Genomic DNA, 57671 nt, shown 5'->3' with positions numbered 1-57671 from the left:
TATCGCCTGCGCAATTCGTCCCAGGACGCGGAAGTTCGCAACGTCGTTCTGACCGATGAGGTGCCGGAAGGGTTCAACGTGACGGCACTTCCCGAGGATTGTGCGATGAGCGGACGGGATCTGACCTGCACAATCGGTACGGTTGACCCGGGGTGGCGCGAACGGCTGAAACTGGAAGGCACGGTAACGGATGCTTTCCTTGCCGCCAACAGACCCGAACGGGCAAGCAAGCCCGTCATAGAAGGGGATGCGGACAACATCCTCACCAATTTCGATTTCTCCCTGGAAAACTTCCGGAGGATTTTCAGCGCGGATGAATTCTGGTCGGTTCTGCGGGTGACGTTCTACTACACGATCTTCGGAACCGGGGGTGCTTTGGTGCTGGGCCTGTTCGCTGCGCAGCTGCTCCATACGACGTTTGTCGGCAGGGGGTTCGTGCGGGGATTGTTCCTGTTTCCCTATGTCTCGCCGGTGATTGCGGTGGCCTTCACTTGGGTCGTCCTGTTCGATCCGTTTTCCGGAACCGTGAATGCGCTTCTGACCAAGATGGGCGTCGTCGCGGACCCCATCAATTTCTTCGGCCAACGCGCAATCGAATATTCGCTGTTCGGAATCCCGATGGAGTTTCCGCTGGCGCTGACGACCGTGATCGCGTTCGAGGCCTGGCGTTATTTCCCGCTGTCCTTCCTGTTCATTCTGGCGCGTATGCAGTCGATCAACACCGATATGTACGAGGCCGCAGAGATGGACGGGGCAACACCGCTGCAGCAGTTCTGGTACCTGTCCCTGCCGCAGCTGATGGGCATCCTGTCCGTGCTGTTTCTGCTCAGGTTCATCTGGACCTTCAACAAGTTCGACGACATCTTCCTGCTTACCGGCGGCAACGCCGGAACACGGACACTCACTGTCGATGTTTATGAACAGGGTTTTGCGCTCTCCAATCTTGGGGCGGGCGCGGCGGTGGCCGTTGTGGTCTTTGTCGTCCTGGTCACCTTTGCAACCCTGTTCATCCGCTTTTCACCGAAGGAGGAAGGGCTATGAGACCGGGCAGTATCCTGATTGCAGCCGTCACGGGCCTTGTCTGGGGTGTTACTGCAATCGTCGTCATCGCTGTGACGTTGACGCTGATCACGGGCGAGGTTGCACTGCCACAGGCAACTGCAGCCGGGGTTGCCGGTCTGGCGAGCGCTCTTGTCTTCGTATGGCGGCAGTCTTCGGAGAAAAGCAGCGGCATGCCCGCCTGGGTATGGTCTGCCATCACGCTGTTCCTGATCCTCATGATCGGGTCCTTTGCCGCGCCGTTCAATCTGCCAATTGGTATCGTGCCGGTCTGGCAGGGTCTGGCACTGATCTTGTTCGTCCTAGGTGCCACCTGGGCAACCAGTGTTTGCCTGTCAGGTGCCAGGCTCGGACCGATGAGCCGCTACGAACGCGAAGTGGTCTATATCCGTGTTGCCAAGGGAATCGGCTTTGTTGTCTTCACCATCATCGTGGCCTTGCCGTTCTACGTCATGGTGATGACGTCCCTGAAAAGCCAGCAGACGCTCCTGGCCAATCCGCTGGACCTTTCGATTGATTTTTCGCAGGGACTGGACGGCCTGCTGCGGTCCTATGTCGAATTGTTCACACAATTCAATTTCGGCCGTTACCTGCTGGTGTCCGCCTATGTTTCGGTCGCGACCGTGGTTCTGACGCTGCTCTTTTCTGTGCCCGGGGCCTATGCGGTTTCACGCTTGCGCTTTCCCGGGCAGGCGTTTCTGGCGCGCTCGGTACTCCTGATCTACATGGTCCCGGCAATCGTGCTTGTAATCCCGCTCTATGCGGTCTTCTCGCAGCTCGGTCTGCGCAACACGCTGACCGGCCTGTTGGTCGTCTATCCGGCGACAACCATACCCGTCGCGCTCTACATGCTGCAGGGCTATTTCCGCGGGCTGCCGTCCGAACTGGAAGAGGCGGGACTGATGGACGGCCTGTCGCGGGTCGGTGTGATCCTCAAGATTACGTTGCCGCTGTCGTTGCCGGCGCTCGCCTCCGTGTCGCTATACGTCTTCATGATTGCCTGGAACGAGTTCCTGTTCGCTTTCATGTTCCTGGACAATCCGGACATCTTCACCTTGTCACGGGGCGTCGTATCCCTGAATTCCTCCGAGGTGCCTCGTCAACACCTGATGGCGGGTGCGGTTATCGCGACCGTGCCTGTCCTCGTCATTTTCCTCTGGTTCGAACGCTTCCTTGTGCAGGGCCTGACGGCCGGCAGTGTGAAGGGTTAAGGCAAACAATGAAACGGCCGGAAAGGCCAAGGAGATTTCTGTGTCAATCGCAGAGTTAGATCAAACAGCCAGATCCATTCTGATCGAGAACGACCAGGGCGGATACACGGTGCCGACAAAGGGGCTTTATCCCTACCAGTGGAACTGGGATTCGGTCTTTGTTGCGCTGGGCTTTGCAACCTTCGATCAGGACCGGGCCTGGCGGGAGATCGAGATGCTGTTCGAAGGACAGTGGCACGACGGCATGGTGCCCCACATCCTGTTCAGAAAAGACGACCCGAGCTATTTTCCGGGCCCTTCGGTCTGGGGAACGAGTGGTGGACAGATCCCGAGCTCCGGTCATTCGCAGCCGCCTGTCGCGGCAACTGTCATACGGGACCTCGTCGAAGCCGACACATCCGGCAAATCGGAAGACCGTGCCGCAGCCCTCTTCCCGAACCTCATGGCGTGGCACCGATGGTTCCTTGCCTACAGGGATCCGGAAGGCGAAGGCCTGCTTGCCGTCATCCATCCCTGGGAGTCGGGGAGGGACAACCTGCCGGACTGGGACGACGCGCTTCGGGCAGTAGAAGTCAAGGACATCGGACCCTACGAACGCAAGGATACATCTCATGTCGATCCGGCCATGAGGCCCCACAAGGAAGACTATGACCGTTATCTGAGCATCATGGCTGCTTGCCGTAAGGTCGGCTGGGACCCGGCGGAAGTCGCCAGAACCTGTCCGTTCTTCGTGGCCGATCCCGGTGTGACCTTTATTTTCCTTCGTGCCTGCCGCGACCTGCTCGTGCTGGCCGAACGGCTCGGCAAGGATACTGATGCAGACGAGATCCGTGGCTGGATCACGCGCTTGGAAAGAGGTGCCAAAATTCTCTGGCAGGACAACTTGCAAGCACATGTCGCGCTGGATCGGCGATCCGGAAAACACACGAATGGCATTTCCAGCGCGTCTTTCCTGGCACTTTATGCAGGTCTTGCCGATCAGCAAACGCTTACGGCGCTGTGCGGTCATTTCGACAGGATCTCGGACAAGGTACGCTACCTCATGCCCTCCTATGATCCAGATCACGAGAGCTACGAGCCGCTCAGGTACTGGCGGGGCCCCGTATGGGCGATGATCAACTACATGATTGCCCGCGGATTTGCCGAGATTGGCGATGGCGTGCGTGCGGACAAACTCCGCCGCGATACGGCGAGTCTTATCGAAACCAATGGCTTCGCTGAGTATTTCAGCCCTGAAACGGGAGCAGGCGCCGGAGGCGGCACTTTCTCCTGGACGGCAGCCATATGGTTGACCTGGGCATCGCCGACACGTGTGAAACAAGCAGCTTAGGAAGCCGGAGGACTCAAGAGATGGGCGCGATACAGCTCAACAAGGTCGAGAAATGGTTCGGCGAACTACAGGTCATCAAGGGCATTGACCTTGAAATCAAGGAGGGCGAATTCGTCATCTTCGTCGGACCGTCCGGCTGCGGAAAATCGACATTGCTTCGTCTGATTTCCGGCCTGGAGGAAACGAGCCGTGGCACGATCGAGATCGACAGCAAAGATGTCACGGCGCTGCCACCGTCAGGGCGTGGACTGTCGATGGTCTTTCAGTCCTATGCACTTTACCCGCACATGTCCGTTCGCGAGAATGTTGGCTTCGGCCTGAAAACGGCCGGAATTCCGAAAGCCGAGATCGACAGCAAGGTCAACGCGGCAGCGGAAGTTCTCAAGCTCGATGATTATCTTGACCGGCGTCCAAAAGCGCTTTCGGGCGGACAGCGGCAGCGCGTGGCCATCGGACGCGCGATCGTGCGCGAACCGAGTGCGTTTCTGTTCGATGAACCCCTGTCGAACCTTGACGCGGCGTTGCGCGTGGAAATGCGCTTCGAAATTGCGCGTCTGCACAAGAGTCTCGGCACGACGATGATCTACGTCACCCATGACCAGGTCGAGGCGATGACGCTGGCCGACAAGATCGTGGTGCTGCAGGCCGGACGGATCGAGCAGGTCGGTTCGCCGCGCGAGCTTTATGAACGGCCAGACAACCTGTTCGTCGCGCAATTTATCGGGTCACCGAAAATGAACGTGCTGCCTTGTTCGGTCGAAGGAGATCAGTTTTCATTGCAGGGTCACGGTGGAGGCCACTACCCGCATGCGGGACTTCCGCAGCGGCCTGTCCGGCTGGGCGTTCGCCCGGAGCACATGTCGATTGTCGGAGACGGCGAAGGGCATTGCAGCGGAACGGTGGAAGTTGCCGAATATCTCGGCGCGGACACCTTTCTCTATGTCGCACTTGATGGTCTGGAGACCATTCTCGTGCGCATCAGCGGTGCTGACACGATCGAGGAAGGCGCGCGGATCGGGCTCGTGTTCGATGAAACGCGCATGCATTTCTTCGATGCCGAAGATCGCGCCATTCGGTAAGTGTCGATTTCAGGTCAGGTACAGGCGCCCGGATGCCAGCAACAATCCTTGTCAGCGCGGGATCACATCTACCTTGTGGTCGGTGGTCTGGGTGCCTGAGGTTCTCAGGACACCCTTCACCGGAGCCGTATCGCCGTAGTCCCGGCCTCGGGCAACAACGATATGGTCCTGTCCGACCCGAAGGGCATTGGTCGGGTCGTACTCGATCCAGCCAACATCCATGCCGCACCAGGCGCGTATCCAGGCATGCATCGCGTCGGCGCCTTCCAGGCGCGGTTTGCCTTCAGGTGGAATAGTCCTGAGGAAGCCGCTCACATAGCCCGCCGGAATACCGATACTTCTGAGGCAGGCGATCATGATGTGGGAAAAGTCCTGGCAAACGCCGTGACGGCGTTCGAAGGCTTCAAGCGCAGGTGTGTCGACGGTGGTTGCATCCGCGTCAAAGTCCATATCAGCATGCAAGGCCCTGCCGATTGTCTCGACGGCGGAAATAGCGCTCATGTCCGGGGTCGCATGTTGCCGGGCATAAACGGCAAACGCCGGTGCAAGCGGCAGGCGCGGCGAGGCAGTCAGAAAGTGAACGGGTTCATCCGGCTTGAGCGATTGTATTGCACGCAGCTCCCTTCCCAGGCTTTTCAGGGGTGGCGAGATATCGAACTCTTCGGGTGTTGCCGTCCGGTTGATTCTGGCGGCCAGACTGAAAACCAGTTCGCTATGCGGTCTCCGGTAGGCGACATCGGTGACTGCATTGCCGAAAAAGTCAATTCTGTCCCGGCGCTCAGACGGGCCCGGTGAAAGCCTGATGCTGGAAGACTCAAGATGCTGTTCGCCCGGTACCGTCGCGGGGACCAGCCGAAGTGCATGGCGCCCCGAGTTGGCCGGGCTGGCGTAGTCGTATGTGATTTCCAGGTTCACGTCGTAAAGCAAGCTACACCCTTAATGTTGAGGTTTGACCCGTGGATTTTCAGACTACCGGATGTAGGCATCGGTAATCTCCACCGAAAGGAAAGCGATCTGGTCCTTGATTTCCTCCAGGGCTTCGGGCGTCAAAGTCTCCGGTGTTGCGACGGCGAGGTTGGTGTGAACCTGGAGAATCGCGCGCGCCAGATCTGACAGGTAACCACGGTCCGTCGCGCCCGGCAGCACGCTGATGTGTTCCTTCATGTCCGTCAGCTGGTAAATGACCGAACGTGGATTCTTGGGATCCATGGCAAGCAGGTCCAGAACGGTTGCATGACTTAGCGAAACGGCGTAGCGGCGGCTCATCGACATGGCGCTGTCACCGACTTCAAGCAGCATTTCCAGAGCCCCTTCCGGAGCGTTCGGACCGGTGAAGACCGAAAGAAGATCCGTCATGCGATTTGCGCGCTCAAGCGCGCGTCCAATGCTCAGGAATCGCCAGCCTGTGAACCGGTACATGTTTTCGTGTACCAACCCGGAAAAACCCGTGATCTTTCGCAGCAACAGGCTCATTGCCCGGGGAATATCGGCGTTTTCGTTCATGACACGTCTTGCGCCATTGGCGGTTTGCGCAAGATCGTTGAGAGCCAGCCATCCATCCACTGAAAAACGATCCCGGACCTTGCCGGCACTGTTCACCGCCGATTGCAGCATCTCACACAGACCCTCAGGTACAGGATTTTCCGGTGGAACACCGATCTTGTCCAGATAGTCAGCTGTCTTTGCCACAAGAGGTGCATCCGGGTCCGCTGTTTCCATCAGGCGTGCATGATAAGCACGCAGCAGTCGCACTGCGCCTTCCGCGCGCTCCACATAGCGGCCGAGCCAGAACAGATTATCCGCCGCCCGCGACGGCAGCGAACCGGGTTGTGATTTGAAGAAAGGAGACTCGGTCTGATGCAGCAGGGTTTCCCTGTAGGGTTTACGCTCACCGACAATCCAGACATCGGCTGCCGATCCCCCCGTCTGCATTGCGATCGCGCTGGCACTTTCCCCCTTGCCGATCCGTGCAAATCCTCCAGACATGACTTCCCACCCCTTGTGGGTGCGCGCCAGAAAGACGCGCAGGCTCATCGGTCGCGGGACAAGCAGGCCTTCGTCATAGGCCGGGGTTGTCGACAGAGTGACGGCCTCTTGTGCAACAAGATTGCCTTTTTCGCTGTCTATCCAGTTTTCAAGGATGCCTTTGCGGAATTTGTCGGAGTCCTTTCCGATGAAATCCGTCTGCGAAGAAGTGAAAGGCAGGGCAGTTGAGCGAGCCGGGCTGAACATCATGGTTTCGGCGTGCTCTTTCACATAGGAACGTGTCGTCTCTTCACCGCACCACCACGTGGCGACATTCGGCAGTTTCAGTCCCTCTCCCTGAAGGTGCTGGCAGATCCGCGGCAGGAACGCGAGCAGGGCGCGGGTTTCCAGAATGCCGGTCCCCAGGGCATTGATCATCGTCACGTTGCCCTCACGGACGGCCTGCACCATGCCGGGCGTGCCGAGATGCGATTCCTCGTTGAGTTCAACCGGATCGGTCCATGCCGAGTCGAGCCGCCGCCACAAGACACTGACCGGCTTCAGTCCTGCAACCGTGCGGACCATCAAGTGCCCGTTTTCGACGGTCAGATCCTCGCCTTCCAGCAACATGAATCCGAGATAGCGGGCAATATAGGCATGTTCAAAATAGGTATCGTTGAGCGGGCCGGGTGTCAGGATCGAGACCCGGCTGTCCTGTTCTCCGCGCAGATCCAGCAAATGATCGCGGAACCGGCGGAAGAAACCGGCAAGCCTGTGGACATTCGCCCTGGCGAAGAATTCATTGAACACGCGTCCGGTGGCAACCCTGTTTTCCAACGCAAACCCCGCGCCCGAAGGCGCCTGTGCCCGGTCGGAAAGAACCCACCAGGTTCCGTCGGGGCCGCGGCCGATTTCAAATGCAAGAAAATGAAGGAAGTTGTCTGACGGCGGGGTAATGCCAACCAGCGGGCGTTGCCATTCCGTGCTTTCGGCAATCAGGCTTGCCGGAAGATACCCTTCCGACACAAGCCTGTTGTCGCCATAGAGATCACCGACGACCTTTTCCAGCAACTCTGCCCGCTGAACAAGGCCTTCTGCAATAATCTGCCAGTCGCTTTCGCTTATGATCACGGGGATATGGCTGAGTGGCCATTCCCGCTCAAGTGCTTCGTTCTGACCGTATTGCCGAAAATAAACACCAGCGTCATTCAGATACTGGTTCCCCCGCGCGAACCGGTCGCTGATGTCTTCCGGGCTCATGGATGACAGATGATCCAGAAAAGGACGCCAAACGGGCCGCACCTTGCCGGACGGATCCAGAAGTTCATCGGAAACACCCGGAAATGGCTGATAGGATTTCAACAATCCGTAGCCGTGATCGCCCACATTTTCTGTTTCATCCAAACGCATTCACACGAACCCTATCCGGTCTGCCCGATGTCAGGAACGCGTTATACACCCACTGGGCGCCTGAGGTCCAAGGTCATGGGAAATTCCGGATGCGGTCTTTCGGTTTCCGGGACGTAAAGCCCGGGTGTGTGCCCGTGCGGCTCGAAGCGGGACAGACGGCGTGCTTCCGCTTCGTTTCCGTTGACGGGAAACGTGTCATAACTGCGTCCACCCGGATGGGCGACATGGTAGACGCATCCGCCTATTGCCCGCCCGCTCCAGCGATCGAAAATATCAAATGTCAGGGGGGCATCGACCGGATGGACGGGATGAAGGGCCATGGACGGCTGCCAGGCCTTGTACCGAACACCTGCAACGGCGACACCGTTGGTTTCCGTTTTTCGCAAGGGCATCATTCGGCGATTGCATGTCACCGTATACCGCTCGGGATCGCTGGTGGTGAGTTTGACCTGAAGGCGTTCGGTTGAACTATCCGTATATCGCACAGTTCCGCCGATCGCACCGGTTTCGCCAAGCACATGCCACGGTTCGAGTGCCTGACGGAGTTCCAGGTGGACATCCTCGACCTCAATCTCGCCACAGAACGGGAACCTGAATTCGGCCTGTGCCTCAAACCATTCCGGCCGCATGGCAAAACCGTGATGTTTGAGGTCCTCAAGGACGTCTTGAAAATCGGACCAGACATGGTGCGGGAGCATGAACCGGTCATGGAGTGTTGTACCCCAGCGCGCGAGATTGCCGGAAAGCGGTTGCCGCCAGAGTCGCGCAATCAGGGCCCTGAGCAGAAGTTGCTGCGCCAGGCTCATGCGCGGATCCGGTGGCATTTCGAAACCGCGGAATTCAACAAGACCCAATCGCCCGGTCGGACCGTCGGGGGAATACAGCTTGTCGATGCAGATCTCCGCCCGGTGCGTGTTGCCGGTGACATCAACGAGAATGTTTCTCAGGAGCCGGTCCAACAGCCACGGGAAGGGTGCGGGACCCTCGTCGGGGCGATGGACCTGGGAAAGCGCGACCTCAAGTTCGTAAAGACCGTCGTGGCGCGCTTCATCCACACGTGGGGCCTGTGATGTCGGACCTATGAAAAGCCCGGAAAAAAGGTAGGACAGACTGGGATGGCGCTGCCAGTGCAGGATCAGGCTGCGCAACAGATCCGGACGCCTGAGGAACGGACTGTCGAGAGGTGTCGCCCCGCCAACAACAACGTGGTTGCCACCCCCTGTGCCGGTGTGCTTGCCGTCTATCATGAACTTGTCGGCGCCCAACCGGCATTGCCGCGCTTCCTCATAGACACCTTCGGTGATCGAGACGCATTCCTGCCAGCTTGTCGCCGGATGGATATTGACTTCGATCACACCGGGATCAGGAGCAACCCGGATAACGTTCATGCGTGGATCGGTTGGCGGCGGGTAGCCTTCGATATGGACGGGAAGGCCGAGTTCCTCCGCTGCCGCTTCGGCGACCGAGATCAGCTCCAGGTAGTCCTCAAGCTGTTCGACAGGCGGCATGAACACACAGAGCCTGCCGTCTCTGGGTTCGACCGACAAGGCCGTGCGAACCGCGTCGTCGTCAAGATCGTCTTCAGGAAGTTCCTGTTCCTGCCTGACCTGACTAGGGTCGTTCGCCGTGAACCGGGCAATGCCCTGGGGCCGCTCCGGACGGGGGCCTGCGGGGAATTCGGGCAATGGCGGCCTCGGCACGGTCGGATCGAGTATATTCGTATAGGGATAGCTGGCCGGAGGTACATGGGGCAGGGATTCCAGAGGCAATCTGTATCCGACGGGGCTGTCACCGGGTATCAGGAACAATGCCTTGCGGCGCAGCTTCCAGTTTTCGGATCGCCAACGACCGCCATCTGCCTTGGACTGCCAGCGCTGGATCGGCAGAACGTATCCGGCAGGCGTCGCAAGTCCCCTGTCGAAAACTCGGGCGATCCGGTGACGCGCCTCCGCATCCTCCAGTTCCGAGTTGTCAGGTGTGACGTTTGCCGGAAGATTGGCTTCCTTCACCAGCCAAACCGCGGGATCCTCGTACGCCGGGACCACACAATCGGTTTCCAGGTCGAGGCGACTGGCAACCCGTTGCATGAAGGTCTGAGCCTTGTCCGCATCTATTCCGGTGTCCTCGCCTTCTTCGGCGATGAGGCCGGGATCGCGCCAGATCGGTTTTTCGTCGCGCCGCCAGTAGAGCGAAAATGTCCAGCGTGGCAGGGTTTCGCCCGGGTACCACTTTCCCTGGCCGTAGTGAAGAAATCCGCCAGGCGCGAACCGGTCACGCAAGCGGCGGATGAGAATATCCGCAAGTCCCCGTTTCGTGGGACCGACCGCGTCCGTATTCCATTCGTCGGCTTCAAAATCGTCAATGGACACAAAGGTGGGTTCACCGCCCATCGTCAGACGCACGTCTTCCTGTTCCAGAACACGGTCGACATCGGTTCCAAGCCGATTTAGGGCTGACCAGGATTCTTCGGAAAAGGGTTTTGTAATACGCGGGTGCTCCGCGATGCGGGAAACCTGCATGTCGAAGGAAAAGTCGACTTCGGCCGCACTGGCAACGCCGACGATCGGCGCGGCATTCGAATAGTGCGGTGTAGCCGCCAGGGGAATGTGGCTTTCACCGGTGAGAAGACCGGATGTCGGATCCAGGCCGATCCATCCTGCACCGGGAAGGTAAACCTCGACCCAGGCATGAAGATCCGTAAAGTCATGATCGGTGCCGGACGGACCGTCCAGGGCTTCCAGGTCCGGTTTCAGCTGAATGAGATAACCTGAAACAAAACGGGCGGCGAAGCCCAGATGACGCATGGCCTGAACCAGAAGCCAGCTGGAATCCCGGCAAGAGCCAGTTCCCCTTTCAAAGGTCTCCTCCGGCGTCTGGACACCCGGTTCCATGCGGATGACGTAACCGATTTCGTTCGAGACGCGGGCATTCAAGGCGACGATGAAATCGATTGTTCGCAGACGATCTCTTGGAACCGATGCCAGGAACTGTTCCAGACGAGGACCCGGCTGTTCCGTCTTCCTGTAGATCTGAAGGTCGTCACGCAAATCTTCCGGGTATTCGAATGGCCATTCTTCGGCACTTTCCTCCACGAAAAAGTCGAACGGATTGTAGACCGTCATGTCAGCGACGAGGTCGACTTCGATCTTGAATTCGCGCACCGGTTCGGGAAAGACGAAGCGAGCGAGCCAGTTGCCGTAAGGATCCTGTTGATGGTTGACGAAATGCCCTGCAGGCGAAACCTTCAGTGAGTGGGACAGGACGCGGGTCCGGCTGTGTGGCGCAGGGCGAAGCCTGATTATCTGCGGTCCGAGAGTGACTGGCCTGTCATATCGATAGTGGGTCAGATGATAAATGCTTGCTTTGATCGACATCTGAAGATCCCGTTGAATTCTGAAAACACTGTGTCATCTTACGTTTTCACAAAACGAACGCAGGCACCACGTCAATTTGCAGGCAATCGGGCGATGCAGGTTCGCGGTGTCCGTTGTGGAATGCCGGCTGGGTGAAAAAAACGGTAAGTAAGTTGTTTCCCTTATTAGGAATAAGACGCCGGTGCAGATATTGTGAACGGTCAGGGTGACTTGTTTTTCAACGAAGTCCCGGCCTGACAAAAAAGGAAAAAAATGGTCGTTCGTTTTCTGCTATTCATGGTCTTCTGGATCTTCACCAGTGTTGCGTATGCCGCGGATTTCAGAGTGACGTTTATCAATCCGGGCGGCTCCAGCGGGTTCTGGGGCGAAGTCTCCAAGACAATGTCTGCAGCGGCAGCGGACCTGAATATCGACCTTGAAATCCTGAACGCCGATCGACAGCCTTATGGTATGGAGGAGCGGTTGCAGTTGCGGCTGGAGCAAGGAAATCTGCCCGACTATTTTATTCTCGTGAACGAATATCAGGCTGCTGCCCGTCTGGTTCAACTGCTGGATGGCAAGCCGAGCAAAGTTCTCTTTCTCCTGAACAATCTTACCCGGAAACAAAAAGCGATACTCGAATTGCGCAATATCGATCTGCGCAAAATCATCGCTTCCGTGGTGCCGGACAATGAGACTGCCGGCTATGAAATGGCCTTTTCGCTGTTTGAAAACGAACGCCTGCTGCATCCTGACCGAAAAAAGATCCGGCTGCTTGCCCTGACCGGAGACACGTCGACACCGGCCGGACTGCTACGTGAAACGGGTATGCAGCGCGCCGTCGCGGACAATTCCGACGTTGATCTCATACACGCCATCCCGGTGAACTGGAACGAGGAAACCGCGTATGCGCGCGCCAGGGACGTTCTCGCCCGTACGCCGGTGGATATCGTCTGGAGTGCAAATGACGCGATCGCGTTCGGTGCTCGCAAGGCGGTGGAAGAAACGGGATTGAAAGCAGGGGCGGACGTCCTCTTTGCGGGCCTCAACTGGTCCAAGCGCGCCATGGACGCCATTCAGCGCCGGGAAATGACCATGTCCCATGGCGGTCATTTTTTTGCCGGTGCCTGGGCGATCGTCATGCTCAGGGATCACTTCTACAGGATTTCGGCGGGTGAAGTTTACGTGGACGTCCGTTTCAAGATGTCGCCGATCACTGCAGACAATGTTGCGCTGTACCTGGAAAACCTTGGAGACGGCAACTGGGACAAGATTGACTTCAGCCGCTTTTGCAAGACCCGAAACGGTCGCAGCAACTACGACTTCTCCGCAACCGCAATATTGGAAGCGGCGGCTTCGACACAATAGTCTGTCAAGTTGCCTGCAGCCCAATCATCCAGGCATGCATGGTGGTATTTTCGAACCCGATTGCATCTTTAAGCTATTGAAATTGAAACTGTTCAAAGCCCTGCTTGTCGCAGTATAGATGGCTGGTCCAAGCAAGGCGCATGCAAGGTGGGAGCAGGAAGTGACGAAAGAGACCGGAAAGAGTGACGCTTATGATCCGGCATCGGAAGGTGCTCAAATGACCTTCTCGGACAAGATGTCCTATGGGGATTATCTTGGCCTTCCCAAAATTCTGTCTGCCCAAAAGGCCCTGTCGGATGCGCCGGACGAATTGCTGTTCATCATTCAGCATCAGACATCCGAACTCTGGATGAAGCTCATGCTTCACGAAGTCCATGCCGCTCGGGATGCGATTGCCAATGACCGCTTGCCGGAAGCAATGAAACTGCTCGCCCGTGTCAGCCGCATCATGGAGCAGCTCAACTCGGCATGGGATGTGCTGCGGACCATGACACCCAGCGATTATACCCGATTCCGGGATGCTCTGGGGCAGTCTTCCGGCTTTCAGTCTCTTCAATACCGGCTGATCGAGTATGTCCTCGGCAATCGCAATCTCTCAATGGCAAGGCCACACGAGCATGATCCCGACAGTTCCGCTTTGCTGGAAGCCGAGCTGGAAAAACCCAGTCTATATCAGGTGGTGCTGGCCTTTGCCCGCCGCCAAGGCTTCAATGTGTCGGACGACATCACGGGCATACCGGCAAAAGAGCCACACCGGGAAATCGAGGAGATCAGGGACCTCTGGCAAGCGGTCTATCAGGATCCGACCCGATACTGGGCACTCTACGAGGTTGGAGAAAAGCTGGTTGACCTGGAAGACTATTTCCGGCGCTGGCGGTTCAATCACGTCACGACGGTTGAGCGTGTGATCGGCTTCAAGCGGGGCACAGGAGGCACGGGCGGGGTGTCCTATCTGAAACGTATGCTTGAAGTGGAGCTGTTTCCCGAACTTTGGCGGGTCAGAACCGTGCTCTGAAGTTTTCCAAAGGAACGACCGATTGGCAATGGCGGCGAAACCTGGCCGCGCCGGACAACGTGCGTCTTGCCGGAGTTGATCGGGTGAAGTTCCACTTGTGCCCCGCAGGTGGTTTTCCGTGAGTTTGAATTCATGACCAGCGCGGCGACGCGGTGCGGGTTCTCCAAGGAGGGGGCGCAGTCACCGCTATTGCCGGCGAGGCGATTTTGCACTGCAAAATATGACTTGTTTTTTCGTTTGCAGTGCAAAACGAATACCAAGTGAAGCTATTTTGCTAGCAATCCGAAAGACACGAAACTGAATTTTCCACTATGTGAAATGCCAAGATTGTGCCACACTCAGCTGTCCGAGCATCAATGTTTGATGAAATTTGATGCTTGCGAGCGTCGATTGGCCGGCCGAAAAAGACATTGATTTCAATATCTTGACTTTCTTTGGCAGCAACTGAAAAACCTACTAAAAAATTAGTTTGACATCATGGCAACGGTGTGGCCATGTATGCGAAGCCGGATAAACACGGCTCTTATTCTCACATGGGAGGAGATGCAGATGCGTAAGTATCTACTCTCCGCAGTTGCAGCTGGTGCTGTACTTGCGGGAGCAGGGTCCGCTTTTGCCGACGAAGCAGCGGCGAAGAAATGGATCGACCAGGAATTCCAGCCATCCGTTCTGACCAAGGACGAGCAGCTTGCAGAAATGCAGTGGTTCATTCAGGCGTCCGAACCGTTCGATGGAATGGAAATCAACGTTCTTTCCGAAGGTATTCCGACCCACTCTTACGAGTCGGAAGTCCTGGCGAAAGCGTTCGAGGAAATCACAGGCATCAAGGTCAATCACCAGATCCTCGGTGAAGGCGAGGTTGTTCAGGCCGTTCAGACCCAGATGCAGACCGGCCGGAACCTCTATGACGCCTATGTCAATGATTCCGACCTGATCGGTACTCATTCCCGTCTTCAGCTGGCTTACAACCTGACCGACTGGATGGGTGGCGACGGCAAGGGTGTGACAAACCCGGGTCTCGACCTGGAAGATTTCATGGGGACCCAGTTCACCACGGGTCCGGATGGCGATCTCTACCAGCTTCCCGACCAGCAGTTCGCAAACCTTTACTGGTTCCGCAAGGACTGGTTCGACCGTGAAGACCTGAAGACCGCGTTCAAGGACAAGTACGGTTATGATCTGGGTGTGCCGGTCAACTGGTCGGCCTATGAAGACATTGCCGAGTTCTTCTCCAAAGACGTGAAAGAAGTCGACGGCGTCACCATTTACGGCCACATGGACTACGGCAAGCGTGCACCGGATCTCGGCTGGCGCATGACCGACGCATGGCTCTCCATGGCGGGTGCCGGCGACAAGGGTGAGCCGAACGGTATTCCGGTCGACGAGTGGGGCATCCGCATGGAAGCGGGTACCTGCAATCCGGTCGGTGCCTCCGTTTCCCGCGGTGGTGCGGCGAACGGTCCGGCTGCGGTCTATGCGATCCGCAAGTGGGACGAATGGCTGCGCAACTACGCGCCTCCGGGTGCTGCAAGCTTCGACTTCTATCAGTCTCTGCCGGCTCTCAGCCAGGGTAACGTCGCCCAGCAGATCTTCTGGTACACGGCCTTCACCGCGGACATGGTGAAGCCGAAGTCGGAAGGCAACAACACGGTGGATGACGAAGGTACGCCGCTGTGGCGCATGGCTCCGAGCCCGCATGGTCCCTATTGGGAAGAAGGCCAGAAGGTCGGCTACCAGGACGTGGGTTCCTGGACCATCTTGAAGTCTACGCCGGAAGACCGTGCAAAAGCAGCCTGGCTCTATGCTCAGTTCGTCGTTTCCAAAACCGTCGACACGAAGAAGAGCCACGTCGGTCTGACCTTCATCCGCGACAGCACCGTCAACCACGAGTCCTTCACGGAACGTGCGCCGAAGCTGGGTGGCCTGGTCGAGTTCTACCGGTCTCCTGACCGTGTGGCATGGTCTCCGACCGGAATTAACGTTCCCGATTATCCCAAGCTGGCACAAATCTGGTGGCAGCAGATCGGTGACGTGAACTCCGGAGCGTTCACGCCGCAGGAGGCCATGGACCGTCTCGCCGAAGAAATGGACATCGTCATGGGCCGCATGCAGCAGGCTGACGAGCGTGCCAATGTCTACGGTGGTTGCGGCCCGCGTCTCAACGAGCCGCAGGATCCGCAGGTCTGGCTTTCCAAGCCGGGTGCTCCCAAGGCCAAGCTCGACAACGAGAAGCCAGAGGGCAAAACCGTGAACTACGACGAGCTTGTCGCCCGCTGGGGTCAGTAAGCAAAAGCGTAGCGTTTAACTCGTATGGACCGGGGCATGTTCCCGGTCCATCACCGCGCGGCAGGTGACGGGCGGCGAAACCGGTGTTTCGCATAAGGGGCCCGGTCCGGACTCGGGCAGAAAAAATGTCTCTAGAACTTAAAAACGTCAGCAAGCGCGTGCAGGGCATCACTCATGTCAAGGACACGAGCCTGACGCTTCATCCCGGCCACTTCAACGTTCTCCTTGGAGAAACGGGTGCCGGAAAAACCTCGCTGATCAAGCTCATGGCAGGTCTCGACAACCTTGCGTCCGGGCAGATCATCCTGAATGGCAAGGACGTCTCCAAGCTGACGGCGCAAAAGCGCAATATCAGCCTGGTGCACCAGTTTTTCGTCAACTATCCGCACATGTCGGTGTTCGACAACATCGCTTCTCCCCTGAAGATCGGCGGTGTCGCCAAGTCCGAGATCGAGGGCAGGGTTGAAGAGGCGGCGGATCTCATGAAACTGAAGCCCTTTCTGGGCCGCAGGCCGCACGAGCTTTCCGGGGGACAGCAGCAGCGAACCGCTCTGGCGCGCGCGATCGTCAAGGAAAGCGATGCAGTGTTTCTCGACGAGCCGCTCGCGAACCTCGACTACAAGCTTCGTGAAGAACTGCGTGATCAGCTGCCGGACCTGTTTGCAGGACGGGGCGCCGTGGTCGTCTACGCGACTTCAGAGCCAGAGGAAGCCCTGTTGCTCGGTGGACACACGGCCCTGATGACCGACGGCAACGTGGTTCAGTTCGGTCCGACTGCGGACATCTATCGCAAACCGAAAGACCTGGATGCCGCCAAGGTTTTTTCCAATCCGCCCATAAACATTGCACCCGTGAACAAGCAGGGCGACACGGTCGTCCTGACGGACGAGATCCGTTGGAAGGCCGCGGAAAGCGTGGCACGGCTCAAGGATGGTCCCTACACGCTTGCGATCCGGCCAAACCACGTGTTGCCGGTGGAGTCTCCCTCCCACACCGTCCGGCTGGAAGGACATGTTCTGGTGACGGAACTGAGCGGATCTGAAAGCAGCGCCCATTTTGACCTGCACGGACATTCATGGGTGTCCCTGTCACCAGGTGTCCATCCCTATTTCGTGGGCGAAGTCCATACGTTCTATCTGGATCCGAGCCATTGTTTCTTCTTCGCGCCTGACGGCGAGCTGGTGGCCTGAGGGGAGAACATCATGGCACAAATCAAACTCTCCAATCTGCGTCACAGCTACCTCTCCAAACCGGAGAGCGATGAGGACTATGCGCTGAAGAAGATCGACCTGACCTGGGAAGACGGAGGCGCTTATGCTCTCCTCGGACCATCGGGTTGCGGCAAGTCCACCCTGCTGAACATCATCTCCGGACTGCTGGTTCCTTCCGAAGGCAAGATCCTGTTCGATGATCAGGACGTGACCGCATTGCCGCCGGCAAAACGGAATATCGCACAGGTGTTCCAGTTCCCGGTCATCTACGACACGATGACGGTTTACGACAATCTTGCGTTCCCGCTTCGAAACCGGGGGCGGGACGAGGAGACTGTCAAGGAACGGGTGACGGCTATTGCCGAAATGCTCGAGGTCACCGACATGCTGACCACCCGGGCTTCCAATCTTTCCCCGGATAACAAGCAGAAGATTTCAATGGGCCGGGGACTGGTGCGCCAGGATGTGAATGTCGTCATGTTCGACGAACCCCTGACCGTGATTGATCCGCATCTGAAGTGGAAACTGCGCTCCAAGCTGAAAGAGCTGCATCAACGGGTCAAGGCAACAATGATCTACGTGACACACGACCAGACCGAGGCACTCACGTTTGCCGATCAGGTCGTGGTGATGCAGGACGGTGAAATCGTTCAGATCGGCACGCCAGTCGAACTCTTCGAGCGACCCGCGCATACGTTTGTCGGCCATTTCATCGGCTCGCCGGGCATGAATGTTCTGCCTTGCGATGTAAAAGACGGTGGAGCGTTTTTCGCAGGCGAGCGGGTCGGTCTTGAAGGGCCGCTGGAAGATGTCACCAACGGTTCCGCGGAAATCGGTATCCGTCCGGAATTCGTCTCCGTGTCGGGGAATGGGACAGGCCTTGCCGCGCATGTGCGCAAGGTTGCCGATATCGGCCGTCACAAGGTGGTGGAGGCGATTGCCAACAACAGCCGTATTCATGCGATCCTGGAAGGTGATGCACCAAACGCCGGTGACCAGGTGAACCTGGAATTCAAGCAGTCGCAGACACGGCTTTACAAGGACGGCTGGCTGGCCAGCACGCCAGGGGAGGGTGTCCAGTGAAAACCCAGAATCAACGTGCCTGGCTGTTCGTGACGCCAGTGCTGCTGCTGGTCGCGTTCAACGCGCTCATTCCGATGATGACCGTGGTGAATTATTCGGTCCAGGAAACCTTCGGCGACAACCTGTTCTTCTGGCAGGGGCTCGACTGGTTCGAACAGGTTCTCAGATCGGAGCGTTTTCACAACGCGCTCGGACGCCAGTTCCTGTTTACCTTCCTGATCCTGATCATCGAAGTGCCACTTGGTATCGCCATAGCGTTGTCGATGCCCAAACAAGGTCCCTGGGTGCCATTCTGTCTGGTAACGATGGCCTTGCCGATGTTGATCCCCTGGAATGTGGTCGGGGCGATGTGGAACATCTTCACGCTGCCCGATATCGGCCTGCTTGGCTACTTCATGAACCACACGCTGGGCATTTCCTACGACATGACCCAGAACCCGCTTGCGGCCTGGGTGACCATCATTGTCATGGATGTCTGGCACTGGACATCGCTGGTCGTGCTTCTTGCCTATGCCGGTCTTGTTTCCATCCCCAACGCCTATTACCAGGCCGCGGAAATCGACGGGGCTTCCAACTGGGCCGTATTCCGGTTCATTCAGCTGCCGAAGATGAAAACGGTTCTGACAATCGCAATCCTGCTGCGGTTCATGGACAGCTTCAATATCTACACAGAGCCGTTCGTTCTGACCGGTGGTGGACCGGGCAATTCGACCACGCTGCTCTCCATTGATCTCGTGAAGATTGCTCTCGGCCAGTTCGACCTCGGTCCGGCTGCCGCAATGTCTCTCATCTACTTCGCCATCACGCTGCTCGCCTCCTGGCTGTTCTATACGCTGATGACGATGAACGACAACAAGTCCTGAGGAGAACCATCATGCGTTTGAAAAGCCTGGTTCCCGTGATTTACATCCTCTTCCTGATGTTGCCGATCTACTGGCTCGTCGCGATGAGTTTCAAGACAACCAATGAAATCCTTGCCGGGTTCTCGCTGTTCCCGCAGACTTGGACACTGGCAAACTATATCGAGATCTTCACCGATCCGACCTGGTACTGGGGCTACATAAACTCCATCATCTACGTGACCATGAACACCGTGATTTCGGTCCTGGTGGCCCTGCCTGCTGCCTATGCGTTTTCCCGGTATTCCTTCGTGGGCGACAAGCACCTCTTCTTCTGGCTGCTGACGAACCGGATGGCTCCCGCAGCCGTCTTCGCCCTTCCGTTCTTTCAGCTTTATTCGGCGGTTGGCCTGTTCGACACCCATCTGGCGGTTGCACTCGCGCATTGCCTGTTCAACATTCCGCTGGCTGTCTGGATCCTGGAAGGTTTCATGTCGGGCGTGCCGAAGGAGCTGGATGAAACAGCCTATGTCGACGGTTACTCGTTTCCGCGTTTCTTCGCGACGATCTTTCTGCCCGCCATCAAGTCGGGTGTCGGGGTGGCTGCGTTCTTCTGTTTCATGTTCTCCTGGGTGGAAATGCTTCTTTCGAAGACACTGACTGCCGTCGAGGCCAAGCCAATTGCTGCCGTGATGACCCGAACGGCTTCCTCCGCCGGATATGAACTCGGCCTCCTGGCTGCCGCCGGGACCCTGACCATCATCCCGGGCGCAATCGTGATCTATTTCGTGCGGAACTACATTGCCAAGGGCTTCGCCCTGGGGAGGGTATGATGCTGGGATGGATGGCGTGGACCCTGCCGACAGCGCTGTTGTTTGTCGGCATCTTTTCGGCAATCGGACTGTTGACCATAGTGGAGATCAAGTTTCCGGGCGGCCATGAACGACGTGGCATTCTGGGGCTGACAACGACCCGCGGAGACCGTCTTTTCATTACGCTTCTCGGCACGGCCTACATTTTCCTGGCATGGCTTGGATTTGTGGGCACTCCGTTGTGGTGGCCGCTGGCTCTCAGCATCGCCTGGGGGTCATTCAGCTTCTGGAAAATTTAGGCACATCGAGAATACCGCCAAGCCTATAGTATTTTCCGGACCAATCGTGCATGAATAAGGTTCGGGGGCGTGCATTCACAAGAATTCATAGAAGTTCGAGGCACGACCTGAGCCACATCCAGACCGCAATGGCGCAGGACTATAATGAGAAAGCGTAAAAGCAACGAGTTTCTGACCGAAGTCGAACTGGAGTTCATGACAGAACTCTGGAAACTCGGCGAAGGCTCCGTGCGGGATATACTCGCATCTTTGCCCTCGGAAAGAAAACTTGCCTATACGTCCTGCGCAACCATCATGCGGATCCTGGATGAAAAAGGCTTCGTGGACAGCCGGAAAGAAGGCAAAACATTCATCTATACCCCTCGGCTGACCAAGGACACCTACCAGTCCCGTTCCCTGAGAAACCTTTCAGAAAAACTCTTCGACGGCACGCCCGCGTCGCTCGTGGCCCGTCTTGTCGACGAATATGAATTCTCAGATGACGACCTGGAGGAAATGAGAGCGTTACTGGACAGGAGGAGGACAGATGACGCTACTTAACCAGATCTTCGACATTTATGTCGATCTCAATATCACCCTGGCCTTGACGGCAATTATCTGGTTGTCGGCAAAGCTGGTTCTGGCTCGTCTGGGGAAAAGACTTGCCTTCAACTACCAGCTGGCCATCCTGAACGGCCTGTTCGCCGTCATGGTCCTGTCGCCTGTCGCGGTTGCTGCTTACCAGCAGATGCAAATGGCGCAGGTTGTCCCTGTCGCAGGTACCGTAAATCTGACCGACTATGCGGTTTCACAATATCTTCGGGGTGGCATAGCCATCCCGGCGGAAGATTTTCAGTCTATCCTGGGGCTTCGAAGTCGTCTGACGGAAAGCGTGCTCTCGTTTGCACCAGGTGCGGGCATGGCAGTGGTCCTGTTTTTGCTCGCAGGCTTTACCTATTTCGGCGCGAAGCTGGCTGTCAGTGTCGTTCGGCTTAACCGCATGCTGGCGGCGTGTCACACATGGCGTTGTGCAGGGCGGTTGCATCTTCTGCTGTCGGACCGGGCTCTGGTTCCGTTTTCGGCACGCGGTCTGCGTCGCCACTATGTTGTGATCCCGTCCGATCTTCTGGCAAGATCGGAGGATCTGAAACTGGTGCTCAAACACGAGTTGCAGCATGTGCGTCAGGGCGACGTGACCTGGGAAATCGGATTGGAGTTGCTGCGTCCGTTCTTCTTCTGGAATCCGTTTTTCTATCTCTGGAAGTCCGAGGTCGAACGGCTTCGGGAACTGGCATGCGATCAGAAAGTAACCGACGACGCCAATGTCGATCTGAGGTCCTACTGCATGTGCCTGCTTCGCGCGGCTCAGGCCGGTCTCAGGAAGAGACAGAATCTTAGCGCGAAAGACCGTGTCGGCAATGTTGCCGCTGTTGCCCTCATCGAGGTGCAGAACCGGTTGCTGCGCAGGTCTCCGGCTCAAAAACTGCGGCGTCGGGTCGAGGCTCTTCTGGAACGGGACCGTCTGCGGCCTCACTGGGGTTTCGTCTGCCTTGCGGTCCTGCCGATGATTGCTGTCGTGTTCCTGTCGGCACTGTCGATCCAGAAACCTGCCGACTGGACCCAGGACCGGCTCATGCTCTCCACAATCATCAATCTGGAGCGCCTCGAGACGATCAACACGTTCGGACAACGCCCGCTGCGATAACGGGCCACAAGGGCGGGATCACCCGCCCTTGACCTTCAGCTTGCCGCTGTCTTTCTTGTCCTGGGTGTCGTTTGTCCAGGTGATGCGCAGATCGAGCCTGGACTGGCCGTCTTCGTTGGTTGCAGTAACCCGCAGGTTCATCAGGCCATTCGGTTCGAGCGTGATATCGCCAGTATCGTCACCGAACTGCAGTTCTCCCTTCGAGATCCCGCGTTTGACCGCGTCCAGCAGTTTCTGGATGGATTTCCTGTCCTGAAGCGACTGATGCCGGAAACGGCCCTTGCGTTCCATCATCGCGCCATCCCGTGCTGATGAAGTATCTGGACCGGGTTGAATAACTTGGCATGCGGATAGTCGCAGCTGATCCCGATGATATTGCCGTCCGGATGAATGATTGTGGCCCCCGTTCCAATGCCCTCCAGACCTTCATTGCTTCTGGAATACCGGTCAAGGGTTATGTCCGCCTCCAGGTGCAGCAGACCGTGCCTGGATTTCAGTTCCTGGCCGCTGTGACGGTTTATGTGACCGTGTACAAGCATCCTGACGCCTGCCTGGTGAAGGTCTTCGACACCCCTTTCTGTCAGTGGATGATCGATGTCGCGGTACTTTGTGCGCATCAGGTTCGCGATGCTGCCGGAATAGAAGACAAAAGGGTCCTTCCGGCTTTCCTTCCTGAAGCGCCGGTTCACGTGAGCGATGCCCCTGGTGGCGATCTGGTCTGCCATGTTGTCATCGACGCCCGCATGAACGAAAAGGAGCGAACCGCTTTTGTGAACGGCCTTCATGGACTGAAAAAACCAGGCGTAGCGCCCGGCGGGATTGATAAACAGGTCTCTGCATGTCAGAGCAGCGGCATAGAGTTGCCGGATCGACAAGCCGGCTTCTTCCACATGATCCGTGAACTTTTCCGTTTTCTTTTTCAGCCGGCGCATTTCCTTGCGGATCGCGGCCTCGTTGAGATAGCCCGCGGCGGCCCTGGGAAAGTGTTTTTTCCATTTCCTGCCCGGAAACATGCAGGCCAGACAGGTTTTTTCGTCCGGAAGGCCTGCCATAGCTGTTTCCTCGTCGACATGACGGTCGAATATCTCTCGCATGAGCGGCAGGACCTTTTTCCCCATACGGACAAACATGTGCGCATTGATCGACTTTCGGCTTCCCGCAAGGGATTCCAGTCCGAGGAAGAGGCGCAAGTCGTGATTGCCTGCCAGAAGCACCACGTCTGCACCGGACTTCATCAATGCGGCGAGACAATCCAGCAAGTCCAGATTGCTTGGCCCCTTGTCGAGACAGTCGCCACCTATGATGATCTGGCAGCTTCTGCCGAACCCGGTGAGACCGAACTCCGTCAATCCGGTTCCGATGCGGTCGACGACACGGGCTGCAACAAGGGATCTGAGAAGACTTTCCGCATCAGCGTGCGGATCTGAAATGAAAACGACCGGCTTTTCCGGCCAGTCCCATGGCCCGAGCGCGTTTGCCCTGACCAGGCTCGCGGCAAGATCCGGTTCTGCGTCCGCAGAGGGCATGAAGTCGTGATCCGTACCGAGCGGCCAGGGCACGAAACTCTCCGGTATACCGAAGCTGTCGGAGGCACCGGCAGCGATCGGCGGGAGAAACGGGGTCAGGGTTCTGTTTGTCATCTTTGTTCTTTGCCGTGAATCTCAGTCCGTTGTGTTTTCCAGCAAACTTCGCTCTTTCCAGGCACCTGTGTGGTGATGCCAGGTTTTGTCCTGCGCGCGCTTCAGCACCACGGGTCTGGCGTGATGCATGCTGAGGCGGCGAATATCCTCAAATCCGAGCACACCCAGATGATGGGCCGCATGGCGCAAGGCAGCGCCATGGCCAACAAAAACCTGTGCGTTTGCGTCAGCTAGATTATTCAATACGCTTAGCCGGTTCTTCAGAAAATCAGCGACACGTGTGCCGGCCTCCAGCAGGCTTTCAGCCCCTTGGGCAGGCAGTCGGTAGTGACTGTCGGCTTTCCAGTTTTCCGGTGGTATCTGGTAGCGGGGGTCTTCTTGCAGGGTTCGTTCGATTTCGGGGATAGTCAAATTGGCAAGAGCGCCGACGCTGCGTTCGGCAAGCGCTTCGTCTTCCTTGATCCGAAGATCAAGACCGGTCGCATCGGACAGTGAATGGCTCAAAAGTGTCGCAGTTTGCCAGGCCCGCAGCTGCCTGGAGCAGAAGATTTCCCCTGCCAGCCGCCACTTTTGGCTTTGCGCGAGAGCTGCAACTTCCCGGCCTGCGGCCATTGCCTGTTCCTTGCCGGCATCTGTAAGCCCAAAAGGTTGAAGTGCACTCGGCGTTCCCGGTTTTTGATGATAAGCGGCGTGGCGCACAAGGATGGCAAAACGATCAGTCATCCGCGTTGCCCCAGGAGTTCGGTGCCTGCATCGAAGAGTGCATCGAAATCGATATGTCCCGTGACTTCCCAGACCTGGATGCCTTCTAGGGCTGCAAGGTACGCGTTGCGTTCCACGGAAGACCGGTCCGTCCAGAACGGCCCGGCCTTGGTCTGGTAGAAAGGTCCGGGGTTTTTCATGATGGCGGACAGGAGATCCGACCGGTCGCCGAGCTTCACCCTGGACACGTTGGTCGGTGCCCTGCTGTCTCTCGACCAGTTCAGGACCCAGAAGTCAGTCAGGCGAGCATCGTGGGAAATGCGTCCGGGCCCATAAATGTCATCGATGAAAAGATCGTACTTTTCCTCAAGATGCCAAAGCTCGTCGGGTTCCATGTTCCTGAGTTCTTCTTCGCGCTCTTCGTCGATGAGGCCGAACAGGCGCGTGTTGGTAACGATGGTGCCGGGATTGATGCGCGGGAGCTTCGGAACACCGAGTGCGTTCGCCCCATCCTGATTCCCGCGCACAAGCAGCCTGTCGTTGGTGACATATTGAGTGCCGGCCACTTCCATCAGGCGTAGCATCGTGGTTGATTTACCGCCGCCGGACAGGCCGGCGATCGCGAGACCTTTGTCTGCGGTCTTCACAGCTGCCGCATGACAGGCAACCCAGCCGTTTCTTTGAAAATGGTTGAGGATCTGGGTGTTGATGAAGTTGATGACCTGGTTGGAGTTTGTGTCTGTCGGGCCAAAGGCAATTGCCCAGTCCGGCGATTGCAGAAATTGCACGCCGGTGCGCACCTTGTGGACCAACCTACCGTTTTCCAGATCGCAAATCATATCCTTCCGGTTGGTCTTGCCGGGCTCGCGAACCCAATCTTTGTATTTGAAATCAAACGGAAATTCTGCCGGGCCAAGAGCATACACCGTCATGTCCGGTTCGGATGGCGCGGTGATGACATGCTGAAAGTATCTCAGAAGTTCGGCAAGGAGCGCACCGGATGTACAACGGATCTCGAGCACGTAACCGCCGACCGACAGGCAAAACGGGTCGGAGGCCATTGTCGCCCGGACCGGTGCCAGTGTGTCGACCAGATCCCTTACGCTGATACCGGTCATTTTCGGAGCCTTGAAACCATGTGACCTGCATAGAGCTTGGCGGCGTCGATGGATGCACCTTCCAGAGCCCCCTTGAAACCACCGAAGGCGGAGACTTCGAAAACGATCGGCCCGTCAGCCGTCAGTCCGACATCGACCGTCGTGAAATCAAGTTCGAAGGGAGCCTGCGCCCTTTCAGCCAGGTCGATCACGTCCTGATCCGGCTCGAAGGGCTCATATTTGCCACCATGGAGGATCGTGGTGTTCCAGCTGTCGGTCTGCGAAACTCTTGCGTAGGTTCCCAGGTACTTTCCGCCAAGGAACACCATGCCGAGATCCCGGCTGGACAGATTGACCTTCTTCTGTAGATACATCACCGGATTTTCGGCCTTGAAGGCGGTAATCCCATTCCTGAGAGCGGCTGCACCCATGCCGGCGTCCATCAGCGACATGCCACGTGCCTTTGTGGAGAACAGCGGCTTGAAGACGGCGCTACCGAAACGCTGCACGGCGGCAAGCGCTTCGCTTGTACTTTCCGTCACGCAGGTTGCTGGCATCGGTATGCCCGCATTCGAAAGAGTTACCGTGCAGCTCAACCGGTTGACCAGACCCAGGATCGAGGACGTTCTGGAAAAGATACGTACACCGGCGCTTTCGGCTACCCGCAGCATCTCGAGCCGGTCCAGCATAGCCGGGTTGTAGTCCTGACTGATCTTCTTGATCACCAGGCCGTCCAGGTCGCACAAGTTTGTATCGCCGGCCATCAGGGCGCGGTTTTGCAGGTCAAGCGCAACGTCTGCCATGTCGACCACGCAACGGTAACCTGTTTCCGCTTCCAGAGCATCTGCCAGTGTCTCGGTGGACCATCTGCCGGGAATACCGACAACCCCGATTTTCAGATCAGTCAACAAAGATCTCCTTCATGGGGAGCCGGAGCCTTGCTTCCTCGCCGGCCTTGCAGGCGATCGTCTGTTCGATCAGATAGCGCGCCCTCAGCCACATGCGCCTCGAGAGTTGCTTGTCGAAAATGAACCGGGTGGAGCTGGCAAAGGATCGTGCAAGTCCAAGCGCGAGGCGAAACTCGAATGTATCGTCGCCATGCTTGCGGGCGAAGGCCTTGGCGGATTTATGAAAGTCCAGGCAAAGCCGCATGATCCGATGTCGCGTGTCCCGGTCGCGCACCTGAAGCCGATAATTCGATACCAGGAAGACCGAGACGTCCTGGACATAGTCCATGTAGCGGGAGCGATGCAGGTCGATGAAGTGGATCCTGTTTTCATCCGGATCGTAAATGATGTTGTCGACATTGAAGTCGCCGTGAATATAGACGGAAAACGGCGCCGACACTTTCATTTCGCGTGCATTTGCTTCAGCGACAAGCTCATCCAGGCAAGGCAGCTTCTGGCCGGCAAAACGTGTGGCAGGATCCTTGAATTCAGGATGAATCCGACGCACTTCGTCCAGGCGTTCCGCCAATTGCTGCATGCTGCCAAGCTCGGCCGGTTCTGACGTCTTTGTCTGTTTCCAGACGTCCTTGAGTGTAGTTGAAAGGCTCGCGAGCGCCTTTTTGCAGATTTCCTCGGACCCGTTGAGGACGATGTGCTCGAACGTCGTGCCGGGCAGGTGCTCGATCAGCAACGCTGCGGACTGGTCGCGTTTTTCGTAGGAGAGGATCTTCGGTGCCAGACCGGGGTAGATTTCGTGCCAGCTCTTCACGCCCGCCCGTTCTTCCCTGACCTTGCTTTTTTCACCATCCTTGAACACGGCGGCGACTTCTTCGGTCTTCTTGTTCTTGAGGGCAGAGACGGAACTTCCCGAACGCGTTTCGGCGATTGTTTCGATCTTGAGGCCACCACCTGCACCCTCTAGATCCGACTTCAAGCTCTGCAGGGAGAAATAGCGTTCAAGATTGACCGCCTGGCCGATATTGGCCGAAATCAGCGCTTCGCTTATCGTGTTCAGTGAATCTCCCATTCTCTGGAATTCGTTTGCCACCAGAAGACTGTTGGCAATGTCCGCGGGCCTGAGTTTCGGATTTCCCATGTCCCTGGTGTAAGCCTTGAACAGCTTCCGGTAGTCGGTCTCGATCTTTTTCTGAAGCTCGCCGATCTCGATCGCCTGCTTGCTGTCATTGTCGAAAAACGCGTTTTCGATCTTGCCGACGCCCTTGCGCACGGACCTGACGACCGCCGGATACCTTTCAGGTAAAAGCGTTGCAAATGCATCGATGCGCTCGACATGCCGCAGCGACTGACGCGCGAGGTTGGCGATCCGCTGCAGATCGGTTGCGACGAGTTCCAGGCTGCGCAGAGTGAGGTGTTTTCGATTGTCTTTTCTGGTGTTTGCCAGCTGACGGACGCAGGCGGCATGAATGCGGGCCTTCAGATTATGGGCATAGCCTGCGCGCTCCAGGATCCGTCTGGCACGCGCAATTGTCGGCTCCTTGAAGAAAGCCTCAAGCTGTAGCAGCTGACCGTCGATCTCCGCGCACAGAAAATGGAGATTTTCCCGGATGGTTTTTGGCAGGTTAGTCATAAAAGGATCCGAGATAGACTTCGAGGTCCCGCCTACAGTCAATTGAAAACAGTTTTGTGACATAAGCCGGACGCAGCTGTTGAGCGTTTTCTCGTGTGAGCCAGCACGTTGCAACCTGGTGGGGGTCGGGTGAAGGTCCGAGGATCGGCTCGTAGTCCTCGGGAACCAGGCACTCGAAGACGAAGTCAAGTTGGTGTTGTCGCTCTCCGCTATCAGTTTTTTCGCGATATATTTCAGCGATATGCAGTAGTTTTCCGACCGAGATTTCAGTTCCGATTTCCTCCAGGCACTCACGTCTCAGGGCTTGAACAAGGTCCTCGCCGGGTTCCTGTTTTCCTCCCGGCAGAGTGTAATGATGCCCCTTCACGGGATGACGTTTTTCCTGCACCAACAAATTTTGCCCGCTCAGGATCAGCGCCCGCGGAGTAGAACGGATGTGGGGCCTGAAGACCGAGTGATTCGGAGGCGTCGCTTCGGTGATTGGACTTTACTCCCAGCCAAGTCATGCCCGTCCGGTCACAAAGGAGGTTCGACCATCCGGTCGAATTGCTGTCTGGCCGTTTGCGGACAAGCGCGTCGCCGACATCATAGATGAGTCTTCACAGCGCGGCCAAAGAATACCTTTCTGCAGCCGCGTGGAAGACCTTCAGTGCGGAAGTTGAACAGTTGGCCTGCGGCACCTGAAGCGATCAGACATCGGGACCCGTTGTCCGGCTTTCGGTCGTTGGATCGATCTCGTTTCGAAGAATCTCCAGGGACTGCATACGTTCCTGCGCCCGTTGCTGGTTTTCGCGCGTGACGCCGGCAATCAGCACTTCTGCGATAGCCATGAGTGCAAGGGATGAATCCCAGGGCGAGGGAACCGCGACCCGCGCCGGCAGAACAAAACTGGCAATGCGGCCGACAGGCGACATCCAGCTGTCGGTGACGAGGGTTACCGTTGCGCCCTGTTTTGCCGCCGCTTCCGCAAACTGGATGATCTCCGTCTGGTAGCGCCGGATATCGAAAATCAGAACCACGTCCCTGGGACCCATGCCCAGAAGCTGGTCAAGCCAGTTTCCCTGCTGCCCGGCGACGTGATTGACACCTGAGCGAACAATCCGCAGATGAGCTGCCATGTAGCGGGCAAGGCCGTCGGTAAACCGGCCACCGATCAGATGCAATGTCTTCTTTTCGTCTGCCAGCAGCCTGATGAGGCCTTCAAGTTCGCCCCGTGGCAGGTGGGCAAAGGTTTCGCGTACATTTTCCAGCAACTGTCCGACATGCGGATCACCGCCTTGTTCATCTTCAAGTGTCGCGCTGCGGGCAAGTGGTGAATTCAGCTGACTTTCCAATTCGCTGCGGAGTTTTTTCTGAAACTCTGCGAACCCCGGAAATCCCAGCCGGCCGATGAAACGAAGGATCGTTGGAGAACTCACGCCTGCAGCTTCCGCGAATTGCGCAACCGTGCCCAGCCCCTGAACGGGATAGTTTGCCATGAGGGCGTGCGCGGCCTTTTTTTCCGTGGCGGTGAATTCGTCCAGGCGGTCGCGAATGTCATCCAGAAGTGGGCGTTCCATGAGTCTTGCCTGCTTGTGTCCCTGACGGTGCATTTTCATTTGACAGCGGCGTCAATCTGCGTATCAAATATTACAGATATTGACTTCAGCGGCAATCCTGTAACAAACATTACAATCTGACATGCAGGGTTTTCAAGGGGAACGGGGAATGGGAGCAAGCCCTCCAAATGGCGAAACAGCCGGGGCTGTAGCGATCGAGAACGCTGACGGGACTGGACCTTTTGTCTTTGTCTGCGATCACGCGTCCAATTATTTTCCGCCGCCCTACGATCACTGTCTGGGTGTCACCGAAGCCGAAAAATCAGCACATATTTCCTGGGACCCGGGAGCGCTCGGTGTTGCCAGAGGCCTTTCCGAACAGCTCGACTCGCCGCTCATTCGCACAAGGATCTCGCGCTTGATCATTGACTGCAATCGCGAGGAAGACCGGGCCGACCTGATCCCGAGCCTGAGCGAGACGATCGAGATTGAAGGCAACCGCAACCTGTCGGATGACGAGAAATCCTTCCGCCTAGACCTGGTGCACCGGCCGTTTCACGCTTCGATCGACGGCGTCATCGAAAAGCGGATGGAGCGCGGCCTGCCGACCGCGGTGGTGTCGATCCATTCCTTCACCCCGATTTACAAGGGCCAAAGCCGTCCCTGGGAAATCGGACTGATTTCGGACAGGGATCGCAGCCTTGCCGATCCGGTGATTGCTGATCTCAACAGCCTGGGTGCGTATTCCGTCGGTGACAATGAACCCTACGCGCCCTCGGACGGTGTCTATTACACAATCCGGCGGCACGGTGAGAACCGGCACCTGCCGTGCCTGATGATCGAAATCCGAAATGATGAGATAACGACACCGGAACAGGAAGCTCATTGGGCAGGTCTGCTGGCCCCGCTTCTGGAAAAGGCTGCAGGCGCATGCACAAGAAACAGCCGCATGACCGCGGCGGGAGGCGCTGATGCTTAAAGTCGCGCGCGCTTACGTCCGTGTTGTGGACAGCTTCAATCGTCGGCTCGGCAAGGTCGTGATGTGGGGGCTGTTTGTCATGGCGGGCATTCTGCTCTGGTCGTCCGTTTCCAAGACATTCTTCAGCCCGTCACTCTGGACGCTGGAAGTCGCTCAATTTGCAATGGTGGCCTATTACGTTCTGGGCGGGCCGTATTCGATACAGCTCGGATCGAACGTGCGCATGGATCTTTTCTATGCGGACTGGAGCTTGAAGAAAAAGGCATGGTTCGATGCCTTCACGGTGTTGCTGTTGCTCTTCTATCTCGGTGTTCTTCTCTATGGGGCGCTGAATTCATTTGCCTATTCCCTGGGGCACTTTACCCAGGAGCCTTTCTCGTTTTACCGCGACCTGGCCTTTGCCTTTGTCACGGGAGGTCCGGATGCCGCAAACGAGGTGCTTGGTTTTGTAGAGCGCAGTCCAACTGCGTGGCGCCCCTATGTCTGGCCGGTCAAGCTGATCATGATAATCGGATTCTTCCTGATGCTCCTTCAGGTTTTTGCTGAATTCCTCAAAGATATCGCCCGTATCAAGGGAGAGACGATCTGATGTCATATGAGATGATCGCTCTTCTCATGTTCTCGTCCATGATGCTGATGCTGTTGACGGGGCAGCGGGTCTTCGGTGCCATAGGCGGCATCGCGTCCATCGCGGCGATTCTGCTCTGGGGAACCGGCGGTGGGGACATTCCGTTTTCTGCCGCAATGAAACTGATGAAATGGTACCCGCTGCTGACGCTGCCGATGTTCATCTTCATGGGCTACGTCTTGTCGGAAACCAAGATCGCCGACGATCTTTACAAGATGTTCCATGTCTGGATGGGGCCGATCAATGGTGGTCTTGCCATCGGCACGATCCTTCTGATGGTGCTGATCTCGGCCATGAACGGCCTTTCGGTCGCCGGAATGGCGATTGGCGCGACAATCGCGTTGCCGGAGCTGCTGAAGCGAAATTACGACAAACGCATGGTCACGGGGGTCATCCAGGCAGGATCCTCTTTGGGAATCCTTGTGCCACCGTCGGTGGTGCTTGTTCTGTATGCGATGATCGCCCGGGCACCGGTGGGCCAGCTCTGGCTTGCAGGCGCGGTGCCGGGACTGATGATGGCGGCACTGTTCATCATTTACATTGCAGTCCGTTGTCGCATTCAGCCTGAGCTGGGGCCTGCACTTGCCGTAAATGAACGGGATGTTTCGCGGGGCGAAAAATATCGATTGTTGCTTGCCGGTCTTTTGCCACTCATCATCTTCGCGATGATGATGGTGCCCTTTGTCATGGGCAAAACCAGCCTGGTCGAGGCCTCGGCCGTCGGCGCGCTCACGGCGCTGATCGCTTCGGTTCTCCGGCGGCGGATGACATGGGATATCCTGATCCTGTGTCTCAGAAACACGCTCGGTATCTCCTGCATGTTCATGTGGATCATTCTGGCAGCCCTTGGCTTCGGCGCTGTGTTCGACGGTCTCGGTGCCGTTAAGGCAATCGAGAGTCTGTTTACCGAGCGGCTCGGCCTGTCGCCCTGGATGATCCTGATCCTGATGCAGCTTTCCTTCCTGGTCATGGGAACATTCCTTGACGACACGGCGATGCTGGTGATCGTTGCACCGCTCTACGTGCCCCTGGTTGGCTCGCTGGACCTGGGTATGCCGCGTGGCGATATTCTGATCTGGTATGGCGTGCTTTATACAATCACAACGCAGATCGCCTATATGACGCCACCGTTCGGCTACAACCTTTTCCTGATGCGGGCGATGGCGCCCAAGAGCATCACCATGCGTGACATTTACGGATCGATCACGCCATTTGTGCTGGTGATGATCCTGGCGCTCGTGATCGTAATGGTATTCCCGCAAATCGCGCTTTGGCTACCCAACCTGATCTATGGAAAGTAGCGGCGACAAGCGAGACAAAAACAATAAGGTCTGGAGGAAACGGACTATGAGCAGCGGTAGAAAACGAGGACCGGCAAATGGTCTGACCGCATGGACCGTAAACTGAAATTAGGGGAACTTAAGATGACCAATAGACGTAATTTTCTCAAAAATGCAGGGTTGGGGACTGCCGCTGCCGCCGGTGCAACGACGTTGGCCGCACCGGCTGTGCTTGCCCAGGAGCCCATCAAGTGGCGTTTGCAGACCTATGCCGGTGGTGCATTGGGTGAGCACGTGACGAAGCCGATGGTCGACTATGTAAACAACGCCTCGAACGGCGAGTTGCAGATCGAGCTGTTCTACGCCGACCAGATCGTACCGACAGGCGAACTGTTCCAGGCACTGCAACGCGGCACAATAGACGCGGTGCATTCCGACGACGACTCCATGGCCTCGCCGACACCGTTGCGCCAGTTCGGCGGCTACTTCCCGTTTGCAACCAAGCATATCCTCGACGTGCCTGTTCTGTTCAACCAGTACGGCCTTGCCGACATCTGGCGGTCGGAATACGAGAAGGTCGGTGTCGCGTGGATTTCCGCAGCGGGTCAGGATCCCTGCAACTTCAACACCAAGAAGGAAATCAAGTCGGTTGCAGATCTTGAAGGCCTGAAGCTTTACACGTTCCCGACAGCCGGCCGCTTCCTTTCGAAATTCGGCGTCGTGCCCGTGTCGATACCGTATGAAGATGCCGAAGTCGCCGTGCAGACCGGTGAACTCGACGGCATGGCCTGGTCAGGTATCACGGAAGATTACACAGTCGGTTGGGCTGACGTGACGGACTACTTCCTGACCAACAACATTTCCGGTGCCTGGATCGGTTCGTGGTTCGTCAACCAGAAACGTTGGGCCGATCTGCCGCCGCATCTCCAGCAACTCGTGCTGGCAGCCACCGAAGCCGGTCATACCTACCGGAACCAGTGGTACTGGGGCGGAGAGGCGCGCCTTCGCGCAAAAGGCGACAAGCTGCAACTTCGCACCGTTCCGGCTGCCGAATGGGCACAGGTCGAAGACGCGGCAAAGGACTTCTGGAAAGAGATCGCCGCAGAAGGCGAGCTTCAGGCAAAGATCATATCGATCTTCCAGGAATACAACGATGTCATCAACCAGGCAGGACCTCCCTACAATTTCGGTTGAGACAAGCACTGACGAGCTCCGGAGACTTGTTTCTCCGGAGCTCACCGATCCATTGCCGATAATTCAAGCCCATGAACCAGCGGAAGACACAAATGCCTGGCAACCTGACATTCGATGCACTTAAAACTCTCGTCTCGTCCGGTGAGATTGATACGGTGCTCGCGTGCATCGTCGACATGCAGGGACGGCTGATGGGCAAGCGTTTTCACGCCCAGCACTTCGTCGACACCGCCTATGACGAAACACATTGCTGCAACTACCTTCTGGCGACAGACCTGGAAATGTATACGGTCGAAGGCTATGCGGCGACCAGCTGGTCAGGCGGCTACGGCGACTATGTGATGAAACCGGACCTGTCGAGCCTTCGGAAAATACCCTGGCTGGAAGCAACGGCCATGGTGATGTGCGATGTCCAGGATCACCATACACACAAGGACGTGCCGCACTCGCCGCGCGCAATGCTGAAGGCTCAAGTTGCCCGACTGTCCGAAATGGGGCTGTCGCCGATCATGGCGACCGAACTGGAATTTTTCCTGTTCGAAAAGAGTTTCGACGAGATTCGCAAGGAAGGCTTCCGCAATCTGGAACCGATCTCCGGCTATAACGAAGACTACCATATCCTGCAGACCACCAAGGAAGAGGACGTTCTGCGTCCGGTTCGCAATTGCCTCTTTGGCGCGGGAATTCCGGTCGAAAACACCAAGGGTGAAGCTGAAACGGGGCAGGAGGAGCTGAACATCAAATACGCTCCCGCGCTTGAAACGGCCGAGTACCACACAATTGCCAAGCATGCGGTCAAGGAGATTGCCTGGGCAAAGGGGCGTTCCGTTTCCTTCCTGGCCAAGTGGCGCAGCGACAAGGTGGGCTCTTCCTCGCATGTTCACCACTCCTTGTTCGACAAGAAAGGCAACAACGTCTTTTGCGATGCCAAGGCCGAACTCGGCATGTCGGATACGATGCGACACTACCTTGCCGGAATGATCAAATATGCGCCGGAATACACGTATTTCCTGGCGCCCTACATCAACAGCTACAAGCGTTTCCAAAAAGGAACGTTTGCGCCGACCAAGACAGTCTGGTCCGTCGACAACCGCACGGCCGGATTCCGTCTTTGCGGAGAAGGCACAAAGGCGTTGCGTGTCGAATGCCGCATCGGTGGCTCGGACCTCAATCCCTATCTCGCGCTGGCCGCGTTGATTGCCGCTGGCATCAAGGGACTGGAGGAGAAGCTGCCGCTTGATCCGCCAGCGACCGGTGATGTCTACGAGGCCCGGAAGGCCAGGGAAATTCCGCATACGCTGCGCGATGCACGCGAAACGCTGCGCAAGTCGAAATTCCTGCGCGAGGCGTTTTCCGACGAAGTTATCGAACACTATGCACGGGCTGCCGAGTGGGAGATCGAGGAATTCGATCGGGCTGTCACGGATTATGAAATCGCCCGCGGATTCGAACGGGCGTGATGAACAACCAGCATACCGTCCACACCCTCGTCCTGAGCCGGTGTTGAGCGGGAACAACGAAATACGCGAGAGCCACCACTTTCAACAGACCGCACATGAAGATGCGGAATGAGAGGTTTCAAATGTCTGATGTGATCAAGCTGATCTCACCCGTTGACGGCTCGGTTTATGCCGAACGTCCCGCCCTGGAAGAAGCTGCCGTCGAAAAGATCGTGTCGGCCGCAAGACGGGCACAGGCCGGTTGGGCGGCAACGCCGATTGCCGAGCGTGTCGCCTATTGCGAGAATGCGCTGGAAGCCCTGAAGGCAATGAACGACGATGTCGTGCCGGAACTGGCCTGGCAGATGGGTCGCCCGATCCGCTATGGCGGCGAAATGGGCGGTACGATCGAGCGCACGGAATATTGTGCGTCGATCGCCGAAGAGGCGCTGGCTGATATCGAGCGCACGGACAAGCCGGGCTTCAGGCGCTACCTCCGGCGTGTGCCGCTCGGCATCGTCATGGTGATTGCGCCGTGGAACTATCCTTTCATGACGGCTGTCAACACGATCATGCCCGCGCTGATGGCCGGCAATGTCGTGGTGCTGAAACACGCCGCACAGACGCTTCTGGTCGGTGAACGCCTGGCAAAGGCGTTCGAGATCGCCGGATTGCCGAAAGACGTATTCCAGAACATCGTCCTGACCCATGGCGGGACCGAGAAACTGCTCGGTTCCGGCGTGATCGATCATGTCAATTTCACCGGCTCTGTCGGCGGCGGTCGTGCGATCGAAAAGGCGCTTGCCGGTACATTTGCGACCGTTGGTCTTGAACTTGGAGGCAAGGACCCGGCCTATGTCCGTGCCGACGCCGATCTCGACTATGCCATCGGCAATCTGGTCGACGGCGCGTTCTACAATGCCGGTCAGTGCTGTTGCGGTATCGAACGCGTCTATGTGCATGAAAGCCAGTTCGACAGGTTCGTCGACGGGTTTGTCGATCTGACAAAGCAGTATCAGCTGGGCAACCCGCTGGACGAAGCGACAACGCTGGGACCGATGGCACAGGCCCGTTTTGCCGCCTGGGTGCGTGAACAGACCGACGAGGCCCTGCGCAAGGGTGCCAAGGCACATATCGATGTGTCCGCCTATTCCGAAAACAAGGATGGCACACCCTACCTGGCGCCCCAGGTCCTGACCGATGTCAATCACCAGATGTCGGTCATGCGCGAAGAGAGCTTCGGTCCGGTGGTCGGCATCATGAAGGTCAAGGATGACGAGGAAGCCCTGCAGTTCATGAATGACAGCCCCTACGGCCTGACCGCTTCGATCTGGTCCGAGGATGTCGAGGCCGCCGCGGCGATCGGCGACAGGATCGAGACCGGAACCGTCTTCATGAACCGCTGCGATTATCTCGACCCGGCGCTGGTGTGGACTGGCGTCAAGGATACCGGCAAGGGCGCCGCGCTTTCCGAAATCGGATTCCATAACCTGACACGGCCGAAGTCCTTCCACTTCCGGGTGGAGCACTGAGGGGAAGAAGGAATTAGCGCCTTGCAGATCCTTTGCAATTGTCATCCCGGCTGAAACGAAGTTGAAGGCGGGGATCCAGTAACCGATGCAGCCACCAAGACTTAGGTGGCATAAGCTGATGGATACCAGACCCCTGCCTGCGCAGGGGTGACAAAAGGTGGAAATTTCGACCCCGACTTCAGATTTTGATCGCTCGCAAACCTAAGATTTTAGAGAACTCAAAACCAACGAGACACCCATGAGCTCACTTCCTTCCGTCAACTGGTCTTATCCAACTTCCGTGCGTTTCGGTGTTGGCCGCATCAAGGAACTGCCCGACGCCGTCAAGGCGACAGGCATGTCGAACCCGTTGCTGGTGACCGATCCCGGACTTGCCAGCTTGCCGATGGTGGCGGACGCGATCGCCAGCCTGCGAGATGCAGGCCTCACGGCTGCCGTATTTTGCGACGTCAAGCCGAACCCGGTCGACAGCAACATTTCCGCAGGCGTTGAAGCGTTCACATCCGGTGGCCATGATGGTGTAATTGCCTTCGGTGGGGGATCCGGGCTGGACGCCGGCAAGTTGATCGCATTCATGTCCGGGCAGTCCCGCCCGATCTGGGACTTCGAGGACATCGGTGACTGGTGGACCCGTGCCGACCCGGACGGTATCGCACCTATCGTTGCCGTCCCGACAACTGCGGGCACAGGTTCGGAAGTCGGGCGGGCGGGTGTCGTCACCAACGAGGCGACCCACACGAAGAAAGTGATCTTCCATCCGAAGATGCTTCCGGAAATCGTGATCTGTGATCCGGAACTGACCGTCGGGATGCCGCGCTTCATCACTGTCGGCACAGGCATGGACGCGCTTGCGCATTGCCTTGAAGCCTACTCGGCGCCGATGTACCACCCGATGTCCGAAGGCATCGCGCTTGAAGGCGTGAGACTTGTCCTGGAGAATTTGCCGAGGGTCGCGGCTGACGGATCCGACCTGGAAGCTCGCGGGCACCTGATGAGTGCGGCCGCGATGGGCGCCGTCGCTTTCCAGAAAGGGCTTGGGGCAATCCACTCCCTGTCCCATCCGGTCGGTGCGCTTTATGACACGCATCACGGCATGACAAACGCGGTGTTCATGCCTTACGTGATGCAGTTCAACAAGGTGGCCATAGAACAGAAATTCGAACGCCTTGCGGGTTTCCTGGGCATTGGCGGAGGATACCGGGGCGTGCTTGAGGCTGTCCTGAAACTGCGCGATGATCTTGACGTCCCGCACACCTTGTCAGGATTGAATGTCGACGGAGGCAAACGCGACCTGATCGCGGAGATGGCGATTGTCGATCCGACGGCTGGAGGCAATCCCGTCGAATTGACCAAGGACGGTGCCCTTGAAATATTCGACAAGGCACAGCTGGGGACGATCTGAACCGTCACCAGGGGCCTGTGGGAAAACTGTTCCTGGAACTGCGCATTTGCGCGGGCGATCGCGGATCGCCTGTGCAGGGCGTTGCATGGTTCCCGGAAGGCTGTAAGAGTAACGTAAGGAATGACCCATTAATGTAGCGGCTAACGCCTGATTGATACGAGGGGAACTGATAATGACGGTCTCGCGGGTAGTTTTTTCTTTCCTGTGGTTCGCGTGTCTTGTTTTCTCTCCGCAGGTGGTGAGCGCACAAAGCAGCGGTCTCGGACCCGGGTGGACACTTCAACCCGAGGCGTCCACCATCCGGTTTCAATCGGTCAAGAACCTCACAAAGGTAGAGTCGAGCGGCTTCGTTCAATTCGATGGCCAAATCGATCCGGATGGAAAGGCGCAGATCCGCATCTTCCTGGACTCCGTCGATACGAAGATCGACCTCAGAAACGTTCGGATGCGTTTTCTGTTCTTTGAAACGTTTGAGTTTCCCGAAGCGGTCATCACCGCGCAGATAGATCCCTCGGTTCTGGCCGATCTGCCGACGCAGCGACGGAAGGTCATTCCACTTGCCTTCGAGCTGAAACTCCATGGGGTGACCAAGACGCTTGAAACGGAAGTGGCCGTCACGCTCGTCGGAGACGAGATCGTTGCGGTTTCGTCAACAGCGCCGGTGTCTGTGGCGGCAGCCGACTTCAATCTTGAAGGCGGTATCAAGAAACTCGAAGAAGCCGCAAACGTTGCGATTGTGCCTTCGGCGACCGTGACCTTCGATTTCATGTTCTCCAGGAATTCAGGCCAACAGGTTGCGCAAGAGACCGCGCCCGAAGCACAGCAGGCGGCGGCCACTGCAATTGAACCGGAAGGCAATCTGGACGAGGAGGCCTGCAAGGGCCGGTTCGAGATCCTTTCGCGCACTGACAATATCTATTTTGCCAGCGGCAGCGCCAGCCTCGACAAGCGCAGCGAACCACTGCTTGACAGTCTGGTCGATATCATCCTTCGCTGCCCGGACCTGAAGATCGAAGTCGGCGGTCATACAGACAGTGATGGCAGTGCAGCTGCCAACAAGCGTTTGTCCGAACGCAGGGCCGCTTCGGTTGAAAATTATCTTTATGGAAAGAAGGTATCTGGTAACAGGATCACGAGTGTCGGGTATGGTGAAGCCAGTCCGATAGCGTCGAATGACACACCTGACGGCAAACGCCGCAACCGCCGTATCGAGTTTATCGTTGTCGACTAGGTTCAAAATCTGCCGGCTTTTGGCAATCGTCCTGCCCGTGCTGTTCCTGTTTACGCAGGTTCAGGCCGATGATAGCGATTCACAGGAACCGCTTCGCCTGGCGCTTGTTGTCGGGAACGGCTCCTATACTCATGTCGCTCCACTGGACAACCCGGTGAACGACGCGGAACTGATGGCTGCGTCGTTGGAAGATGTCGGCTTTGAGGTAATGCTGGTCACGGATGCGACGCGCGATACCTTGATCAAGGCCATCTCGGATTTCGGCCGCAGGCTGCGGGAAGCTGATGACGACGCGACCGGCCTGTTTTATTACGCCGGGCATGGCGTGCAGTCCTTCGGCGCCAACTTTCTGCTCCCCGTTGACATTAATCTCATGGATGCGGCTGATCTCAGCCTGGTCGGGGTGCCCGCGCAGGCATTGCTCCGGCAGATGTTTTCGGCGAACAACAAGACCAATATCGTCATCCTTGATGCCTGCCGGGACAATCCTTTCGTTTCAATTCCAGACCTGAATGAAAACGGTCTTGCCGAAATGAAAGCCCCTCGGGGAACCTTTCTTGCCTATTCCACAGGCCCCGGGGAGGTCGCCCTGGACGGGTCGGAAGACAACAGTCCCTTTACAGGCTCTCTCGCACGGCGGATGTCGACACCAGGTGTTCCGATCGAGGCGCTGTTCAAGAATGTCCGGCGGGATGTTCTTGATGCGACCAACGGCATCCAGACGCCATGGGATACATCGTCCATGACCGTGAACTTTCAGTTCGTTCCTGCGGTCATGCCGTCTCCTGCGGAGATCCAGGAGCGCCAGCTCTGGGAGACCGTGAAGCTGAGCAAGGATCCGATCCAGGTCATGCTCTATCTTCGCGCCAACCCGGAAAGTCGTTTTTCAGGTGACGCACGCAAGCTCCTGCAGGACCTTGTTTCTGCGGAAGTCAAGGAAACAGTGAGCACAGACGTTGCTCCGACCCCGGCAAAAGAACCTGTGTCCGTGGATCCCAGCGACGCTGAACGCGACCTGATCGAGGAAGCACGACGGGCCGGAACGGAAGACGCATACAAGATTTATCTGGATGCCTTCCCGGACGGCCACTTTGCCGAACTGGCCCGGCTGGAGCTTCAGACGATCCAGCAAAACGAACCGCGAACGGACCCGATTTCGGAGCCACCCGTCGCTGTTGCCGTTGAGCCCAAATCATCAACCCAGGACGGAGCGGGCGCGCTTCCGAATGTCGTTGCATTCAACAAGCCTCTTGGCGCGGGCGGTCCGGAGCTGGCCACCCGGAGCATATCGGACCTGATCTCGGCGAGCCCGCAGTTCCCGCCGATTGAGGGACTTCCGGAAGCTGCCTGGAAAGACAAGACGTGTGCTTCCTGTCATCAATGGGAGCAGGCCAACCTGTGTACCCAGGCCAAGACTTATGTGGATGACAAGACGCGGGCGCTTTCGAAGGATCACCCGTTCGGGGGCGTCTTCAAACAATTGCTGCAGGTGTGGGCCGAAGGCGGTTGCCAGTAGGTGTTGCGGCCGAGCGGCTGTCGGGCCCTGTTTCCCGACATTGCCAATGGAAGAAGCCTATTGCTGTGGCCGGGTCCGTGTCCCGGGAATTCTGACAGGGTCTAACCACCGGTATTCTCGTTTTTGGGCGGCTCGCGCAACCGCGCGAGTTCACGCGGCGGAACTATTTCCCTGACTTGACCAGATTTGACATCATAGAGGAGTGCCGAGACGGTCAAGTGGCCGGGGATTTCGGCTGCATCACGTAGCCGGTTGATGTCACGCAAGAGATCCGTTTCCTGATCCGTGATCGCATAGTCGGAAACATCGATTCCGAGTTTGTCGCGAAGCGCATCCCGGAAATCAGGATTGGCGAAATTTTGTGCGCCGCATTGTGTGTGCTGCATCAGGACGACATGGAAATCCGGGTCTCGATCTGGTGCCATCTTCGCAACCATGAAGGCGAGAGTGGCGATCTCGTTGATCACGCTCTTTGTCACGCGCCCGCCATTGTTGCGCAGGACCACGGCATCCCCGAGTTCCAGGCCAAGCACATGAGCGGGATCGACACGAGCATCGATGCACGTCAAAACGAGGGTGCCAAGTTTTGGCAGTATCGGGAGGTCGGCGGATGAGAACGTTTCCGCGAAGCGGTCGTTCCGTTCAAGAAGAAGAGAATTGTTACTCATGATTTTTCCTGTTTACTCTTGGCAGTCAGGCAACCTTGGCTGTTGTTGACTGTGCCGATTGACCGGCATGGGTCGCGACCCAATCGGGTGTCTGCTGGCTGAATCTCGGATTTGCGATCCGGACATAATCCCGCGCCGACTGCACGCGCTCGAGATCAAGTGCAGGCGTCAGTACGATTTTGAGGAAACCGACCAGCGTGCGGACGCTTGCCGCACGGCTGGCTTGAAGTTCGGGGCGGGTGGCGACCAGCCTGCGGACAATGCTTTCGAACTCTTCCGGAACACGACCTCCGACACGGTGTACGTCCTGTGTCGGTGCGTTCACCGCGAAGCTGCCCCGTCGATATTCTTCCGCATAGATCGCGAGCTGGGAAACCGCGGCTTCCGAGTAATTTGACGGCGGCAGGGCGCGCAAGGCCTTGGTCATCATCTTTTCCGAAATGTCCATGTATCTCACGCGGCGTCCAAGGGCTCGCCCCATCGCTTCGGCGATCTCTTTGGGGGACAGAAGCTCCGGCCCGGTCGGACGGTAGTTCTTGCCTGCATGGGTCTCAGGGTCGACCAGGGCTGCGACAGCGACGCTGGCGATGTCCTCGTTTGAAGGAGGTGCGTTTTTCCGCTCATCACCCGGCCCCAGCGGCATTGTGAAAAGTCCCAGATGTGCCGCCATGTCGATGACCATCAGGTAGTTGTCGGCGAACCATCCGGGATTGACCGAAGTAACACTCATGCCGGACGGCAGGCGGATCAGGGCATCGGACAGGTAGACCTCGCGCGTGAACAGCGACGGGTGGTCGACCGACGTGAGCCATTGACCGAGCGTTACGACATGTTCAAGGCGGGCTTCGTTTGCCGCCACGGTGAAGATGGCGTTGAAGTGCAAGCCGTTCGGCGCCGTTGGTGCACATTGATAGGCCCTGTGCACGTTTTCCATGGCCTTGCGCATGTCTGCGAGCGCATATTGATTGCCGATGAAGATTTCAGCGCCCTCGCGCTCCAGAAGCTCCGAGCGTTTGTCTCGCCTTCTGACGAATGCCCTGACGGGAAAGCCCCTTTCAAGCAGTTGCAAAACGACCGGCAGGCCGGTTTTACCCGCCGCGCTGGTCACGAGAATTTTCGGTTTCAATGCCATGCGCCACCTTTAGATGATAATTGTAATCTTAAATTATAGATGATATATGAAATCTAAATTGTCAAGCCCCGAAGAAAGACGGCACGATGCCCAGAATGTCTGAAGCTGAAAAACGTAAAACCCATGAAAGGATACTCGAGCAGGCGGCCCGGATCTTTCGCGAGAAAGGAACGGAAACGACCAGCGTTTCGGATGTCATGCAGGCAGCCGGTCTCACGCATGGTGGCTTTTACCGGCACTTCAAATCGAAGGATGATCTTGTGGTTGCCGCTTTCAGGAACGCGGTTGATGGTGTGCTCGCCGACATGGAAGACGCTGCTTCGGATGAAGAGAGAGAAAAAGCGCGGGAGGCCTATATCGACACGTATCTGTCAATGTGCCACGTCGACAACCGGCCCGAGGGTTGCCCGTTGGCCGCGCTCGCAGGGAACCTTTCCAGAGGCCCGCAGGACGCCAGGGCGGCAGGTTTTCAAGCCTCGGAAAGAGTGTCAGACCAACTGCGTGAAGGGCCTGACACCGGGCAAGGTGTCGCCCTTCTGGCGCTGATGCTCGGAACAGTGACGCTCGCACGTCTTGCTGAAACCAAAGATACTGCGCAATCCATTCTGGATGCGGGACGAGCAGGTGTCGATCTCATCCGGAGCGAATGGCCTGGGTGATGCCAAGTCCAAGGCACTAAGCGAACCGAGTTGTCGTGCGCATCTGCCGCCGAAAGGCACCGTGGCGCCATTGAATGAAGTTGTCCGTGTAAAGCGTTGCCACAAGGTTCTTGAACCTGTCTTCAAGCTCTTCCACTGTCATGCCGTCAGGTTGGAAATTGACATCAAAAAGCGTGCAGGTTTCCCAGGCATCTGCACGGATAAGCCGTCCCTCTGACCTTAAGCGGTCATGGAGCGGGGTTCCGGGGAATGGGGTCTGGACAGTTACCTGGACGTCGTAGAGACCGCTTTCCCTCACAAAGTTGATCACGGCGTCGAAACTTTCCTCGGTCTGTCCGTCGAGCCCCAGAACAAAGCATCCATTCACGGTGATGCCGTGCTCCTGAATGCGGCGAACTGCTTCCAGATACGTGTCGGCGCGCTTGGCCTTCCAGTTTGTCTTCTGCTCGATGCCGTCCAGAACAGCTTTGTCGGTGGCTTCAAGACCGATCAACAACTGGCTGCACCCGGCGTCACGTAGCATCGCAAGCAGCTCAGGGTCATCAGCAACTGAGACGTCCGTTTCCGTGAACCAGCGAATTTTCTCACCAGCAAGCGCCTTGACCAACCGCTTTGCATGGGCCTTGTTGGCGAAAGTGTTGTCATCCGCTAACTCAATGAACGGCTTTGCCCAGATGTCCTTGATGCGGTGGATTTCGGCAATGACTTTCTCCACCGGTTTGGTCTTGAACTTCGGTGAGATGCGGATAGAGGACGCGCAGAAATCACAGGACAGTGGACAGCCGCGCTGGGTCTGGACCGTGAGCCTGTTGTAGCGCTCGAAGTCAAGCAGTTCGAACGCGGGCATCGGGGCATTTCGGAGATCGAAAGATAGCGGGCGGGCATCGTAAACCGGCTTTAGATCTTCATCTTTAAGGTCTTGCACGACTTGCCGCCAGACTGGCTCGGATTCGCCGAGGACAATCGCGTCGGCGTGCCGACCGGCTTCCTGCGGACATGCAGTGATATGCAGGCCACCAAGGATGACCTTGGTTCCTTCCCGGCGATAGCGATCTGCAAGTGCATAGGTTTCCCTGATCTGGGCGGAGTAACTTGAAATCGCAACGGCATCAAATTCACATGGAAGATCGTCCAACGCGGCAAGGTCTGCGATTTCAAGGTAACAGATATCGACGTCGGACGGCGTTAGACCGGCAAGCGTCAATAGGGCAAGGCTGGGCAAGGAGGCAACCACCTTGCTGCGTTCCACAAATCCCGGCAGCGTCAGGCCGAGTTGCATCAGGTCCGCGTTCTGGACCCGAATGCCGCTCATAGCGATCATGCCGAGCCTCATCAGGATTTTTTCCTCAACTGAATGCGTATCAACAAAACCGCATACATGATGAGGAGCACAGGTGTGGCGATCACGGAGAAGAAAGTGATCAAGGCCAAGACACCATAGGCCATATCATTGGAGGTCGGATCACGAAGTCCACCCATGATGTTGAAAACGGCTTGCTCGAGATTGAGCAGCGTCAGGGTCGTTACAATGAGCGCAAGCGGCAAGAGCATCGCGACAACAACTGCAATTGCGCCAAGTTTGCCGACGCGTCTTAGAAAGACCGCAAACAAAGCGACCCGCCAGGTGGCAACGATCAAGAGAAACCAGACATTTGCCGTCTGGGCCGAGGAGAGCGCCATGAAACGCTCGACTGGAATGGCATAGAAGAGCGCCGGCAGCGAGGTCAGGGTGATGAAGATCAGAATGTTGCGGTAGCTGAGATTCTGCGGTTTGAGCGGGGCGGAAATGGCCCAGACAATAGCCGCCAGAACAAAAACATATCCAAGAGAGCCAAGGCCCGCATATTGCCACCAATCTGCACGCGGGTGATCCCAATACCTGCCAATCCCGACGAGCCAGGTGGTGAAGAGACCCCAACCGAGATAAATGAGCCAATGCTCTGCAAGCGATGGCTTGAAGGCTCTGAAGGACAAGAGCCGGACCTGGTCAGCCAGCACGCGCAAACAAATATTCAAATGCCAGCCTCCGTTTGGACTTATCAAAAAGAAGCCCAGCTGAGATGCAAGTCAAAAGTACCACCATCTTGTTTCATTTTTTAAAGGCCCATTTCAACACGTGTTGGCGCAGTCACGTCATGCAAAAAAAAACGCGCCACAATGTGGCGCGATTTTTTTGGATGTGGGCGTGGTTCGCCCGCATGGCTGTTGTTGAGGATCAGGCGTTCTGCTGCATTTCGATGAGTTTCAGCATGGCGACCATGACGATGCCGTAGAGAACGTGTCCGACCAGGGCGACCCAGACGATTCCAGTGAAGTTCAAGAAGAACGGCAGACCTGCGAGAGAGGTGATGCCACCGATCGCGAAGATCCAAAGACCAAAACCATAGATCGCAGACGGCACGAACCAGTGCGTGTTGCCAACGACGCGTTGCCAGAGTGGTGCGAAGATGAACATCCAGCCAATCGGGTAGCCGATCAGGCCGACAACGTAAAAATGCACGAAATAGCCGGCGAAATTGCTATTTGGCAAGCCGAGCGCGCCAAGCAGACTTCTGGCAAGACCGTGCGGAGATAAAGTGGCGAAACCGAGCGCGGGGCTGATCACCTGGCCCCAGAGGTCGAACGCGATGGTTGCGAAGAATCCCGAGACGAACATCAGTCCCAGTGTGGCGAAATTGACGGAGGGCAGAGCGCCAACCAGCCGGTTTTCAGAAGTGAGTGTCATCATGTCCATTAGCCTTCCAGATAACAAATCTTGTTGCGCCCTTTATTTGGGAAGGCATTCGATAACGTGCATTCAACTCAATGCGTGAAGTTCTGACGTTTTATTCAAGTTCGGATGCATCGAGATCACGGAAACTCCATCTGTGCGTGAGCCGGTCGGCTATCACGGCTGTCATTCCGCCGTGATAGCCGACCAGTTCAGGTCAAACCGGTCCAGGTACTTCTTGAGGCGATCAGCATCGTTGCGGCTTGTCTTCGAGGCGCGGGATGCCGCGAACAGGACCCGTCCGGTTGCGCTCAAGGACGGGCTCTTCCGGCACATGCGAATGACATAGGCGAGCTGAACCCTGTCGAAGACGTCGATTTCATCTGTTCTGTCGCCGAGGAGATCCCGCAGGAGCGTATCATCCGGGTTGGCCAAGGCACTCGTCCACTGGCTTTCCAGTGCGTCGATTTCCTGTTCAACGAGCGTAAGCGTGATACGGCCTCGCGGTGCCAGGGTGCACAATCTCTGGACAGAAGCGCCGAGGTCGCGAAAATTGCCCGGCCAGGGCGTTGCCGGGGACACGGCAAAGTCAAGATATCGCGCTCTTGCATCGACATTGAAGCCCACCCTGTTGCCGAGCAGTTTTTCAGCGCGGTTGAGTTCGAATTCTATGTTGGGTTCGATGTCTTCCCGCCGTTCCGTGAGAGAGGGCAACCGGAATGTCCAGAGGTTCAGCCTGGCATAGAGATCCGGTCGGAACTTTCCCTCCGAGACGAGCTGGCCGAGGTTGCGGTTGGTTCCCGCAATCAGTTGAAAGCGGCTGGTGATCTCGTGATCGGAGCCAACAGCCAGAAACCGGCCGGTTTCGACCGCGTGAAGGATCATTGCCTGTTCATCGAGGCCAAGTTCGTTGATCTCATCCAGGAAGAGCACACCGCCATCAGCCTCACGCAACAAGCCGCGCCGGTCCGGACTGCCGGTTCCCATGGTCCCCCGGCGATGGCCGAACAGGCTCGACATCGCGCGCTCGCCCTTCAGCGTGGCGCAATTCACATGAACAAGCCGGCCCTTGACCCGGCGCCGCTGCAATTTCAGCTCGTAGATTCGTTCCGCCAGCTCGCTCTTGCCTGTTCCCGTATCGCCGAGCAGAAGCAGCGGCGCGTCCGAGTTTGTGGCGACAAGCTCTATCCGTTCGATCAGGCTGTTGAATGCCGTGTTCCGGGTTTCAATGCCTGCTTTCAGGAGTGCATTGTATTCTTCCGCGATCAGATCAAATCGTTGCTGCAAGGCGTCATAACGGGAAAGGTCGAGATCTACGATGTTGTAGCGGCCGGTTACTTCACCATCGTCACCGCGTGGCGGCGATGTCTGCACCAGCTTGGCTGGCACATGTCGGGACTCCGTCAACAAAAACCAGCAGATCTGGGCAACGTGCGTTCCTGTCGTCAAATGGACGAAGTAGTCCTCGCGATCCTCGTCGAAGCCGTAGTCACGCGCGAAGTCAAACAGAGCGCCGTAAACCTCCTGAAAGTCCCAGGGATCGCGCAGGTCAACCTGCTGCAACAGAACCTCTGTTGCCGGACTTGCATCCTCGATGTCTTTCTTGACGTTGCTTGCAAGGCGATGAAATGCCCTGTCGTACAAGAGTTCAATACGGTGAACCGGAAAGCTGCCATGCTGGGTGACGGCGATCGACGGGCGCCATCGACGCTTTTTGCCGGCGTCCAGCTGGATGCCGAGGAAGCCGATGACAACGTTCTTTTTCAACGAGCTATACCTTTTTATAAAAGAGTATCTTTTCGTATAAGATATTCTCGTGCCACAAATGTCAATATCCGGAAAAACTCATAAAAAACAAATAGTTATTGCGATTTCACATTTTTGTTTTGCTCTGCGCTTCGAAACGGCAATCTCCTTCTCAACACAGACACGAACACCAACGCCTTCCAGGGCAAGGATTTGAGGAGCGAGACAATGGCGAACAAATCTCTGTTTGCATCACAGCGTGGACGCACTTCCGGCAAGGCCGGTGCCCGGAATCTGGCGGGTGGAAAAGCCTACACCTACGAAGACCGTCACAAGCTGGCTCAGCTGGCCGCGACGGGTTCCATTGGCGACACGTTCTACCAGTCCGCCGATCTTGAACTGAAGGCCGTTCTGGAAACGGCGGCGGCGGTTCCGGATGCCTTCCTGGCTAAGACAGCCGTCTATGCCCGCCAGAAAGGCAAGATGAAAGATCTGCCGGCGCTGTTGCTGGCGGTACTGGCATCCCGTGATCCGGTTCTGCTGGCCAAGGCATTTCCGTTTGTCGTGACCGATGGCAGGATGCTGCGTAATTTCGTGCAGATCCTGCGTTCCGGGCAGACCGGCCGCAAGTCGCTCGGCACCAGGCCGAAAGCACTGGTGCGCGGATGGTTGAATGCGGCAACGGACTACCAGTTGCTGCAGGCAAATATCGGCAATGATCCATCGCTTGCCGACGTCATCAAGATGGTGCACCCGAAACCGCGTGATGCCGAGCGTGCTGCTCTGTTCGCCTGGTTGATCGGCAAGCCGTGCGATGTCGAGAAGCTCCCGGCGCAGGTCCGCGATTATGTGGCCTTCCTGGAGAATCCGAACGGTCGCGAAGTGCCAGACGTTCCCTTCCAGATGCTGACGCATCTGCAGCTCGCCAGGGAAGACTGGACGATGTTGGCGGAACGCGGGAGCTGGAACATGGTGCGCATGAACTTGAACACCTTCCTGCGCCACGGCGTTTTCGAAGGCAAACGGTTCGAAAAGGCACCGGCGGTTCGCATGGTTGCGGATATCCTGAAGGATCCGAAGCGGATCAGGAAGGCACGTGCCTTCCCGTATCAGCTGCTCACGGGTTTTCAGGCGCTGTCAGAGGACATGCCGTCCGAAATCCGCGAGGCGATGCATGAAGCCATGGAGATCTCGGTCGCCAACGTGCCGGCCTTCAAGGGACAGGTTGTTGTGTGCCCGGACGTCTCCGGCTCCATGGTCTCCCCGGTGACCGGATACAGGAAAGGGGCGACGACGGTAACGCGCTGCGTCGATGTTGCTGCCCTGGTGTCCGCAGCCGTCTTGCGGCGTAACCGCGGGGCCACGGTCCTGCCGTTCGAGGTCAACGTCCGGCCGGTGAAGCTGGTGGCGCGAGACACGATTCTGACCAACGCCCAAAAGCTCACGGAGCAGTGGGGTGGCGGGACGAACTGCGCGGCACCGCTGGCGTGGCTGAACGAAAAACGCCGGGCACCGGACCTGGTGATCCTGGTCTCGGACAACCAGTCCTGGGCAGGCGTCCAGCAGGGTCGCGGGACCGGTGTGATGCGCGAATGGGAGACGCTGAAACGGCGCAACCCGGATGCCAAGCTGGTGTGCATCGATATCGCGCCCTACGGCACGAGCCAGGCCAGGTCGCGGCCGGATATCCTCAACATCGGAGGTTTCTCCGATGCGGTGTTCGACCAGATCGCGGCCTTTGCCAAAGGCACGATGAACGTAGACCAATGGGTCGGCGAGATCGAAGCGATCGATCTGACCTGACGATTTGGACCATGGCGGGCACACTGCCTGCCATGGTCGCCGGAAGACCAGGCGAATGCCGAGGGAACTACATTGCTCCAACAATGGGAACAAAGTCCGAGCGGGTTCGACTCCCCTCCGGATCAGCGGACACTCAATCGGAACCGATGGAATGTCCATAAGCTGATCGGTCTTTAAAAGCCGATCAACTTGTCTGCGCTCTCTTGAGCGCAGGTTGATCAAGCATGCGCTCTCAGGCTCGAGCGGGACTCCCGGGTTTCTTCACCTTTGTCGCCTGGTTTTTCCAGAAATTTTTTGACTGAGGCGGATGCCGATGGAATTACACTGTTACCTCCGGAAATGCGTGGGTCGAGCCACGCCTTCGCGAAGTCGCGATGTCGTCTAACGAGGAAAGGCAACGGAGCTAATTTCATCACCAACTTGCCGCCGCAATTTTCAACCGGTCAGGGCGAATGCCTGCAGAACTACATCGACTATGAATCGCCAGGTTGCGGGTTCGAATCCCGCCGCTGCAACCATCTGATGCAGCGTAGCTCAACGGATAGAGCAGGAACGTTTTGCACTCACCTTGTCGCCCTGACCGGACGACTTCCCGACTGGTCCGAATTCGGATCACCACTGAAACAGAGAGCAAACGATAGGTTGCGGCGACGGCCAAGAGCAGGAAGCCGCATCAGAAAATCCGATCAGGGCGGATGCTGTGCGAGCCTCCATCGTACGCGGGTTCGACTCCCGCCGTGACCGGGAAACAGGCACGTAGCTGAGTGGTTTAGCAGGTCTCGCATTGCGAGATACAAACGTGGTTCGCATTCTTCTCGTCGCCCTGACGGGGTCCATGACTTAACAAAGAAGGACAAAAACACATGGCACGCCGAGCAGAATTGAGGGGAGTTTGCCGGGATCTTCTGGAAACCTTCACAAGTCGAAACAATGATCTCGATGGTTATTGGGCGTTGGGAAAGATCCAGACCCATTTGCAACAGGGCAAGAGACGGAAACTCTGTCTAGATCTCGTGACACGAGAGCTGGAAAAATCGGATAAAATTTTTTTTGAGCTCACAGAATTCTACGGCGACGTGCTCCTCAGGATCTCCTATTCTCGGAAGATCTCCGAGGCCTGGATCCGATATGCGGCAATCGATATTCAGAGCGTTTCGAATGAGAAGATCTTGTGCACCTCTCGAGTGAAAACCGACTTGGGAAGAGAGTATTCGGCTGAAACGTTTGCAGATGTCAGGCCTCATGATCCCATCGTGGAGTTGCGTTCCGGCGGACCATACGGTTCGCGTACTACGAAGCGAATAATTCGCTCTTCTCTTCCGCACTTGTCACCAAGACTGGTGCATTGAGGCTGAAACGGAATTCAACACGTGGCTCTGCCGCGAATTCGGGGATGCCGGCAGGACTACAGGCAGACGCCTCCCGGCGTGGCCGGGAGGGGAGGCGCGCAGCGCTTCCCGTGCCAGTTCAAGTCTGGCCCGGAGCAATCCGGTGGCGGAAAGACACTCTTGCCAAACCTTGCCCCGCGCAGCCTGGCGGATGCCAGCAGGAGTTCGTTTCTGACGAAACTCTGCGACACGTTTGCCGCCAGGTGGATATGAAGGAAGAAGATGATGACGATCGAAACGGAAACAACAGAACTGACCAGTGCAATGCTGACAGCGTGGGGACACGTTGAAGGCAAGGCCTTCGGGGCTGCGCTCCGCGACGGACAAGCCGCGCTTGAGGACGGCGCATCTCTGGACGCGGTACGGCAGATGCTGGAAAGCTACAAGCCGGACCCGGTTCTGCCGCTGGCTGCCTCCGGAGCAAAGCCGTTTCACGTCAATCTAGACGCGGAAGGCGAAGACGAGGAGGCCAACCTGAAAGCGGTCAAGCATCACATGACCGAACTGATGCGCACGCCGACAATCGAGGCAGGTGCGATCATGCCGGATGCCTGTCCGGCCGGTCCGCTCGGAACCATTCCGGTCGGCGGTGTGGTGGCGGCCCGCGGCGCGATCCACCCGGGAATGCACAGCGCCGATATCTGCTGCTCGGTGATGATGACGGAGTTTGAGGATGCCGACCCGAAAGCGGTTCTGGATGCGGCGCATTCGGTGACGCATTTCGGAGGGGGCGGGCGTGCCAACGGCAAGCGCTTCACCATGTCCATGGACCTTTACGACCAGTTCCGCGAGAACCGGTTCCTGAACAACCCGAAGATCCTGCGTTCGGCACAGGAGCATCTGGGAACCCAGGGCGACGGCAACCACTTCCTGTTTGTCGGCGTTTCCAGGAACACCGGAAAGACAGCGATGGTAACCCATCACGGGTCGCGCGGTCCGGGTGCGCTGCTCTACAAGATCGGCATGAATATTGCGGAGAAGTACCGCAGGAAGCTGTCGCCGAAGACCTTGAAGCAGAACGCCTGGATCCCGTCGGAAAGCGAGGAAGGGAAGGCCTATTGGGAAGCGTTGCAGCTGATCCGCAAATGGACCAAGGCCAACCATAATGCGCTGCATCAGGCGACCGTCGAGGCGAGCGGTGCGAGCCATTCGGACCGCTTGTGGAACGAGCACAACTTCGTGTTCGAGCGTGACGGCCTTTTCTACCACGGCAAGGGGGCGACCCCGGCCTGGGACGGGTATGCAGCAGATGCAACGGGTCTGACCCTGATCCCGCTGAACATGGCCGAGCCGGTTCTGGTTGTACGCGGCAAGGATGCCGGTCATGCGCTCGGGTTCTCGCCTCATGGTGCGGGGCGCAACTATTCGCGTTCGGAGCACAAGCGCCGTTCGCTTGGCAAGACACCGGACGAGATGCTCAAGGAAGAAACGGAAGGTCTCGACATCCGTTTCTTCGAGGAAAAGATCGATGTCTCCGAACTGCCGTCCGGCTACAAGAAAGCCGATGCGGTGGTCGCCCAGATCAAGAAATACGATCTGGCCGAGATCGAGGACTATATCGATCCGTTCGGCTGCATCATGGCCGGTGACATCGAGCCGTTCTGGAAAAAGCAGAAAAAAGGAACAAGGCGGTAAGCCGCCTTGCCTTAGACGCGCGTAAATAACGCCGGTTCGGTTTCCGCGAAAAGCTCCACCTCGACAGTTTGGGCAAGGCTACCGGTGATGCCGCCGAAAGTCAGTGTCGAGCGGGAGCCTATCGGCGCGTTTTCGGTGACGAAGTCGAATACCATGACGGCGCCGTCCCAGGGGTGGAGCGGGTAGAGTTGCGGTTCCGGACCTGCCGCAAGGACCAGATCGTCGCCGTCTTCCCGCACCTCAACCGTGCCGAAATAGGGATTGGAATAGGTTCCTACACAGGTTGCAGCGGGCAGTGGAGCTGCTGCTCCCGCAGGGGGCATGTGGCCAACGGTTCTCCCGCGCTTGACGAAAAAGCTTTCGAATATCCCCGAATAACCCGCATACCAGTCGCGGGTCTCGTGTCCGAACTGGGCAATGTCACTAAAGGAAGCGGAAATGGCTTCGGCAGCTCCCACCGGGGACGCATTCGTCAGGACCACGATAGCGAGATCAAGGGAAGGGATCATCGAGAAATTGGTGCCGGTTCCCATGAGGAAGGCTCCGGAATGGCTTATGACAACCCGGCCGGACGCTCCGACGCCAACACCGAAGCCATAACCGTAAAAGCTCGCGCGAGCATCTGGCGCATGGGGCCGGCCGGAAATGCTCTGCGGGCTGATTGCAGGCAGCAACGCTTCCTGAGTGAATATCTGTTTTCCGTCAGATGTCCCGTTCGCCAAGATCAGCTTTAGCCATTTTGCAAGATCGTCGACAGTTGAACTGACGCCGCCTGCCGGTGATTCCGGATCGGGATCGCGCTGCAGCAATGCGGCAAACCCGTTGTCTGTTCGCGTGTGTGGAGTGGCGCGATTGTTCAAAGCCATGAAATCGTCGAAACGCGAACTTGTGTTGATCATGCCGAGTGGCTGGTAAAGCATTTCCGCAGACAGGTTTTCCCAGTCGGTGCCTGCTGCCTGCGCGACCGCTTCAGCGGCGGCGGTAAGGCCGAAATTGGTATAGGCATAGGAAATACGGAAGGGGCTGAGTGGCAAAAGCCTGAGCCGCTCCAAAATGGTGGTTCGATCGAAGCCGAGGTCTTCCAGGTCGTCACCGGCATGGTCCGGCAGGCCCGAGCGATGACTGTAGAGGTCGCCAATCGTCAATTTTTTGGTGCGATCCGGATCAGATAATGAAAACCATGGCAAAAGATCCCGCATCCGGCTGTCCCAGGAAACGATCCCTCTGCTGACCTGTGTGGCCACCACAGTCGCACCGACGGATTTCGACAAGGAAGCGATCTGGAAGGCGGTATCTGCTGTGATCTCGTCGGCCGAGCCGAATGCGCGGACACCGAAACCTCTGGCATAGACGGTACTACCTCCATGAACTACCGCAACCGCAATCCCCGGAACACCACTGCGTTCCATCACGTTTGCTATGATCCGATCGAGTTCACCAACAGCCCTTTCGATTTGTCCTTGCGGTACGTCGACACCCGAAGTCTGGGCCGGTGACAACGCTCTGGCGGCAGTTGCGTATGGCAGCAAACCGAATGTTGTGGCACTGGCGGAACCAAGCAGTGTCCGGCGCGTCAGTTCAATACTCGGCATGTCTCGATTCCTGTTCATGAATTTGAAAGTCGGTGGAAAACAGCGCAATTTCGAATTTGTTGCCGATTGACCTTACCCAATTTTGAAGGAAATCAGGTTTTGTTCCAAGTCTCCTTGAGGTGCGACAGGGGCCGGTTCCACTGCGCGGCTGCCATCCCAGAACGAGCTATTTCCGTTAAATTTTCAACCTTGCCTCCGCTCCAGTACCAGGGCGGCAAAGGCAAACAATAGCCCAAGCGCGGAACTGGCCAGCATGAGGATCAGTACGGTGACAGGTTGCTCTCCCTGGCCGATGGCGATGCCTGCAAGGCTGGTCAGCGCGGCACCACCGCCGAGGGTGAGGGCTCCGACAAGTCCGGCGGCGCTGCCGGCAAGGTCCGGACGAATGGACATCGCACCGGAATTGCTGCCCGGAATGGTGAGACCATTTCCGATCCCAACGAAAATCGTGCTTGCGAAAAAGGCAATCGGGGACGCCGAGCCCACGAGGAAGACCGTCAGGCCGACCACGAGGCCGATGCATGCGGTGACGCGCCCGACCAGCATCATCGCGGGTAGCGACAGTCTTGAGGAAAACCTGCCGGCCAGGAAACCACCGGCGGAAAACCCGACCGTGATGCTCCCGATCAGAAATCCAAGTTCGGCTGTCGTCACGCCGAAGGACGTGGTAGCGACCAGCGGCGCCCCGGCCAGAAAGATATAGAAGGCGCCGACGGTGAACATTGTGCAAAGAGCATAGGCCCAGAAGCGAAACTCACCGATGAGGGCCAGTATCGCTGCCGCCATGGGCTGCTGGTCATCCTGCCTGTCGGGTTTCGTTTCTCCCAGATCAATCCAGCAGAGCACAAACAGCAGGACCCCGCATATTCCGTAGAGATAGAAATTCGCGCGCCACCCAAAGGCCGTGTCAAGGAGCCCGCCGAAAACGGGACCGAGCATCGGCGCAATGGCCATGCACATGCTGATGTAACCGATGAGGCCCGCTGCCTTCTGAGGTGCGTGCGTATCGCGGACGATTGCCATAGACAGCGTGTAGCCGGCGGTAATGCCGCCCTGCAGCATCCGGAAAAAGAGAAACACCCAGATGTCCTGCGCGGTTGCACAGATGATGGAGGAAAGGCTGAAGATTATCAGCGCGACCAGCAGAACCGGCCGCCTGCCAAAGTGATCGGCAAGGGGGCCGGCGATCAATTGAATGACTGCAGTCACCGCCAGATAGCCGGCGATAGCCATGCTTGCGAGCGCGTAGTTGGTCTCCAGGTCCTCGGCGATATGCCCCAGTGACGGCAGGAACATGTTCAGCGACAACGGAGAAAACGCCGTCAGCAGGATGATCGTGACGAGATGCGGAGGTGTGCGATGCCTTGTCTTCAACTCATGTATCTTTCAAAAAAAATGCCTCCGATTGGAACCGGAGGCACATGGCAGGCGATTTGGAACGCCTTTAACGGTCCATGCGTCTGTCTCTCACCACGATGTGGAATTCGAATGTCAAAATTAGCCCTCTCTTCGGGACATTAATCTTCACAAATGTCGGCGACAAGTTCCTTTTCGCCGCGATCGCCGCTCAGATATTGGATCCTGTGTCGCCGAAACGGAGCCTCACTCCAGATCCCCGTGCATCGCCACCAGGTCAAGTTCCGCTGCCGGGGCCTCGATGGCGCTGTAACTTTCCCTGACGCCTTCATCCGAGAGTTCCCGGTGAACAGCCAACAGCATGTTCTCATCGTGCTCGGAACAAAGATCTGCCATGTAGCGCAATTCGTCTTCTGCAACGCCCCTTGCGGCATCGACAGACGGTGCGCCGTAGACGTCGACAAAGTGCCGCGCGAGGCGATCGACGAGATCTGAATACTCCGTCTCCTCGATCGGCGTGATTGCAACAAAGGTCACGCGACCGAAGGTTTCCAGACCCAACCAGCCATTGGCAAAAGCCTGCCGTGCCTTGCCGACCAAGTCTGCCTCGGTCCAGTCGGAAAACTCAAACCCGCCCGAAAGGCACCATTCGCCTGTCCGGGCCGGGGAGAAATAGACGTTGCGGTCGCTGTCATCCATGTGAATGGCACGGGCGAGTTTCATGATCCTAGGTCTCCAGTCGGCTCGAAAGCGGGATGAGAATTGTCTCGTCTCCATCCCGGAGCAACATGCCGAAATTCTCGTCTACACCAACGAAAGTTCCCGTGCGTTCGTCGATTTCCACGGGTTCCCCGAGCGTCGGCACCAGGCCGCGCCAGTCTGCATGAACCGGGCGCAGGCCTTCATCAAGCCATCGGTTGATCCAGTAAAGGCTGTGACGCACCCAGGCTTCAAGCAAGTCCTCAGCCGTGATCTCGGCACAACCTTCTTCCCAAAGCCAGGTCTTGTCGGATGTGATGCCGGGATTGGGTTCCGAACTCGACATGTTGAGCTCCAGTCCAACGATCAGCCAATCGGGTGTTTCTGCACTATCGGTTGTCGACGACCTGATGCGTATTCGGCCGCAGACTGCGCCATTGACACGGATTGTGCCATCCCACTCCAGATGGACCGCGACTTCGGGAGGCGCCAGTGCGCCGAGGGCGGCCTGAAAACCGAGACCGCATATAGGCAACATTGCCATGGCCTCTTCGAGCGGAACCTCAGGCGCGAATATCAGGCTCGCCTGCAACGTGTCGCCGGTAAGATTATGGACAACGGTTCCAGGGTCTGTTCCGGCAATGGCAAGTGCGAGCGCGCGCTCGAACGGATCGGCCTGACCGGTTAGTGCCTCGCCCTGAAACAATGGTGGGAAAGTCGGTTCGCTCATGCCTGGCTCTCCGCAACCAGTGTCCTGGCAAGTTGTCTGAAAACGTTCGCCTCGGGTGCATCGGGTGCCTGCACGGCAATCGGCGTTCCGCCGTCTCCGGCGAGACGGATGTTCAGGTGCAGCGGCACTTCAGCCAGAAGCGGGACGCCGAGTTTTTCAGCTTCCGCCGCCACGCCGCCATGTCCGAAGACGTGTTCCTCGTGCCCGCAACTGGAACAGATATGCGTCGACATGTTTTCAATCATGCCAATGATGGGGACCTGCATCTGCTGGAACATGTCGATGCCCTTGCGGGCGTCCAGAAGGGCAACGTCCTGCGGTGTCGATACGATGATCGCACCGTCGACAATGAACTTCTGGCAGAGCGTCATCTGGACGTCACCGGTGCCCGGCGGCAAGTCGACAATCAGCACATCCAGGGCGCCCCATTGCACTTGACCCATCATCTGCTGCAGCGCACCCATCAGCATGGGGCCGCGCCAGACGACAGCCTGGTCGCCCGACGTCATCAGGCCGATGGAGATCATCGTAACGCCGTGGTTGCGGAGGGGCAGGATCATCTGGCCGTCCGGAGATGTCGGCCGTCCGGATATGCCGAGCATCTTTGGCTGCGACGGACCGTAAACGTCCGCATCGAGCAGACCGACCTTGCGGCCCTCGGCGGCCAGCGCACAGGCGAGGTTGGCAGCAACCGTCGATTTGCCGACGCCGCCTTTTCCCGAGGCTACAGCGATGATCCTGTCGATGCCCGGCACCTTTTGCGGTCCGGACGATCCTGGTGGCGCCGGACGCGGTTTGATCGGTGTCGGTTCGCTCGGTTTTGCTGCTTCAGCCGC

At 57.4% G+C, this 57671-nt stretch carries 48 protein-coding genes (2 of these 48 only partly in view); 26 read left to right on the top strand and 22 right to left on the bottom strand.

The window, feature by feature from the left end:
* The 4 genes in view from LA5095_RS07595 to LA5095_RS07580 are tightly spaced (at most 40 nt apart) and all read left to right on the top strand, a layout consistent with a single transcriptional unit that may run on beyond the window.
* Positions 1-1041 carry the 3' portion of a carbohydrate ABC transporter permease gene (locus tag LA5095_RS07595; protein ID WP_055113589.1) on the top strand. It extends 264 nt beyond the left edge of the window, so 1041 of the gene's 1305 nt are visible here — the last part of the coding sequence; its start codon lies beyond the left edge, outside the window; the stop codon is at positions 1039-1041.
* Entirely contained in the window at positions 1038-2270 is a 1233-nt protein-coding gene (locus tag LA5095_RS07590; RefSeq protein ID WP_055113587.1) for a carbohydrate ABC transporter permease, read from the top strand. Before LA5095_RS07595 ends, LA5095_RS07590 begins: the two co-directional genes overlap by 4 nt.
* A gap of 40 nt (positions 2271-2310) precedes the next feature.
* The gene (locus LA5095_RS07585) at positions 2311-3600 is read left to right on the top strand and encodes an MGH1-like glycoside hydrolase domain-containing protein (protein WP_055113585.1); all 1290 of its coding nucleotides are present in this window, start codon (positions 2311-2313) and stop codon (positions 3598-3600) included.
* Positions 3601-3620: 20 nt separating this feature from the next.
* Complete coding sequence (locus LA5095_RS07580) at positions 3621-4679, top strand: ABC transporter ATP-binding protein (protein WP_055113583.1); 1059 nt, start codon at positions 3621-3623, stop codon at positions 4677-4679.
* 51 nt (positions 4680-4730) lie between these two features.
* On the opposite strand, the gene LA5095_RS07575 is transcribed toward LA5095_RS07580, so the two are convergent.
* From LA5095_RS07575 to LA5095_RS07565, 3 genes are read right to left on the bottom strand one after another with little or no spacing between them, the layout of a single operon-like run.
* Positions 4731-5606 carry a transglutaminase family protein gene (locus tag LA5095_RS07575; RefSeq protein ID WP_055113580.1) on the bottom strand — a complete coding sequence of 292 codons (876 nt, stop codon included), beginning with the start codon at positions 5604-5606 and terminating at the stop codon, positions 4731-4733.
* Positions 5607-5648: 42 nt separating this feature from the next.
* Positions 5649-8054 (bottom strand): circularly permuted type 2 ATP-grasp protein, encoded by a 2406-nt coding sequence (locus LA5095_RS07570; protein ID WP_055113578.1) that lies wholly within the window; start codon positions 8052-8054, stop codon positions 5649-5651.
* Positions 8055-8095: 41 nt separating this feature from the next.
* A complete protein-coding gene (locus LA5095_RS07565) occupies positions 8096-11428 on the bottom strand; it encodes a transglutaminase family protein (RefSeq protein ID WP_055113576.1) in 3333 nt (1110 codons plus the stop codon).
* Positions 11429-11680: 252 nt separating this feature from the next.
* Here LA5095_RS07565 and LA5095_RS07560 point away from each other — a divergent pair, with 252 nt between their 5' ends.
* The 10 genes from LA5095_RS07560 to LA5095_RS07515 all read left to right on the top strand — a co-directional run bounded on the left by LA5095_RS07560 (position 11681) and on the right by LA5095_RS07515 (position 22004).
* Entirely contained in the window at positions 11681-12775 is a 1095-nt protein-coding gene (locus LA5095_RS07560; RefSeq protein ID WP_082442650.1) for an ABC transporter substrate-binding protein, read from the top strand.
* A gap of 217 nt (positions 12776-12992) precedes the next feature.
* Entirely contained in the window at positions 12993-13790 is a 798-nt protein-coding gene (gene kynA, locus LA5095_RS07555; RefSeq protein WP_055114267.1) for a tryptophan 2,3-dioxygenase, read from the top strand.
* Between the two features lie 549 nt (positions 13791-14339).
* Positions 14340-16076: an ABC transporter substrate-binding protein gene (locus tag LA5095_RS07550; protein ID WP_055114265.1), complete on the top strand. Its 1737-nt coding sequence runs from the start codon at positions 14340-14342 to the stop codon at positions 16074-16076.
* 125 nt (positions 16077-16201) lie between these two features.
* Entirely contained in the window at positions 16202-17266 is a 1065-nt protein-coding gene (locus LA5095_RS07545; RefSeq protein ID WP_055113574.1) for an ABC transporter ATP-binding protein, read from the top strand.
* 12 nt (positions 17267-17278) lie between these two features.
* Positions 17279-18370 carry an ABC transporter ATP-binding protein gene (locus LA5095_RS07540; protein ID WP_055113572.1) on the top strand — a complete coding sequence of 364 codons (1092 nt, stop codon included), beginning with the start codon at positions 17279-17281 and terminating at the stop codon, positions 18368-18370.
* Positions 18367-19233: a carbohydrate ABC transporter permease gene (locus LA5095_RS07535; RefSeq protein WP_055113570.1), complete on the top strand. Its 867-nt coding sequence runs from the start codon at positions 18367-18369 to the stop codon at positions 19231-19233. Before LA5095_RS07540 ends, LA5095_RS07535 begins: the two co-directional genes overlap by 4 nt.
* An 11-nt stretch (positions 19234-19244) precedes the next feature.
* Positions 19245-20042: a carbohydrate ABC transporter permease gene (locus LA5095_RS07530; RefSeq protein WP_029064752.1), complete on the top strand. Its 798-nt coding sequence runs from the start codon at positions 19245-19247 to the stop codon at positions 20040-20042.
* Complete coding sequence (locus LA5095_RS07525) at positions 20042-20320, top strand: DUF2160 domain-containing protein (protein ID WP_055114264.1); 279 nt, start codon at positions 20042-20044, stop codon at positions 20318-20320. The genes LA5095_RS07530 and LA5095_RS07525 overlap by 1 nt, the downstream gene beginning before the upstream one ends.
* Positions 20321-20464: 144 nt before the next feature.
* A complete protein-coding gene (locus LA5095_RS07520; RefSeq protein WP_055113567.1) occupies positions 20465-20860 on the top strand; it encodes a BlaI/MecI/CopY family transcriptional regulator in 396 nt (131 codons plus the stop codon).
* Positions 20847-22004 (top strand): M56 family metallopeptidase, encoded by a 1158-nt coding sequence (locus LA5095_RS07515; RefSeq protein ID WP_055113565.1) that lies wholly within the window; start codon positions 20847-20849, stop codon positions 22002-22004. The genes LA5095_RS07520 and LA5095_RS07515 overlap by 14 nt, the downstream gene beginning before the upstream one ends.
* 18 nt (positions 22005-22022) lie before the next feature.
* Here LA5095_RS07515 and LA5095_RS07510 read toward each other — a convergent pair whose 3' ends face one another.
* From LA5095_RS07510 to LA5095_RS07475, 8 genes are all read right to left on the bottom strand, one after another.
* On the bottom strand, positions 22023-22298 hold the full coding sequence (locus tag LA5095_RS07510; RefSeq protein WP_029064827.1) for an amphi-Trp domain-containing protein: 276 nt from the start codon (positions 22296-22298) through the stop codon (positions 22023-22025).
* Positions 22295-23644 (bottom strand): metallophosphoesterase family protein, encoded by a 1350-nt coding sequence (locus LA5095_RS07505; RefSeq protein WP_055113563.1) that lies wholly within the window; start codon positions 23642-23644, stop codon positions 22295-22297. The genes LA5095_RS07510 and LA5095_RS07505 overlap by 4 nt, the downstream gene beginning before the upstream one ends.
* 21 nt (positions 23645-23665) lie before the next feature.
* On the bottom strand, positions 23666-24367 hold the full coding sequence (locus tag LA5095_RS07500) for a histidine phosphatase family protein (protein WP_055113561.1): 702 nt from the start codon (positions 24365-24367) through the stop codon (positions 23666-23668).
* Positions 24364-25464 carry an HprK-related kinase B gene (locus tag LA5095_RS07495; protein WP_208992588.1) on the bottom strand — a complete coding sequence of 367 codons (1101 nt, stop codon included), beginning with the start codon at positions 25462-25464 and terminating at the stop codon, positions 24364-24366. Before LA5095_RS07495 ends, LA5095_RS07500 begins: the two co-directional genes overlap by 4 nt.
* Positions 25461-26351 carry a GAK system ATP-grasp enzyme gene (locus LA5095_RS07490; protein ID WP_055113559.1) on the bottom strand — a complete coding sequence of 297 codons (891 nt, stop codon included), beginning with the start codon at positions 26349-26351 and terminating at the stop codon, positions 25461-25463. The genes LA5095_RS07495 and LA5095_RS07490 overlap by 4 nt, the downstream gene beginning before the upstream one ends.
* Positions 26344-27978 carry an aminoglycoside phosphotransferase family protein gene (locus tag LA5095_RS07485; protein ID WP_055113557.1) on the bottom strand — a complete coding sequence of 545 codons (1635 nt, stop codon included), beginning with the start codon at positions 27976-27978 and terminating at the stop codon, positions 26344-26346. The genes LA5095_RS07490 and LA5095_RS07485 overlap by 8 nt, the downstream gene beginning before the upstream one ends.
* A complete protein-coding gene (locus LA5095_RS07480) occupies positions 27971-28387 on the bottom strand; it encodes an NUDIX domain-containing protein (RefSeq protein ID WP_268873265.1) in 417 nt (138 codons plus the stop codon). The genes LA5095_RS07485 and LA5095_RS07480 overlap by 8 nt, the downstream gene beginning before the upstream one ends.
* Positions 28388-28667: 280 nt before the next feature.
* On the bottom strand, positions 28668-29537 hold the full coding sequence (locus tag LA5095_RS07475) for a MurR/RpiR family transcriptional regulator (RefSeq protein WP_055114260.1): 870 nt from the start codon (positions 29535-29537) through the stop codon (positions 28668-28670).
* A gap of 148 nt (positions 29538-29685) precedes the next feature.
* Here LA5095_RS07475 and LA5095_RS07470 point away from each other — a divergent pair, with 148 nt between their 5' ends.
* The 9 genes from LA5095_RS07470 (at position 29686) to LA5095_RS07430 (ending at position 40717) form a co-directional block, all read left to right on the top strand.
* A complete protein-coding gene (locus tag LA5095_RS07470) occupies positions 29686-30495 on the top strand; it encodes an N-formylglutamate amidohydrolase (protein WP_055113553.1) in 810 nt (269 codons plus the stop codon).
* On the top strand, positions 30488-31084 hold the full coding sequence (locus LA5095_RS07465; RefSeq protein WP_055113551.1) for a TRAP transporter small permease subunit: 597 nt from the start codon (positions 30488-30490) through the stop codon (positions 31082-31084). The genes LA5095_RS07470 and LA5095_RS07465 overlap by 8 nt, the downstream gene beginning before the upstream one ends.
* The gene (locus LA5095_RS07460) at positions 31084-32424 is read left to right on the top strand and encodes a TRAP transporter large permease (protein WP_055113548.1); all 1341 of its coding nucleotides are present in this window, start codon (positions 31084-31086) and stop codon (positions 32422-32424) included. The genes LA5095_RS07465 and LA5095_RS07460 overlap by 1 nt, the downstream gene beginning before the upstream one ends.
* 123 nt (positions 32425-32547) lie before the next feature.
* Positions 32548-33597, top strand: a complete 1050-nt coding sequence (locus LA5095_RS07455; protein ID WP_055113546.1) for a TRAP transporter substrate-binding protein — start codon at positions 32548-32550, stop codon at positions 33595-33597.
* Between the two features lie 92 nt (positions 33598-33689).
* On the top strand, positions 33690-35057 hold the full coding sequence (locus tag LA5095_RS07450; protein ID WP_055114257.1) for a glutamine synthetase family protein: 1368 nt from the start codon (positions 33690-33692) through the stop codon (positions 35055-35057).
* Positions 35058-35179: 122 nt separating this feature from the next.
* Positions 35180-36568 carry an aldehyde dehydrogenase family protein gene (locus tag LA5095_RS07445; protein WP_055114255.1) on the top strand — a complete coding sequence of 463 codons (1389 nt, stop codon included), beginning with the start codon at positions 35180-35182 and terminating at the stop codon, positions 36566-36568.
* Between the two features lie 238 nt (positions 36569-36806).
* Positions 36807-37970 carry an iron-containing alcohol dehydrogenase gene (locus tag LA5095_RS07440; RefSeq protein ID WP_055113544.1) on the top strand — a complete coding sequence of 388 codons (1164 nt, stop codon included), beginning with the start codon at positions 36807-36809 and terminating at the stop codon, positions 37968-37970.
* 172 nt (positions 37971-38142) lie between these two features.
* Positions 38143-39201, top strand: a complete 1059-nt coding sequence (locus tag LA5095_RS07435) for an OmpA family protein (protein ID WP_055113542.1) — start codon at positions 38143-38145, stop codon at positions 39199-39201.
* A complete protein-coding gene (locus LA5095_RS07430; protein WP_208992587.1) occupies positions 39191-40717 on the top strand; it encodes a caspase family protein in 1527 nt (508 codons plus the stop codon). The genes LA5095_RS07435 and LA5095_RS07430 overlap by 11 nt, the downstream gene beginning before the upstream one ends.
* A gap of 101 nt (positions 40718-40818) precedes the next feature.
* Here the strand turns inward: LA5095_RS07430 and LA5095_RS07425 are convergent, their stop codons facing one another.
* Together LA5095_RS07425 and LA5095_RS07420 are read right to left on the bottom strand one after the other, a co-directional pair.
* The gene (locus LA5095_RS07425; protein WP_055113538.1) at positions 40819-41385 is read right to left on the bottom strand and encodes a carbonic anhydrase; all 567 of its coding nucleotides are present in this window, start codon (positions 41383-41385) and stop codon (positions 40819-40821) included.
* A gap of 25 nt (positions 41386-41410) precedes the next feature.
* Positions 41411-42517, bottom strand: a complete 1107-nt coding sequence (locus LA5095_RS07420) for an NmrA family NAD(P)-binding protein (RefSeq protein WP_055113536.1) — start codon at positions 42515-42517, stop codon at positions 41411-41413.
* Positions 42518-42612: 95 nt separating this feature from the next.
* Here LA5095_RS07420 and LA5095_RS07415 point away from each other — a divergent pair, with 95 nt between their 5' ends.
* On the top strand, positions 42613-43176 hold the full coding sequence (locus LA5095_RS07415) for a TetR/AcrR family transcriptional regulator (RefSeq protein WP_055113534.1): 564 nt from the start codon (positions 42613-42615) through the stop codon (positions 43174-43176).
* 16 nt (positions 43177-43192) lie between these two features.
* On the opposite strand, the gene LA5095_RS07410 is transcribed toward LA5095_RS07415, so the two are convergent.
* The 4 genes from LA5095_RS07410 to rtcR form a co-directional block, all read right to left on the bottom strand.
* The gene (locus tag LA5095_RS07410) at positions 43193-44497 is read right to left on the bottom strand and encodes a B12-binding domain-containing radical SAM protein (protein WP_158510354.1); all 1305 of its coding nucleotides are present in this window, start codon (positions 44495-44497) and stop codon (positions 43193-43195) included.
* An 11-nt stretch (positions 44498-44508) separates the two neighbouring features.
* Positions 44509-45192, bottom strand: a complete 684-nt coding sequence (locus LA5095_RS07405; protein WP_144435921.1) for a hypothetical protein — start codon at positions 45190-45192, stop codon at positions 44509-44511.
* Between the two features lie 199 nt (positions 45193-45391).
* On the bottom strand, positions 45392-45904 hold the full coding sequence (locus tag LA5095_RS07400; protein WP_055114253.1) for a hypothetical protein: 513 nt from the start codon (positions 45902-45904) through the stop codon (positions 45392-45394).
* 168 nt (positions 45905-46072) lie between these two features.
* Positions 46073-47653 carry an RNA repair transcriptional activator RtcR gene (gene rtcR / locus LA5095_RS07395; RefSeq protein ID WP_055113527.1) on the bottom strand — a complete coding sequence of 527 codons (1581 nt, stop codon included), beginning with the start codon at positions 47651-47653 and terminating at the stop codon, positions 46073-46075.
* 207 nt (positions 47654-47860) lie between these two features.
* On the opposite strand from rtcR, the gene LA5095_RS07390 reads away from it, so the two are divergent.
* Positions 47861-49435, top strand: a complete 1575-nt coding sequence (locus LA5095_RS07390; protein WP_055114251.1) for a vWA domain-containing protein — start codon at positions 47861-47863, stop codon at positions 49433-49435.
* Between the two features lie 1613 nt (positions 49436-51048).
* The gene (locus LA5095_RS07380) at positions 51049-52458 is read left to right on the top strand and encodes an RtcB family protein (RefSeq protein WP_055114249.1); all 1410 of its coding nucleotides are present in this window, start codon (positions 51049-51051) and stop codon (positions 52456-52458) included.
* 11 nt (positions 52459-52469) lie between these two features.
* On the opposite strand, the gene LA5095_RS07375 is transcribed toward LA5095_RS07380, so the two are convergent.
* From LA5095_RS07375 to LA5095_RS07355, 5 genes are all read right to left on the bottom strand, one after another.
* Complete coding sequence (locus LA5095_RS07375) at positions 52470-54050, bottom strand: serine hydrolase (RefSeq protein WP_055113523.1); 1581 nt, start codon at positions 54048-54050, stop codon at positions 52470-52472.
* Between the two features lie 183 nt (positions 54051-54233).
* On the bottom strand, positions 54234-55424 hold the full coding sequence (locus tag LA5095_RS07370) for a multidrug effflux MFS transporter (RefSeq protein ID WP_055113521.1): 1191 nt from the start codon (positions 55422-55424) through the stop codon (positions 54234-54236).
* Positions 55425-55652: 228 nt separating this feature from the next.
* A complete protein-coding gene (locus tag LA5095_RS07365; protein ID WP_055113520.1) occupies positions 55653-56129 on the bottom strand; it encodes a DUF6505 family protein in 477 nt (158 codons plus the stop codon).
* Between the two features lie 4 nt (positions 56130-56133).
* Positions 56134-56835: a biotin/lipoate--protein ligase family protein gene (locus LA5095_RS07360; protein ID WP_055113518.1), complete on the bottom strand. Its 702-nt coding sequence runs from the start codon at positions 56833-56835 to the stop codon at positions 56134-56136.
* A protein-coding gene (locus LA5095_RS07355; RefSeq protein WP_055113517.1) for an Mrp/NBP35 family ATP-binding protein crosses the window boundary here: on the bottom strand, positions 56832-57671 show its 3' portion. Its footprint extends 252 nt past the window's final position; the window shows 840 of its 1092 coding nt (coding positions 253-1092); its start codon lies off the right edge, out of view; the stop codon is at positions 56832-56834. Before LA5095_RS07355 ends, LA5095_RS07360 begins: the two co-directional genes overlap by 4 nt.

Origin of the sequence: Roseibium album (assembly GCF_001404515.1) — a bacterium.
GTDB lineage: Bacteria > Pseudomonadota > Alphaproteobacteria > Rhizobiales > Stappiaceae > Roseibium > Roseibium album.
This window is presented reverse-complemented; position numbering and strand designations above follow the sequence as displayed.

What these genes read in the sequence shown, in the direction of transcription:
- LA5095_RS07590 (WP_055113587.1), top strand. Translation starts at nt 1,038, where the DNA reads ATGAGACCGGGCAGTATCCTGATTGCAGCCGTCACGGGCCTTGTCTGG.
- LA5095_RS07580 (WP_055113583.1), top strand. Translation starts at nt 3,621, where the DNA reads ATGGGCGCGATACAGCTCAACAAGGTCGAGAAATGGTTCGGCGAACTA.
- LA5095_RS07570 (WP_055113578.1), bottom strand. Translation starts at nt 8,054, where the DNA reads ATGCGTTTGGATGAAACAGAAAATGTGGGCGATCACGGCTACGGATTG.
- LA5095_RS07565 (WP_055113576.1), bottom strand. Translation starts at nt 11,428, where the DNA reads ATGTCGATCAAAGCAAGCATTTATCATCTGACCCACTATCGATATGAC.
- LA5095_RS07560 (WP_082442650.1), top strand. Translation starts at nt 11,681, where the DNA reads ATGGTCGTTCGTTTTCTGCTATTCATGGTCTTCTGGATCTTCACCAGT.
- kynA (WP_055114267.1), top strand. Translation starts at nt 12,993, where the DNA reads ATGACCTTCTCGGACAAGATGTCCTATGGGGATTATCTTGGCCTTCCC.
- LA5095_RS07550 (WP_055114265.1), top strand. Translation starts at nt 14,340, where the DNA reads ATGCGTAAGTATCTACTCTCCGCAGTTGCAGCTGGTGCTGTACTTGCG.
- LA5095_RS07545 (WP_055113574.1), top strand. Translation starts at nt 16,202, where the DNA reads ATGTCTCTAGAACTTAAAAACGTCAGCAAGCGCGTGCAGGGCATCACT.
- LA5095_RS07540 (WP_055113572.1), top strand. Translation starts at nt 17,279, where the DNA reads ATGGCACAAATCAAACTCTCCAATCTGCGTCACAGCTACCTCTCCAAA.
- LA5095_RS07530 (WP_029064752.1), top strand. Translation starts at nt 19,245, where the DNA reads ATGCGTTTGAAAAGCCTGGTTCCCGTGATTTACATCCTCTTCCTGATG.
- LA5095_RS07525 (WP_055114264.1), top strand. Translation starts at nt 20,042, where the DNA reads ATGCTGGGATGGATGGCGTGGACCCTGCCGACAGCGCTGTTGTTTGTC.
- LA5095_RS07520 (WP_055113567.1), top strand. Translation starts at nt 20,465, where the DNA reads ATGAGAAAGCGTAAAAGCAACGAGTTTCTGACCGAAGTCGAACTGGAG.
- LA5095_RS07515 (WP_055113565.1), top strand. Translation starts at nt 20,847, where the DNA reads ATGACGCTACTTAACCAGATCTTCGACATTTATGTCGATCTCAATATC.
- LA5095_RS07510 (WP_029064827.1), bottom strand. Translation starts at nt 22,298, where the DNA reads ATGATGGAACGCAAGGGCCGTTTCCGGCATCAGTCGCTTCAGGACAGG.
- LA5095_RS07505 (WP_055113563.1), bottom strand. Translation starts at nt 23,644, where the DNA reads ATGACAAACAGAACCCTGACCCCGTTTCTCCCGCCGATCGCTGCCGGT.
- LA5095_RS07500 (WP_055113561.1), bottom strand. Translation starts at nt 24,367, where the DNA reads ATGACTGATCGTTTTGCCATCCTTGTGCGCCACGCCGCTTATCATCAA.
- LA5095_RS07495 (WP_208992588.1), bottom strand. Translation starts at nt 25,464, where the DNA reads ATGACCGGTATCAGCGTAAGGGATCTGGTCGACACACTGGCACCGGTC.
- LA5095_RS07485 (WP_055113557.1), bottom strand. Translation starts at nt 27,978, where the DNA reads ATGACTAACCTGCCAAAAACCATCCGGGAAAATCTCCATTTTCTGTGC.
- LA5095_RS07475 (WP_055114260.1), bottom strand. Translation starts at nt 29,537, where the DNA reads ATGGAACGCCCACTTCTGGATGACATTCGCGACCGCCTGGACGAATTC.
- LA5095_RS07470 (WP_055113553.1), top strand. Translation starts at nt 29,686, where the DNA reads ATGGGAGCAAGCCCTCCAAATGGCGAAACAGCCGGGGCTGTAGCGATC.
- LA5095_RS07465 (WP_055113551.1), top strand. Translation starts at nt 30,488, where the DNA reads ATGCTTAAAGTCGCGCGCGCTTACGTCCGTGTTGTGGACAGCTTCAAT.
- LA5095_RS07460 (WP_055113548.1), top strand. Translation starts at nt 31,084, where the DNA reads ATGTCATATGAGATGATCGCTCTTCTCATGTTCTCGTCCATGATGCTG.
- LA5095_RS07455 (WP_055113546.1), top strand. Translation starts at nt 32,548, where the DNA reads ATGACCAATAGACGTAATTTTCTCAAAAATGCAGGGTTGGGGACTGCC.
- LA5095_RS07450 (WP_055114257.1), top strand. Translation starts at nt 33,690, where the DNA reads ATGCCTGGCAACCTGACATTCGATGCACTTAAAACTCTCGTCTCGTCC.
- LA5095_RS07445 (WP_055114255.1), top strand. Translation starts at nt 35,180, where the DNA reads ATGTCTGATGTGATCAAGCTGATCTCACCCGTTGACGGCTCGGTTTAT.
- LA5095_RS07440 (WP_055113544.1), top strand. Translation starts at nt 36,807, where the DNA reads ATGAGCTCACTTCCTTCCGTCAACTGGTCTTATCCAACTTCCGTGCGT.
- LA5095_RS07435 (WP_055113542.1), top strand. Translation starts at nt 38,143, where the DNA reads ATGACGGTCTCGCGGGTAGTTTTTTCTTTCCTGTGGTTCGCGTGTCTT.
- LA5095_RS07425 (WP_055113538.1), bottom strand. Translation starts at nt 41,385, where the DNA reads ATGAGTAACAATTCTCTTCTTCTTGAACGGAACGACCGCTTCGCGGAA.
- LA5095_RS07420 (WP_055113536.1), bottom strand. Translation starts at nt 42,517, where the DNA reads ATGGCATTGAAACCGAAAATTCTCGTGACCAGCGCGGCGGGTAAAACC.
- LA5095_RS07415 (WP_055113534.1), top strand. Translation starts at nt 42,613, where the DNA reads ATGTCTGAAGCTGAAAAACGTAAAACCCATGAAAGGATACTCGAGCAG.
- LA5095_RS07410 (WP_158510354.1), bottom strand. Translation starts at nt 44,497, where the DNA reads ATGATCGCTATGAGCGGCATTCGGGTCCAGAACGCGGACCTGATGCAA.
- LA5095_RS07400 (WP_055114253.1), bottom strand. Translation starts at nt 45,904, where the DNA reads ATGATGACACTCACTTCTGAAAACCGGCTGGTTGGCGCTCTGCCCTCC.
- LA5095_RS07390 (WP_055114251.1), top strand. Translation starts at nt 47,861, where the DNA reads ATGGCGAACAAATCTCTGTTTGCATCACAGCGTGGACGCACTTCCGGC.
- LA5095_RS07380 (WP_055114249.1), top strand. Translation starts at nt 51,049, where the DNA reads ATGACGATCGAAACGGAAACAACAGAACTGACCAGTGCAATGCTGACA.
- LA5095_RS07375 (WP_055113523.1), bottom strand. Translation starts at nt 54,050, where the DNA reads ATGCCGAGTATTGAACTGACGCGCCGGACACTGCTTGGTTCCGCCAGT.
- LA5095_RS07365 (WP_055113520.1), bottom strand. Translation starts at nt 56,129, where the DNA reads ATGAAACTCGCCCGTGCCATTCACATGGATGACAGCGACCGCAACGTC.
- LA5095_RS07360 (WP_055113518.1), bottom strand. Translation starts at nt 56,835, where the DNA reads ATGAGCGAACCGACTTTCCCACCATTGTTTCAGGGCGAGGCACTAACC.